This window comes from Streptomyces sp. NPDC014676 (assembly GCF_043084105.1).
In the GTDB taxonomy this organism is placed as follows: domain Bacteria; phylum Actinomycetota; class Actinomycetes; order Streptomycetales; family Streptomycetaceae; genus Streptomyces.
The window spans coordinates 153,013-207,740 of record NZ_JBIBZI010000003.1 but is presented as its reverse complement, the minus strand read 5'-3'; the positions used below and the strand labels follow the sequence as shown (position 1 = coordinate 207,740).

The 54,728-nt window shown below is 73.0% G+C and carries 54 protein-coding genes and 4 pseudogenes (1 of these 58 running past the window's edge); 31 read left to right on the top strand and 27 right to left on the bottom strand.

Going from position 1 to position 54,728, the window contains the following annotated elements:
* Positions 1-101 precede the first annotated feature (101 nt).
* The 3 genes from ACF1DX_RS09715 to ACF1DX_RS09705 are packed head-to-tail and all read right to left on the bottom strand — an operon-like array spanning position 102 to position 5,372.
* The gene (locus ACF1DX_RS09715) at positions 102-992 is read right to left on the bottom strand and encodes a 2-hydroxy-3-oxopropionate reductase (protein WP_391790649.1); all 891 of its coding nucleotides are present in this window, start codon (positions 990-992) and stop codon (positions 102-104) included.
* Positions 993-1,024: 32 nt separating this feature from the next.
* Positions 1,025-1,846 (bottom strand): TIM barrel protein, encoded by an 822-nt coding sequence (locus ACF1DX_RS09710; RefSeq protein WP_391790648.1) that lies wholly within the window; start codon positions 1,844-1,846, stop codon positions 1,025-1,027.
* Between the two features lie 46 nt (positions 1,847-1,892).
* Positions 1,893-5,372: a BTAD domain-containing putative transcriptional regulator gene (locus tag ACF1DX_RS09705; RefSeq protein ID WP_391790647.1), complete on the bottom strand. Its 3,480-nt coding sequence runs from the start codon at positions 5,370-5,372 to the stop codon at positions 1,893-1,895.
* Between the two features lie 175 nt (positions 5,373-5,547).
* On the opposite strand from ACF1DX_RS09705, the gene ACF1DX_RS09700 reads away from it, so the two are divergent.
* From ACF1DX_RS09700 to ACF1DX_RS09685, 4 genes are all read left to right on the top strand, one after another.
* Positions 5,548-6,096 (top strand): SDR family oxidoreductase, encoded by a 549-nt coding sequence (locus tag ACF1DX_RS09700; RefSeq protein WP_391790646.1) that lies wholly within the window; start codon positions 5,548-5,550, stop codon positions 6,094-6,096.
* 190 nt (positions 6,097-6,286) lie between these two features.
* Positions 6,287-7,558: an MFS transporter gene (locus ACF1DX_RS09695; RefSeq protein WP_391790645.1), complete on the top strand. Its 1,272-nt coding sequence runs from the start codon at positions 6,287-6,289 to the stop codon at positions 7,556-7,558.
* A gap of 374 nt (positions 7,559-7,932) precedes the next feature.
* A complete protein-coding gene (locus ACF1DX_RS09690; RefSeq protein ID WP_391790644.1) occupies positions 7,933-9,159 on the top strand; it encodes a transposase in 1,227 nt (408 codons plus the stop codon).
* A gap of 20 nt (positions 9,160-9,179) precedes the next feature.
* Entirely contained in the window at positions 9,180-9,878 is a 699-nt protein-coding gene (locus ACF1DX_RS09685) for a response regulator transcription factor (protein WP_391790643.1), read from the top strand.
* 67 nt (positions 9,879-9,945) lie between these two features.
* On the opposite strand, the gene ACF1DX_RS09680 is transcribed toward ACF1DX_RS09685, so the two are convergent.
* Positions 9,946-10,701: an arylmalonate decarboxylase gene (locus tag ACF1DX_RS09680; protein ID WP_391790642.1), complete on the bottom strand. Its 756-nt coding sequence runs from the start codon at positions 10,699-10,701 to the stop codon at positions 9,946-9,948.
* A gap of 278 nt (positions 10,702-10,979) precedes the next feature.
* Between ACF1DX_RS09680 and ACF1DX_RS09675 the strand changes: the two genes are divergently transcribed.
* The 18 genes from ACF1DX_RS09675 (at position 10,980) to ACF1DX_RS09590 (ending at position 28,120) form a co-directional block, all read left to right on the top strand.
* Entirely contained in the window at positions 10,980-12,137 is a 1,158-nt protein-coding gene (locus tag ACF1DX_RS09675; protein WP_391790641.1) for an isopropylmalate synthase, read from the top strand.
* Positions 12,138-12,171: 34 nt separating this feature from the next.
* Complete coding sequence (locus ACF1DX_RS09670) at positions 12,172-12,357, top strand: lysine biosynthesis protein LysW (protein WP_351727812.1); 186 nt, start codon at positions 12,172-12,174, stop codon at positions 12,355-12,357.
* Between the two features lies 1 nt (position 12,358).
* A complete protein-coding gene (locus tag ACF1DX_RS09665) occupies positions 12,359-13,213 on the top strand; it encodes a RimK family alpha-L-glutamate ligase (RefSeq protein ID WP_391790640.1) in 855 nt (284 codons plus the stop codon).
* Positions 13,210-14,265: an N-acetyl-gamma-glutamyl-phosphate reductase gene (argC, locus tag ACF1DX_RS09660; RefSeq protein ID WP_391790639.1), complete on the top strand. Its 1,056-nt coding sequence runs from the start codon at positions 13,210-13,212 to the stop codon at positions 14,263-14,265. Before ACF1DX_RS09665 ends, argC begins: the two co-directional genes overlap by 4 nt.
* Entirely contained in the window at positions 14,262-15,092 is an 831-nt protein-coding gene (locus ACF1DX_RS09655; protein WP_391790638.1) for an acetylglutamate kinase, read from the top strand. The genes argC and ACF1DX_RS09655 overlap by 4 nt, the downstream gene beginning before the upstream one ends.
* The gene (locus ACF1DX_RS09650) at positions 15,089-15,652 is read left to right on the top strand and encodes a type 1 glutamine amidotransferase (RefSeq protein ID WP_391790637.1); all 564 of its coding nucleotides are present in this window, start codon (positions 15,089-15,091) and stop codon (positions 15,650-15,652) included. Before ACF1DX_RS09655 ends, ACF1DX_RS09650 begins: the two co-directional genes overlap by 4 nt.
* 79 nt (positions 15,653-15,731) lie before the next feature.
* Positions 15,732-16,850 carry a Glu/Leu/Phe/Val dehydrogenase dimerization domain-containing protein gene (locus ACF1DX_RS09645; protein ID WP_391790636.1) on the top strand — a complete coding sequence of 373 codons (1,119 nt, stop codon included), beginning with the start codon at positions 15,732-15,734 and terminating at the stop codon, positions 16,848-16,850.
* Positions 16,847-18,604, top strand: a complete 1,758-nt coding sequence (locus tag ACF1DX_RS09640; protein ID WP_391790635.1) for an AMP-binding protein — start codon at positions 16,847-16,849, stop codon at positions 18,602-18,604. Before ACF1DX_RS09645 ends, ACF1DX_RS09640 begins: the two co-directional genes overlap by 4 nt.
* A gap of 70 nt (positions 18,605-18,674) precedes the next feature.
* Entirely contained in the window at positions 18,675-19,976 is a 1,302-nt protein-coding gene (locus ACF1DX_RS09635) for a pyridoxal phosphate-dependent aminotransferase (protein WP_391790634.1), read from the top strand.
* A gap of 36 nt (positions 19,977-20,012) precedes the next feature.
* On the top strand, positions 20,013-20,978 hold the full coding sequence (locus tag ACF1DX_RS09630; RefSeq protein WP_391790633.1) for a fumarylacetoacetate (FAA) hydrolase: 966 nt from the start codon (positions 20,013-20,015) through the stop codon (positions 20,976-20,978).
* A 125-nt stretch (positions 20,979-21,103) separates the two neighbouring features.
* Entirely contained in the window at positions 21,104-22,507 is a 1,404-nt protein-coding gene (locus ACF1DX_RS09625; protein WP_391790632.1) for an NtaA/DmoA family FMN-dependent monooxygenase, read from the top strand.
* On the top strand, positions 22,504-23,733 hold the full coding sequence (locus tag ACF1DX_RS09620; protein ID WP_391790631.1) for an LLM class flavin-dependent oxidoreductase: 1,230 nt from the start codon (positions 22,504-22,506) through the stop codon (positions 23,731-23,733). Before ACF1DX_RS09625 ends, ACF1DX_RS09620 begins: the two co-directional genes overlap by 4 nt.
* 263 nt (positions 23,734-23,996) lie before the next feature.
* Positions 23,997-24,248, top strand: coding sequence for a hypothetical protein (locus tag ACF1DX_RS09615; RefSeq protein ID WP_391790630.1), 252 nt, complete (start codon positions 23,997-23,999; stop codon positions 24,246-24,248).
* Positions 24,245-24,613: a helix-turn-helix domain-containing protein gene (locus ACF1DX_RS09610; protein ID WP_391790629.1), complete on the top strand. Its 369-nt coding sequence runs from the start codon at positions 24,245-24,247 to the stop codon at positions 24,611-24,613. The genes ACF1DX_RS09615 and ACF1DX_RS09610 overlap by 4 nt, the downstream gene beginning before the upstream one ends.
* A 133-nt stretch (positions 24,614-24,746) precedes the next feature.
* Positions 24,747-25,325 (top strand): 2-oxo-4-hydroxy-4-carboxy-5-ureidoimidazoline decarboxylase, encoded by a 579-nt coding sequence (gene uraD / locus ACF1DX_RS09605; RefSeq protein WP_391790628.1) that lies wholly within the window; start codon positions 24,747-24,749, stop codon positions 25,323-25,325.
* The gene (uraH, locus tag ACF1DX_RS09600) at positions 25,322-25,726 is read left to right on the top strand and encodes a hydroxyisourate hydrolase (RefSeq protein ID WP_391790627.1); all 405 of its coding nucleotides are present in this window, start codon (positions 25,322-25,324) and stop codon (positions 25,724-25,726) included. Before uraD ends, uraH begins: the two co-directional genes overlap by 4 nt.
* Before the next feature lie 7 nt (positions 25,727-25,733).
* Positions 25,734-26,630 carry a factor-independent urate hydroxylase gene (gene pucL, locus ACF1DX_RS09595; RefSeq protein ID WP_391790626.1) on the top strand — a complete coding sequence of 299 codons (897 nt, stop codon included), beginning with the start codon at positions 25,734-25,736 and terminating at the stop codon, positions 26,628-26,630.
* Positions 26,631-26,740: 110 nt separating this feature from the next.
* Positions 26,741-28,120, top strand: a complete 1,380-nt coding sequence (locus ACF1DX_RS09590) for an 8-oxoguanine deaminase (RefSeq protein ID WP_391790625.1) — start codon at positions 26,741-26,743, stop codon at positions 28,118-28,120.
* 33 nt (positions 28,121-28,153) lie between these two features.
* On the opposite strand, the gene ACF1DX_RS09585 is transcribed toward ACF1DX_RS09590, so the two are convergent.
* The 8 genes from ACF1DX_RS09585 to ACF1DX_RS09550 form a co-directional block, all read right to left on the bottom strand.
* A complete protein-coding gene (locus tag ACF1DX_RS09585) occupies positions 28,154-28,753 on the bottom strand; it encodes a 3'-5' exoribonuclease domain-containing protein (RefSeq protein WP_391790624.1) in 600 nt (199 codons plus the stop codon).
* Positions 28,754-28,808: 55 nt separating this feature from the next.
* Positions 28,809-29,468 (bottom strand): peptidoglycan recognition family protein, encoded by a 660-nt coding sequence (locus tag ACF1DX_RS09580; RefSeq protein ID WP_391790623.1) that lies wholly within the window; start codon positions 29,466-29,468, stop codon positions 28,809-28,811.
* Positions 29,469-29,554: 86 nt separating this feature from the next.
* Positions 29,555-30,439, bottom strand: coding sequence for a lysozyme (locus ACF1DX_RS09575; protein ID WP_391790622.1), 885 nt, complete (start codon positions 30,437-30,439; stop codon positions 29,555-29,557).
* 225 nt (positions 30,440-30,664) lie between these two features.
* On the bottom strand, positions 30,665-30,796 hold the full coding sequence (locus ACF1DX_RS09570) for a hypothetical protein (protein ID WP_391790621.1): 132 nt from the start codon (positions 30,794-30,796) through the stop codon (positions 30,665-30,667).
* 18 nt (positions 30,797-30,814) lie between these two features.
* Entirely contained in the window at positions 30,815-31,237 is a 423-nt protein-coding gene (locus ACF1DX_RS09565; RefSeq protein ID WP_391790620.1) for an acyl-CoA thioesterase, read from the bottom strand.
* A 62-nt stretch (positions 31,238-31,299) separates the two neighbouring features.
* Complete coding sequence (locus ACF1DX_RS09560) at positions 31,300-31,932, bottom strand: hypothetical protein (RefSeq protein ID WP_391790619.1); 633 nt, start codon at positions 31,930-31,932, stop codon at positions 31,300-31,302.
* Complete coding sequence (locus ACF1DX_RS09555) at positions 31,929-32,138, bottom strand: DUF397 domain-containing protein (protein ID WP_391790618.1); 210 nt, start codon at positions 32,136-32,138, stop codon at positions 31,929-31,931. Before ACF1DX_RS09555 ends, ACF1DX_RS09560 begins: the two co-directional genes overlap by 4 nt.
* On the bottom strand, positions 32,135-32,965 hold the full coding sequence (locus tag ACF1DX_RS09550; protein WP_391790617.1) for a Scr1 family TA system antitoxin-like transcriptional regulator: 831 nt from the start codon (positions 32,963-32,965) through the stop codon (positions 32,135-32,137). The genes ACF1DX_RS09555 and ACF1DX_RS09550 overlap by 4 nt, the downstream gene beginning before the upstream one ends.
* Before the next feature lie 148 nt (positions 32,966-33,113).
* Between ACF1DX_RS09550 and ACF1DX_RS09545 the strand changes: the two genes are divergently transcribed.
* Both ACF1DX_RS09545 and ACF1DX_RS09540 read left to right on the top strand, forming a co-directional pair.
* Positions 33,114-33,569: an ATP-binding protein gene (locus ACF1DX_RS09545; RefSeq protein WP_391790616.1), complete on the top strand. Its 456-nt coding sequence runs from the start codon at positions 33,114-33,116 to the stop codon at positions 33,567-33,569.
* A gap of 36 nt (positions 33,570-33,605) precedes the next feature.
* Complete coding sequence (locus ACF1DX_RS09540) at positions 33,606-34,175, top strand: SMI1/KNR4 family protein (RefSeq protein ID WP_391790615.1); 570 nt, start codon at positions 33,606-33,608, stop codon at positions 34,173-34,175.
* A 50-nt stretch (positions 34,176-34,225) separates the two neighbouring features.
* Here ACF1DX_RS09540 and ACF1DX_RS09535 read toward each other — a convergent pair whose 3' ends face one another.
* The 3 genes from ACF1DX_RS09535 to ACF1DX_RS09525 all read right to left on the bottom strand — a co-directional run bounded on the left by ACF1DX_RS09535 (position 34,226) and on the right by ACF1DX_RS09525 (position 37,582).
* Positions 34,226-35,296: a hypothetical protein gene (locus ACF1DX_RS09535; RefSeq protein ID WP_391790614.1), complete on the bottom strand. Its 1,071-nt coding sequence runs from the start codon at positions 35,294-35,296 to the stop codon at positions 34,226-34,228.
* Between the two features lie 297 nt (positions 35,297-35,593).
* Positions 35,594-36,487, bottom strand: coding sequence for an MBL fold metallo-hydrolase (locus ACF1DX_RS09530; RefSeq protein ID WP_391791175.1), 894 nt, complete (start codon positions 36,485-36,487; stop codon positions 35,594-35,596).
* Positions 36,488-36,598: 111 nt separating this feature from the next.
* Complete coding sequence (locus ACF1DX_RS09525; protein WP_391790613.1) at positions 36,599-37,582, bottom strand: hypothetical protein; 984 nt, start codon at positions 37,580-37,582, stop codon at positions 36,599-36,601.
* Positions 37,583-37,744: 162 nt separating this feature from the next.
* Between ACF1DX_RS09525 and ACF1DX_RS09520 the strand changes: the two genes are divergently transcribed.
* Positions 37,745-38,614 (top strand): helix-turn-helix domain-containing protein, encoded by an 870-nt coding sequence (locus tag ACF1DX_RS09520; RefSeq protein ID WP_391790612.1) that lies wholly within the window; start codon positions 37,745-37,747, stop codon positions 38,612-38,614.
* A 114-nt stretch (positions 38,615-38,728) separates the two neighbouring features.
* Here ACF1DX_RS09520 and ACF1DX_RS09515 read toward each other — a convergent pair whose 3' ends face one another.
* The gene (locus ACF1DX_RS09515) at positions 38,729-39,055 is read right to left on the bottom strand and encodes a hypothetical protein (protein WP_391790611.1); all 327 of its coding nucleotides are present in this window, start codon (positions 39,053-39,055) and stop codon (positions 38,729-38,731) included.
* A 290-nt stretch (positions 39,056-39,345) separates the two neighbouring features.
* Positions 39,346-39,480: pseudogene (locus tag ACF1DX_RS09510) on the bottom strand (IS5/IS1182 family transposase); the annotation flags it as partial.
* A gap of 386 nt (positions 39,481-39,866) precedes the next feature.
* Here ACF1DX_RS09510 and ACF1DX_RS09505 point away from each other — a divergent pair.
* Both ACF1DX_RS09505 and ACF1DX_RS09500 read left to right on the top strand, forming a co-directional pair.
* Positions 39,867-40,670: a class I SAM-dependent methyltransferase gene (locus ACF1DX_RS09505; RefSeq protein WP_391790610.1), complete on the top strand. Its 804-nt coding sequence runs from the start codon at positions 39,867-39,869 to the stop codon at positions 40,668-40,670.
* A 102-nt stretch (positions 40,671-40,772) separates the two neighbouring features.
* Positions 40,773-41,024 (top strand): annotated as a pseudogene (locus tag ACF1DX_RS09500) (transposase family protein); the annotation flags it as partial.
* Here ACF1DX_RS09500 and ACF1DX_RS09495 read toward each other — a convergent pair.
* Positions 41,025-41,219 (bottom strand): annotated as a pseudogene (locus ACF1DX_RS09495) (hypothetical protein); the annotation flags it as partial.
* A gap of 106 nt (positions 41,220-41,325) precedes the next feature.
* Here ACF1DX_RS09495 and ACF1DX_RS09490 point away from each other — a divergent pair.
* Positions 41,326-41,448 (top strand): annotated as a pseudogene (locus ACF1DX_RS09490) (IS5/IS1182 family transposase); the annotation flags it as partial.
* A 7-nt stretch (positions 41,449-41,455) separates the two neighbouring features.
* On the opposite strand, the gene ACF1DX_RS09485 reads toward ACF1DX_RS09490, so the two are convergent.
* Positions 41,456-42,664 carry a pyridoxal phosphate-dependent aminotransferase gene (locus ACF1DX_RS09485; RefSeq protein ID WP_391790609.1) on the bottom strand — a complete coding sequence of 403 codons (1,209 nt, stop codon included), beginning with the start codon at positions 42,662-42,664 and terminating at the stop codon, positions 41,456-41,458.
* A gap of 83 nt (positions 42,665-42,747) precedes the next feature.
* Between ACF1DX_RS09485 and ACF1DX_RS09480 the strand changes: the two genes are divergently transcribed.
* A complete protein-coding gene (locus ACF1DX_RS09480; protein ID WP_391790608.1) occupies positions 42,748-43,374 on the top strand; it encodes a winged helix-turn-helix transcriptional regulator in 627 nt (208 codons plus the stop codon).
* 46 nt (positions 43,375-43,420) lie between these two features.
* Here ACF1DX_RS09480 and ACF1DX_RS09475 read toward each other — a convergent pair whose 3' ends face one another.
* The 3 genes from ACF1DX_RS09475 to ACF1DX_RS09465 are packed head-to-tail and all read right to left on the bottom strand — an operon-like array spanning position 43,421 to position 47,088.
* Positions 43,421-44,230, bottom strand: a complete 810-nt coding sequence (locus ACF1DX_RS09475) for a hypothetical protein (protein WP_391790607.1) — start codon at positions 44,228-44,230, stop codon at positions 43,421-43,423.
* Positions 44,230-45,504, bottom strand: coding sequence for a VWA domain-containing protein (locus ACF1DX_RS09470; RefSeq protein ID WP_391790606.1), 1,275 nt, complete (start codon positions 45,502-45,504; stop codon positions 44,230-44,232). The genes ACF1DX_RS09475 and ACF1DX_RS09470 overlap by 1 nt, the downstream gene beginning before the upstream one ends.
* A gap of 45 nt (positions 45,505-45,549) precedes the next feature.
* Positions 45,550-47,088 (bottom strand): IucA/IucC family protein, encoded by a 1,539-nt coding sequence (locus tag ACF1DX_RS09465; protein ID WP_391790605.1) that lies wholly within the window; start codon positions 47,086-47,088, stop codon positions 45,550-45,552.
* Positions 47,089-47,201: 113 nt separating this feature from the next.
* On the opposite strand from ACF1DX_RS09465, the gene ACF1DX_RS09460 reads away from it, so the two are divergent.
* Positions 47,202-48,671 (top strand): IucA/IucC family protein, encoded by a 1,470-nt coding sequence (locus ACF1DX_RS09460; protein WP_391790604.1) that lies wholly within the window; start codon positions 47,202-47,204, stop codon positions 48,669-48,671.
* Positions 48,672-48,733: 62 nt separating this feature from the next.
* Here the strand turns inward: ACF1DX_RS09460 and ACF1DX_RS09455 are convergent, their stop codons facing one another.
* The 4 genes from ACF1DX_RS09455 to ACF1DX_RS09440 form a co-directional block, all read right to left on the bottom strand.
* Complete coding sequence (locus ACF1DX_RS09455; RefSeq protein WP_391790603.1) at positions 48,734-49,639, bottom strand: hypothetical protein; 906 nt, start codon at positions 49,637-49,639, stop codon at positions 48,734-48,736.
* Positions 49,640-49,736: 97 nt separating this feature from the next.
* Positions 49,737-50,174: a hypothetical protein gene (locus ACF1DX_RS09450; RefSeq protein WP_391790602.1), complete on the bottom strand. Its 438-nt coding sequence runs from the start codon at positions 50,172-50,174 to the stop codon at positions 49,737-49,739.
* 143 nt (positions 50,175-50,317) lie between these two features.
* Positions 50,318-50,962 (bottom strand): LuxR C-terminal-related transcriptional regulator, encoded by a 645-nt coding sequence (locus tag ACF1DX_RS09445; RefSeq protein ID WP_391790601.1) that lies wholly within the window; start codon positions 50,960-50,962, stop codon positions 50,318-50,320.
* The gene (locus ACF1DX_RS09440; protein ID WP_391790600.1) at positions 50,953-52,911 is read right to left on the bottom strand and encodes an ATP-binding protein; all 1,959 of its coding nucleotides are present in this window, start codon (positions 52,909-52,911) and stop codon (positions 50,953-50,955) included. Before ACF1DX_RS09440 ends, ACF1DX_RS09445 begins: the two co-directional genes overlap by 10 nt.
* 137 nt (positions 52,912-53,048) lie before the next feature.
* Between ACF1DX_RS09440 and ACF1DX_RS09435 the strand changes: the two genes are divergently transcribed.
* Positions 53,049-53,975 (top strand): HipA family kinase, encoded by a 927-nt coding sequence (locus tag ACF1DX_RS09435; RefSeq protein ID WP_391790599.1) that lies wholly within the window; start codon positions 53,049-53,051, stop codon positions 53,973-53,975.
* Between the two features lie 81 nt (positions 53,976-54,056).
* Here the strand turns inward: ACF1DX_RS09435 and aceB are convergent, their stop codons facing one another.
* On the bottom strand, positions 54,057-54,728 hold the final stretch of the coding sequence (gene aceB / locus ACF1DX_RS09430; protein WP_391790598.1) for a malate synthase A. The gene runs 954 nt beyond the window's last position; only the last 672 of its 1,626 coding nucleotides appear in the window; its start codon lies off the right edge, out of view — the gene reads right to left on this strand; its stop codon occupies positions 54,057-54,059.

Sequence of the window (54,728 nt, the reverse complement as noted above, 5' to 3'; positions counted from 1 at the left end):
GCCGCGGTGCGGGCCGTGGGTTCCGGGCGGCGCCGCCGCCTTGGGCGCGACGGGACTGATGTCGACGCCGGCGCCGCCCGGGGTTCGGAAGAACAGGGGGATCAGACCCGCGCGCCCGACAGCCGTTCCACGGCCCGCAGCAGCGCGGAGTGGTCGAGCCCGCCGTCGCCCTGGGCGCGCAGGCTCGCCACCAGCTGGGCGACCACCGCGCCGACGGGCAGTGCGGCGCCCACGTTCCGGGCGGCGTCGGTGACGATGCCCATGTCCTTGTGGTGCAGGTCGATGCGGAAGCCCGGCCGGAAGTCCCGGTTCAGGAAGTTGTCCTTCTTGCGGGTCAGCACGGTCGAGCCGGCCAGTCCGCCGTTCAGGACGTCGAGCGCCGCCGTCAGGTCCACGCCGGACTTCTCCAGGAAGACCACGGCCTCGGCGCACGCCTGGATGTTGACGGCGACGATGAGCTGGTTGGCGGCCTTCACGGTCTGCCCGGCGCCGTGCGGACCGCACAGCACGATCGTCCTTCCGAGCGTCTCGAAGACCGGCTTCGCCTCCTCGAAGTCGGCCCGCTCGCCGCCGACCATGATGGACAGCACCGCCTCGATCGCGCCCGCCTCACCGCCCGACACGGGGGCGTCCAGCACCCGGATGCCCTTGTCCTTCGCGGCGGCGGCCAGGTCGACCGACGTCCGCGGGGTGATCGAGGACATGTCGATCAGCAGGGCGCCGGGCCGGGCGTTCCCCAGGATGCCGTCGGGGCCGTACGCGACGGCCTCGACCTGCGGAGACGCGGGAACCATCGTGATGATCACGTCGGCGTCCCGCACCGCCTCGGCGACGGAGGAGGCGGCGGTGCCGCCGGCGGCGGCCAGCCGGTCCAGCTTCGCCTGCTCCAGGGTGTGGCCGGTGACGTCGTAGCCCGCCTTGATCAGGTTCTCGGACATGGGGGAGCCCATGATGCCGAGACCGATCCAGGCGACCTTGGGAAGGGTGCTCATGCGAGGGTGCCTCTCCGTGCGAGGGGGTGTGGTCAGCGGGGCAGCCGGCCGAAGGCCTCCGCGCTCGGACGCTCGCCGGGCTTGTACTCCAGGCCGGTCCAGCCGTCGTAACCGGCCTTGCGCAGCCGGTCCAGCAGCTCCTCCAGCGGGAGCGAACCGGTGCCGGGGGCGCCGCGGCCGGGGCTGTCGGCGATCTGCACGTGACCGGTCTTCCCGGCGTACCGGTCGATCACCGCCGGCAGGTCCTCGCCGTTCGTCGCCAGGTGGTACAGGTCCATCAGGAAGCGGGCGTTGCCCAGTCCCGTGGCCGCGTTGACCTTGTCGACGACCTCCACGGCGGCCGGGGCCGACACCAGCGGGTACAGCGGCGACTCGGGCTTGTTCAGCGCCTCGACCAGCAGGACCGCGCCGATCCGGTCGGCGGCCCGGGCCGCCAGGACGAGGTTCTCCAGGGCGAGCGCGTCCTGCTCGGCCGGGTCCACGCCGTCGACCCGGTTGCCGTACAGCGCGTTCAGGGCCGTACAGCCCAGGGACCCGGCGAAATCGGCGGCCACGTCGACGTTGGCGCGGAACCGCTCCGACTCCTCGCCGGGCACGGACAGCGCGCCCCGGTCGGGGCCGGGCAACCGCCCGGCGTAGAAGTTCAGACCCGTGAGCCGTACGCCCGCGTCCTGGACCGCCTTCCGCAGCGCGTCCAGCTCGGACCGCTCGGGGACGGGGGAGTCGGGCCAGGGCCACCACAGCTCGACCGCGGTGAAGCCGGCCGCGGCGGCGGCCGCCGGGCGCTCCAGGAGCGGGAGTTCCGTGAAGAGGATCGACAGGTTGACGGTGAAGCGATGGTCTGCGAGGCCCATCGGATGCACCCTTCCTCGATTCCGTATTGCGGAATTCGTCTTCTGTTTAATGGAAGCCTGTCGTCGGTTCGCCGGGCTTGTCAAGAGGGCCGGACCGCCGGGAATCAGCCGCGCGGGGGCCCGGCACCGGCAGGGCTCCGGCCGTACGGGCGTGCCGGACGGCCTCCTCCGGCGACAGGCGGGTACCGCACGTGTACGCCTCCGTGAAGGCGGACGCGCCCAGGACGGTGCGGGCAGTGGCGGTGACCCGGTCGACGTCGGTGCGTTCGGCGGGCGGCAGCGGCGCCCCGGCCCGGCCGCGGGCGGCGGCGGCCGCGCCCAGCAGGACGGCCGCACCGGACGCCCCCGGAACCGTGCGGGACAAGGCCGCCGCGCCCGCGAGGCCCTCCAGCGACAGTGCCAGGGCGCGGGGCTCGGCGAGCGCGCGGGCGATCTCCAGCCCCTTCCCGTGGTGCGCCGCCGCGGCGTGGGCGTCTCCCCGCAGTTCGGCGACGAAGCCCAGCTCGGCCTGGAGGAGGTGGTCGCCCGCCCGGGACGACACATCGGCGTAGCCGTCGCGGATGCGCAGCAGATGCGACTCGGCCCCGTCGAGGTCGCCGGAGCGGCGCGCGCCCAGGGCTAGGCCCATCTCGGAGTGGATCTCCCCGTACTTGTAGCCCTGCTCGACGGCGATCCGGCGCGCCTGCTCGTGCAGATCGCGGGCGCGCTCCCAGGCGCCGGCGAGCAGCGACAGGCGGCCGAGCCCCGACAGCCGGGCGGACACCTCGGCCTCCAGCCCCAACTCCCTTGCCATCCCGAGTCCCTCGTGTTGAAGGCGCTCGGCCTCCACGTAGGCGCCCTTGATCTCGGCGAGCGCGGCGAGCGGGGAGACGGTCTGCAACTCGCCCCATCGGTCGCCCAGTTCGCGGAAGATCCGGGCACCGCGCAGACCGTCGCGACCGAGTCCGGCGAGGTCGCCGCGGACCAGTGCCAGCGTCGCGCGCAGCCCGAGTGCGGCGGCGGTGCCCCACTCGTCCCGCGCGTCGGTGAAAAGGGTGAGGGCATGGTCGTTCAGCTCCTCGGCCTCGCCCACGTCACCCGCGCTGAACAGGCCGTACGCGCACAGCCACAGCGCACGGGCCCGGCGCACCGGGTCGGAGACAGCCCTGCCGGCGGCGGCGAGTCGGCCGCTCGCACCGCAGCCGCCCGCCGGTACCGTGCCGCCGGCCGCCGTATGGTCTCCGGTCAGCAGGGCGAACGCGGTGTGCAGCAGGCCGAGTTCGGCGTGCACGGGGGCTCCAGGAGGTGCCGCCGGTACCGAACCCAGGCTGCGGCGGGCCTCGGTGAGCCGGCCGCGCAGCAGCCACCACCAGGCCAGGGCGGTGGCCAGCCGGGCCGCCTCCTCGGGATCGCCCGCCTCCGCGCGGCGCACCGCCTCGTCCAGCGCCGCCCGGAGGTTGCCCGCTTCGGCGTCCAGCCGGGCCAGCCACGACCGCTGCCCGGCACCGCGCAATCGCGGCTCGGCCCGCTCGGCCAGCTCCCGGTAATGGCGCAGATGCCGGTCCCGTACGGCGGTGAGGTCCTCCATCTCGTGCAGCCGCTCGGTGGCGTACGCCGCGACGGACTCCAGCAGCCGGTAGCGGGGCCCGGTCGGGTCGTCCACCACGACCACCAGGGACCGGTCGACCAGCCGGGTGACGAGATCCGGTACCTCCTCCCGGCCGACGCCGTCTCCCGCGCAGACCGCCTCGGCGGCCTCCAGATCGCAGCCGTCGCGGTGCGCGGCCAGGCGGCGCAGCACGATGCGCTCAGGCGCGCTGAGCAGCTCCCAGCTCCAGTCGATCATCGCCCGCAGCGTCTGCTGGCGCGCCGGGGCGCCGCGCCGCCCGAACGTCAGCACCCGGAAGCGGTCGTGCAGCCGCGCCGCCAACTCCCTTACACCCAGGGCCCGTACGCGGGTTGCGGCGAGTTCCAGGGCGAGCGGGACGCCGTCGAGGCGGCGGCAGATCTCGGCGACGGCCCGCCGGTCGGGCTCGTCCGGGGCGTCGGGGTCGCGCGGGAAGCCGGGGGCCGCGGCGGCCGCCCGCTCCATGAACAGCCGCACGGCGTCGTCGGGCGACAGCGGCTCCACGAGGAACACCGCCTCGCCCGGCAGCCCGAGCGGTTCCTGCCCGGTGGCCAGGACCCGCAGGCCGGGGGCGGTGCGCAGGAGCAGCTCGGCGAGTTCGGCGGCGGCGTCGACCACGTGCTCGCAGTTGTCCAGGACGAGCAGGGTGCGGCGGTCCCGCAGCACGGCGGCGAGGCGGTGCGGCAGTGACGGGACGGCGGTGCCGGTGCCCGGCAGCGGAGCGGGGGCGTCGTCCCGGACACCCAGGGTGGCGGCGACGACCTGGGCCAGGTCGGCTGGGGTGCCGGCGCGGATGCCGGAGAACTCCACGAGCCATACGGCGTCCGCCGGCCGACCCGACCGGGCGGTGCCGTCCCGCTCGGCGGTGGCCGCCGCCACGGCCAGCCGGGTCTTGCCGACGCCGCCGGGGCCGGTGAGCGTCACCAGCCGTGACTCCGCGAGCAGCAGGGAGAGGCGGACGAGGGCGTCGCGTCGGCCGATGAGGGGGGTGAGGGGGACAGGAAGGTTGGAGGGGGCGGCGGGACCGGGAGCATGCGCGGTGCCCGAGACCGCGGCACCCGCGACCGCGGAGCCCGTGGTGCCGGGCGCCCGGGCGGTGCCGGCGGCTTTCGTGGTGCGTGCGGCTTCCGGACACGTCGGGGCACCCGAACCCCCGGTCGCGTCCGTGCCGCCCCCCGCTCCCGCGCCCAGCCGCGGGTCCTGGCGGAGTACCGCGCCGTGCAGGGCGGCGAGTTCGGGGCTCGGGTCGACGCCCAGCTCGTCGGCGAGGCGGGTGCGCAGGTCGTCGTAGGAGGCGAGGGCCTCGCTCTGGCGGCCCGCCGCGTACAGGGCCCGCATCTGGAGCGCCCGCAGCCGCTCCCGCAGCGGGTGCCGGGCCACCAGGTCGGCGAGTTCACCGGCGAGGAGAGCGTGCCCGCCCGCCTCCAGACGGGCCTGTGCCTGTGCCTCCAGCACCGACAGCCGCTGCTCCGCGAGTCTCTGCGCGGGCCCCCGTACGAACGGCTCGTCGGCGAAGTCGGCGTACGCCGGCCCCCGCCACAGCTCCAGCGCCTCGGTGAGCAGCGCCGCCCGGGTGCGGGGATCCCCGACGGTGTGAGCCTCGGCCACCAGGGCGCCGAACCGCGCGGCGTCCACCTCGTCGCCCCCGTCGAGCCGCAGCCGGTAGCCCGGCGGCTGCCGCACCACCCGTTCCCGGCCGAGGACCCGGCGCAGTTGGGAGACCTTGGCCTGGAGGGCGCCCGAAGGGCGGCCGGGAGGCGCGTCGCCCCACAGGTCGCCGATGAGCCGGTCGGCGGAGACCGGCGCCCCGTCGTGCGCGAGCAGGTCCGCGAGCAGCGCCCGGACCTTGGCCTCGGGAACCTTGACCTCCCGCCCCTCCCCGTCCCACACCACCAGTGGCCCGAGCACCCCAAACCGCATGGGCGTCACCGTACCCGCCCGGCGACCGGCCCCGGACACCACGACGGCCCGTCCGGACCGGGGGCGACCGGCCCGAAGGTTTTCCGATGGTTCCCCGAAGCGCCCGGACGCAGAGTCGTCCCGTGGGCGGTACCACGCACCGGCGAGGACGAGCACCGCGGAAGGAGCGGCGACCATGACCAAGTACGCGCACACCGAAGCCCTCGTCGTCGGCGGGGCCGGCGGTATCGGCCTGGCCATCGCCAAGCGCCTGGTGGAGGGCGGGGCCACGGTCCTGCTGGCCGCCCGCACCGCAGGGGAACGCGCGCACGCCGCCGGCGAACTGGGCTCGGCCGCCCGCGTCGTCGCCCCGTCCGGCGTCGGGGCCGCGCTGGCCGCGTGCGCCGGCGACGGTGTCGACCTGCTCTTCTCCGATGCCATCCCGGTCGCACGGCCCCTGCTGGGCCACCTCCGGGACGGCGGCGCGCTGGTGCTCACCTCGCCCACCCCGTGCCCCGACGCCGTACGGGCGCTGGCCGCCGAGCTGGTGGCGCGGGGCATCCGCGTCAACGCCGTGGCGCCGGGCTGTATCGAGGCGCCGGGCGCCGGCGCCGTACCCCTGCCCCCGCTGGGCCGTCTCGGCGCCGCCGAGGAGGTGGCCCGCGCCGCGCTCTTCCTCGCCACCGAGGCGACGTTCACCACGGGCGCCCGGCTCCCCGTCGACGGCGGCCTCGGCTCCCCGTGAACGGGTCACCACCGTCCCCCGGACCGGCTGCCGCCCGCACGCGGACCGCCCCGCCGCCACCCGCGAACCGCCCGTCCCGCGAGACGGCCACCGCCGCCCCGTGAACCGGCCCCCACCGTGTCCACCACCCGTCCCCGCCTCCCCCACCGAGGCCCCCGCCTTCCGATCCCGAAGACCTGGAGCACATCCCATGAGCACCGCACCCGACACGGCACGCGATGCCGCGGCGGCACCGGACCCGAAGGGCGGCGAGGGCGGCGAGCAGAGACTCCCGCTGTTCGCCCTGCTCGCCCTCGCCACCGCCGTCTTCATCACCAGCCTCACCGAGACCCTGCCCGCCGGACTGCTGCCCGCGATGAGCCGGGACCTCGGGGTGAGCGAGTCCGCCACCGGTCAGACCGTCACCGTCTACGCCATCGGCACCGCCCTGACCGCGCTTCCGCTCACCGCCGCCACCTCGGGCTGGCGGCGCAAGAAACTGCTGCTCACCGCCGTGGGCGGCTTCGCCCTCGCCAACACGGTGACCGCCGTGTCGTCCGTCTACGGACTGACCATGGTGGCGCGGTTCGTGGCCGGTGTCGCGGCCGGCCTGGCCTGGGCCCTGCTCGCCGGCTACGCGCGGCGCATGGCCCCCGTGCACCTCCAGGGCAAGGCCATGGCCATCGCCATGGCGGGCATCCCCGTCGCACTCTCCCTGGGCGTGCCCGCCGGTACCTTCCTCGGCGACTGGCTCGGCTGGCGCGTGGCGTTCCTGTCGATGACGGCGCTCACGGTGGTCCTGTTCGTCTGGATCCTGGCGGCCGTACCGGACTTCCCCGGACAGGCGCGCGGCGAGCGGCCCAGGATGCTGCGCGCCCTGCGCGTCCCCGGCGTCACCCCGGTCCTCTTCGTCACGCTCGTCTTCGTCCTCGCCCACACCGTCCTGTACGCGTACATCGCCACCTACCTCGACGACATCGGCCTGGGCGGCAGCACGGGCCTGGTACTGCTCGTCTTCGGCGGGGCGTCGCTGGCGAGCATCTGGATCGTCGGCGCGCAGATCAACCGCCGGCTGCGCGGGCTGACCGTCGGCGGCGCCGTGCTGGTGGCCGTGGCGGCCGCGCTGCTGGCCGTCCTGTCCGACAGCACCGCCTTCGTCTACGTCGCGGTGGTGCTGTGGGGCCTGGGCTGGGGCGGTGTGCCGACGCTGCTCCAGACGGCCGTGGGCGACGCCGGCGGCGACCACGCCGACTCGGCGCAGGCGATGCTGGTCACCCTCTGGAACGTGGCCATGGCGGGCGGCGGCATCGTCGGCGGGATCCTGCTGGACGAGGTGGGCAGCGAGTCGTTCCCCTGGACGGTGCTGGTGCTCCTGCTGCCGGTGATCGCGGTCGTCCTGTACGCCCGCCGGGCGGGCTTCCCGGCACGCCGTCCGGTGGCCCCGGCGGAGGGAGCGGCCCCCGTCCCGGACCCGGCCACCTGACGCCCCGGAAACCCGAGGACCGACCCCGGAGAGCCGGCCGCACGGCCCGCCCTCCGGGGCCGGCGCGGTCCCCGCCGCATGCTCACCGTTCGCCCGCGGGCCGGCCGGACGCATGTTCATGATTTGTTGACACTTCACCCCGCGAATCCGGCGAAGAGTGCTCCGGTACTGGTAGAGCCGCTCCCGGGCCCCCGCGCGCGCTCTTCGCGCACGCCCGGTGACAGAGTGTTTTCGCAGGTCGGGGGGCGAGTTCGCGAAATCGGGCGGCGAACCGGGCAAACCCCGGCCCGGACGGTACTTTCGCCTCGTACGTGTGTGCCATGTGGCCACCCGGGACGTGGACGGCGGCGAGGAACGAGGGGGAGTGGCGTCACATGTCGTCGAGTGAGGTGAGCGCGGCGGTGCCGGGAGAGGGCGCGGGCCTGCGGAGCTTCATGGACGAGGTGTTCCAGGCGTTCCAGCGCTCCGAGCAGCGCCGCTGGGCTCAGGCGTATCTGTGGGCGCTGCTCCACGCGTCCGGCAAGAAGACACCGCGGAGTATGGCGCTGACCACGTCCTTGCCGCCGGCCGCGGCTCACGGCCTGCACCAGTTCATCAACGCCAGCCCGTGGGACTGGACCCCGGTGCGCCGCCGCCTCGCCCGGCGGGTGGCCGCGAGCACGACGCCGCACGCCTGGACCGTCGCCGAACTCATCATCCCCAAGCGCGGCGAGCATTCGGTCGGCGTGCACCGGAGGGTCGACCGGACGACCGGACGCGCCGTCAACTGCCAGCGCGCGCTGGGTCTCTTCCTGGCCGCGGGCGGCCACTGCTACCCGGTCGACTGGGGCCTGGTGCTGGGCGGCGGCTGGAACGCGGACCGGGAGCGCATGCGCCGTGCGCGCGTCCCCGCCGCCGAGACGGGGCGCACGGTCGCCGACCACGTGCTCGGATACGCCGCCGGCGCGGCCGCGCAGCCGCACCTACCGCGCCTGCCCTGGGTGCTGGACCTGACGCGGTGCGACGACGCGGCCGGCGTCCTGGCCGGCCTCGCCCGGCAGGGTGCGGACGTGGTGTGCGAGGTCACCCCCGACCAGCCGGTTCCGGCGGGGCGGCACCGGCCCGCCACCACCGTGCGCGCGCTCATGGAGGACCGGCACGCCCGGCAGACGCACGTGATCCTGGGCCGGGCCCCTGACGGCCGGATGCGGGCGGTGCCCGTACACACGTACGCGGGCACGGTGGGGCTGCCGGGGCCCGGCGGCGGGGACGACGCCGGCGCCCGTCCGTACCGCACGCTGGAGCGGCCCGACCCGGAGGGGCGGCGGCCGGCCCGGTACTGGCTCACCACGCTCATGGACCACCGGGTGGAGGAGGTCCTGCGGCTCGCCCGCGGACACGCTGCCGCGCTCACGGCCGTGGCCACGCTCGGCCGGCGGTTCGGCGTCCTCGACTTCGAGGGCCGCTCGTTCCCCGGCTGGCACCATCACATGACCATGGCCTCGGCGGCCTACGTCTACCAGTGCCTGGCCGACGCGCCCGGCAAGGGCCCCGTGCCCCCGGACGCGCCGGCCCGTGCACCGGATCCGTCGGCCGCCGCACTCACCGGCACGCCGAACTGACGCAGGACCGAGGAGAAAGGGTGGGCTACGTGAGACGGGTACTCGTGGTGGAGCCGGACGGCGCCGCCGTCGCGGCCATGGTGCGCGATCTGCGGCGGCAGGGATTCGCCGCGCGCGGCACCTGCACCGGGGAACAGGCCGCGCGCGGCTGCGGCGACGCCGATCTGGTGCTGTTCTCCCTGGAGTTGCCCGATATCGACGGACTGGAACTGTGCCGGTCCCTGCGGATGAACGGCAACACGGCGCTGATGGCCGTCACCGAGGCCGATGACGAACTGGAGCGCGTTCTCGTCCTGAACGCGGGCGCGGACGACTGCGTGGTGAAAACCTGGGGATTCCGCGAAATAGTCGCCCGGATCGAGGCGGTACTGCGCCGGTCCCAGCCCCGGCAGGTCCTTCCGGAGACCATTTCCCTGCGCGATCTGCATATCGATCCGCGGCGCCGGGAAGTACGGTTGCGCGACCGGCTCGTCGGCGTCACGTCGAAGGAATTCGAGCTGCTGTACACCTTGGCGGCCACCCCTGAAAAGGTCGTCACACGCAAGGAATTGATGGCGCGGGTCTGGGGGAGCGACTGGGGCCACACCAGCCGCACCATCGACACCCATGTCAGCAGCCTCCGGGCGAAACTCGGCTTCAGCGGCTGGATCATCACCGTCCGGGGCGTCGGCTACCGCATGGGCTACGCCTGGCGCGTACCCGAGACGTCCGCGGGCTGAACGGGTGGGCGGTCCCCCGTCGGACCGCCCACGCCGCCTGCCCCGCCCCGCGTCACACCGCCCCGCGTCACACCGGCGCGTGCTCCAGCCGCCGCAGCAGCGGATGGCGGGCCGCGCCGGTCACCCCCGCCACCTGCCGCGCCCACCAGGCCGACGCCAGGTTCGACGACAGCAGCGTGCGGCGCGGCTCCCGCCGGGCCAGCTCGGTGAGCGCGGCGAGCGTGCCCATGCCCGTACCGGTGAACAGCAGCGCCGTGCCGGCGGGCAGCTCCCGCTCCCGTATCCGCCGCAGGATCGCCCCGGTCGTCACCGCGTACGGGTCGTAGCGCGCCCCGCCGTCCGCGTCCGCGTCGGCCGCCGGCACCGTCACCACCCCGTCGACCGTGAGGCCCGCCTCCTCCCAGAAGGCGCGGGAGGTGTCGGTGAGCCACGGCTCGTACGGGGAGACCAGCGTCAGGCGGGTCACCCCGAGCGACGCGCAGGCCGCGAGGACGGCCTGCGTGGAGGATCCGACCGGCGATCCGGCCCGCCGGGACAGCTCGTCGCAGAACTCCCGGTCGCCGTCGGGTCCCAGCAGGTAGTGCGAGGCGCTGCACGCCACCACGGTCGCGTCCAGCCGCAGCGCCCCGAAACTCCCGAGCAGCCCCGGCAGCGCATCGTTGTACGTCTCCAGCATCGCCCTGAGATCCAGACCGGGCGTCACCGGGAAACGGGTGGTGTACACATTCGTGCCGGCACCGAGCAGATGGTTGAACTCGGGTTCCGCCGTCGGGTTCTCCGGCGGTACGACGACCCCCAGCCGGGGCAGCGAGAAGAGATCCATGACCTCACCGTAGGGCGCGCGTCACACCAAGGGGACGCGACCGCCCGTCAATTGGCGCTCCCACCACCCACGCCTTGCACTCCGTTTCCTTCCTGACATTTCTTGACACCCCGCCACGTGATCCTGACACGGCCGCTGTTGTGATTTCCGTGCGGGCCGCCAAGGATATGGATCAGCGATCAGCGCCCGACGTCACCCGGGGCGCGGTGCGGACCCTTTTCGAGAATGCCGACCCTTTCGGATTCCCTCGGGAACTTCGGGAGCGAGGAGTGAAGGACATGGCATTGGCAGAGAACCCCGAGGCGTTGCGGACGCCGCCCCGCATATCCGACGCGACCCTGCGGGACTCCGCGCACATGGCCGGTGTCGAGTTCGGCCCCCAGGACGCCGCCGCCATCGCCGGCCTGCTGGTGCGCACCGGAGTCGAGCTGGTCGAGGTCGGCATGGTCTCCGGACCGGACTCCAAGGACGCCGACCTCGTCCTCGCCACCCACGAGGCAGTCGGACCCGAGCGCAGCATGACGCTCCTCGTCGTCCGGGACCGCCGTCAGGTCGCGCGCGCCCTCGACGAGGCCGAACGCCTGGGCGTACGGCACATCATGTACTCCATCCCCACCTCCGAGCAGCACGCGCGGCTCAAGCTCGACTCGTCCAGCCCCAAGTTCCTCCAGTCGCTGGCGCGTTCGGCGATCAGCCAGGCCAAGGAGCGAGGCTTCCACGTCACCTTCAGCGGAGAGGACGGCGCCCGCACCCCCGAGGAGCGGCTCGTCCCCTACGTCGAGGCCGGATTCGCGGCGGGAGCCGACCGGTTCCGGCTCGCGGAGACCGTCGCCTTCCTCTCCCCCTGGCAGATGGAGAGCGTGATCGGGAACATCGCCGCCATCGACGGCTCCGAGATCGAGATCCACTCGCACAACATGCTCGGCATGGCCGTCGCCAACTCCCTGGCCGCCGTCCGCGCCGGCGCCCGCTGGATCTCCGCGACCGTCGGCGGCATCGGCGAGCGCGGCGGCAACGCCCCGCTGGCCGAACTGCTCACCTCGCTGCGCGTCATCCACGGCGACACCCGCTTCGACCTGACCCACCTCACCGAGCTGTCCCGGCTCGCCCTCAGGGGCGCCGGCCTCGGCGACGCCTTCCAGCCCGGGCCGACCACCCCGCACGCCTTCACCTACGAGCTGCCCGGCCAGCTCAGTCACCCCGAGGCGTACGAGACGTTGCCGGCCGAACTCGTCGGCAACCGGCGCGCACTGCGGGTGCGCAGCCGCCTCACCACCGCCCTGGTCGGCTGGGCACTGGCCGACTCGGGCCTCGACGTCGACATCGACGCCTTCACCCCCTGGCTGGCCGAGCGGCAGGAACGAGAGGGCCGCCCGCTGCTCGACCGCGACGCGATCCGCAAGGCCGCCGTCGACTTCCGCCCCGTACCCGCCTGACCCCCGTCCCTCCCACCACCACGGAGCTGAACCCATGTCCACCGCCACCCTGACCGGCGTCTGCCCCGAGTGCGAGACCGACCTGACCGTGCCCCCGGTCACCGCGGGCGAGACCCTCTCCTGCCCCGAATGCGTCCTGACCCTGCGCGTCGAGGCCGTCGAGGACGGCCGGCTGTCGCTGGAGACGGTCGAGGTCCAACTCCGCGACTGGGGCCAGTGACATGGGCGCCACCCGCACCGCGGCCATCGTCGCGGACCGCGTCGCCTGGGAGGAACGCCTGCTCATCGAGGCCGCCCCGGCCTTCGGCCTCCGCCTCGACTGGGTCAACGACGAGTCCCTCACCCTCGGCCACCCCGACGCCCCCGCCCTGCGGGGCTACGACACCGTCCTGATCCGCAGCCGCAGCTACACCCGCGGCGGGCTGATCGCCACCCTCGCCGAGGCGGCCGGCGTCCCCACCCTCAACACCGCCCGCGCCATCCACGCCTGCGAGAACAAGGCCGCCCTGCGGGCCCTGCTGCACACCGCCGGCGTGCCCGTGCCCGACCACCGGCTGGTGCTCTCCCGCAAGGACTTCGACAAGGCGCTCACCGAACTGCCGCCGCCCGTCGTCCTCAAGCCCGTCTTCGGCGGCATGGGCAGACGGGTCACCCTCATCCGGCACGCCGACACCGCCCACTCGGTCTACGACTACGTCGAGGACCTGGCCCACGCCTTCGAACAGGCCGGCCTCATGGAGCCGTACCTCGGCGGCGGCTCGGTGCGCTGCCTCGTCGTCGGCCGCGAACTGGTCGGCGCCGCCGAGTTCGAGAGCGACGGCACCGACTGGCGCAACAACGCGGCCCTCGGCAACAGGAACCGCGCCGCCGGCCACGACCCCGACATCCTCAAGACCGTCGACGCCGTGGTGGACGTCCTGGGGCCGGGGATCTACGGCGTCGACCTCTTCCGCACCCCCGACGGCCTCGTCGTCAACGAGGTCAACCACGCGCCCGGCTTCCGGGCGGTGGCCGCCGCCACCGGAGCGGACATCCCCTCGGCCGTCGGCCGCTACGTGCAGGAGCTGCTCGCATGATCCGCGCAGGAGTCGTCGGTGCCTCCGGGCTCGCCGGCGGCGAACTCATCCGACTCGTCACCCAGCACCCCGACCTGGAGCTGACCTTCCTCGGCGGCTCCTCCAGCATCGGCAGGCGCCCCGCCGAGCTCCACCCCGGGCTGCGCCTCGGCCGGCACCTGACGGTGCGGCCCGTCACCGAGGAGACCGCCGACGAGGTCGACGTCCTCTTCCTGGCCACCCCGGCACCCGTCTCGGCCGAACTGGCCGCCCTGCTCGCCGACCGTGTCCCCGCCGTCATCGACCTCAGCGGCGCCTTCCGCATCCGCACCCCGGAACTGCACGACCGCTGGTACCCGAAGGTGCGCCGCCGCCCCGACCTCGCCGACCGGTTCGTCTACGGCGTACCGGAGCTGATCGGCGACCGGCTCGAGGACGCCCCGCTGATCTCGCTGCCCGGCTGCTACGCCACCGCGATCACCCTCGGCCTGGCCCCGCTCGTCCTCGGCCTCGGCCTCGGCCTGAAGACGGTGGTCGTCGACGGCAAGAGCGGCTCCAGCGGCGGCGGGCTGCGACTGCGCACCTCCGACCTGCACCCCTTCCGCGCCGGGGCCATCGCCCCGTACTCCCCGACCGGGCACCGGCACGCCGCCGAGGTCGCCGACTTCCTGGAGCGCGACCGCCCCGGCGCCGTCGGCAACCTGTCCATGTCGGCGTACGGCGTCTCCCACGTACGCGGACTGCTCACCTCCTCCTACGTCTTCACCGACGCGGCGATCGACCAGCGCGAGCTGGCGCGGGCCTACCTGCGCTTCTACCGCGGCAAGCCCTTCGTGCGGGTGCGGCGGCACGAGGAGACGCTGATCCCGGTGCCCGACCCGCAGGCCGTCCTCGGCTCCAACTACGCCGACGTGACCGCTCTGTACGACGAGGACGGCGGCCGGATCGTGGTGCTCGCCGCCCTCGACAACCTCGTCAAGGGCGCCGCCGGACAGGCCGTGCAGGCCGCCAACCTGCGGTTCGGCCTGCCGGAGGAGACGGGGCTGACGCAGCAGCCGGTGGTGCCGGCATGAGCGCCCGCGACACCGTCCCCACGGTGGTGAAACTCGGCGGAAGCTGCCTGGACGACCTCGACGGCGGCTGGTGGGACGACCTGGCCCGGCACGGGCGCAGCCACCCCCTGATCCTCGTGCACGGCTGGTCCAAGCCGCTCAAGCGGCTCCGCCCCCGCTACGGCGAACCCTCCGCGATCCTGCGCGACCGCTACGGCAACCAGAGCCGCTGGACCACGCCCGAGGTCATCGAGGACATCAAGACCGTCAGCGCCGGGCTCGCCGAGGACGTCCTCGGGAGGCTCGCGGACCGCGGCATCACCGGCGAACGGCTCGTCGGCAGCGACGGCCTGGTGAACGCGGGCGAGGGCGAGCGCTGGTGGTGGCGGGAGAAGGAACTGGTCGAACTCGAGAACCTCGTCGGACCCATCACCGGCGTCGACCCGGCGCCCCTGAAGGACCTGCTGCCCGGCCACGCCCACGTGGTCACCCCGCTCGCCCGCGACGCGGCCGGCCGGGAGGTCAACACCGACGCCGACCGGGCCGCCGCCGCGATCGCCGCCGCCGTCGGCGCCACCGACCTCGTCCTGGTCACCGACGTCGGCCACCTGCTGATCGACGACCGGCCGGTGCGCCGGATCAGCGCCCGCGAGGCGGCCGCCTTCCGCGACGGCGGCGCCAAGGGCGGCATGCGCAAGAAGCTGCGGGCCGCCGGCGAAGCCCTGGACGGGGGTGTGGCGCGGGTCGTCATCGGCAGCGCCGCCGTCACCCCGCTGCTGGCCGGCCGCACCGGCACGCTCATCACCGCCCCGCCGGCACCGGCCCGCCCCGCAGGAGCGAGCGCATGACGCGGCCCCGTGTCCTCGTCGTCAACAACGGCACCCTCTCACTGCCGCAACTGCGGCGCAGATTCGAGCAGATGGGCTCGCTCACCGAGACCGTCGACGCCGCGTCCGTACCCACCCGGCTGAACGGGCGCCACCAGGCGATCGTGCTCAGCGGCACCAAGGTGCGCGCCTACGACCGGACCTACTACCAGCCGCTGATCGACCTCGTCACCCACACCGACGTGCCCGTCTTCGGCATCTGCGGCGGCATGCAGATCCTCGCCGTCGCCGCCGGCGGCCGGCTCGCCGAGGGGCCGCAGCGGGTCGGTGGCCACGAGGCACAGGTCGACACCACGGAACCGCTGTTCAGCCATGTCGAGCCGACGGTCACCGTGTTCCACCGGCACACCCTCTACCTCCAGGAGGCCCCGCCGGGCTACCGCGCCATCGGCCGCTCCGCACAGGCACCCGTGGAGTTCCTGCGCTCCGACGACGGCCGCGTCCTCGGCTCCCAGGCCCATCTGGAGTTCCGCAGGGACGGCCTGGAGATCCTGCGGGGCTTCACCGAGCTGTACCGGTGACCCCACGCCGCGACCGCCCCCGCCGGGCGCATGCGACACGTCCCTTCCCCCCTTCCGCACCGGACCCGAGGAGTACGCCATGAGCGCTCTGGAAGACCCGCAGGACCCCGCCCTCACCGTCCACCTCCACGGCAGCGGCGGCACCATCGAGGGCTGGGTGGTCGTCGACACGCTCGTCGACGGCCTGGCGATGGGCGGCACCCGGATGACCCCCGGCGTCACCGAGGAGGAAGTCGCCGGACTGGCCCGCGACATGACCGAGAAGTTCACCCTGGCCGGACTGCGCATCGGCGGCGCCAAGGCCGGGATCGTCTCCGACGGCACCGACCGCGAGACCACCTTCCGCACCTTCGGCCGCACCGTGAAGCCGCTCCTGCACGGCGGCATCCACCTCGGCATCGACATGGGCGTCACACCCGCCGACCGGGCCGTCTTCTTCGACGAGGCCGGCTACGACCCCCGCTACCGCCCCGGCGCCCCCGACATGCCGATCGACTGGCGCACGTACTACGAGCCGCTGATCGACGCCACCGGACACGGCGTCGGCGTGGCCGCCCTCACCGCGCTGGAGGCGAGCGGCCGCACCGGAGCGGCGCGGGTCGTGGTGCAGGGCTTCGGCGCGGTGGGCCGGGCGGTGGCGCGGTTCCTCGAGGACCGCGGGCACACCGTCGTCGCCGTCGCCGACGTCGAGGGCACCATCAGCGCGGAGCGGCTTCCGGCGGCCGGACTGATCGCCGTCACCGACCGGTTCGGACGTATCGACCGCGCCCGGCTGCCGGACGGCGTGACCCTCTCCGGGGAGCCCGACGCCTGGCTGGACGTGGACGCGGACATTCTCGTGCTGGCCGCGCAGAAGTACGCGCTGACCGCCGAGAACACCCACCGCCTGCGGGCCGGGCTGGTCGTCGAGGGCGCCAACCTCGCCTCCAGCGCCGCCGCCAAGGAGAAGGTCGCCGCCTCCGGCGCCGCCCTGGTGCCCGGTGTCATCGCCAACATCGGCGGCGCCGCGTCCGCCGCCCTGGCCGTCACCCGCGTCGTCCCCTTCGACCTGCCGGCCGAGGCCCGCAGGACGTGGGTGTTCGACTGGGTCGGCGACCGGGTCCGGCGGAACACCCGCGACCTGCTGGAGATCGCCTCCGCCCGCGCGGGCGACCCGCTGCCCGAGCTGCTCGCCGCCCGCCGCAAGGACCTGCGATGAGCAGCGTCGCCGCCGAACGGCCGGCGCCCGCACCGGAGGAGGCCGCGTACCGGGTGCCCGCGGGGCGTGCCGCGGAGTACCGGCGGCGCGGCTGGTGGCGGGACGAGACCTTCCTCGACGACCTGCACCGCCAGGCCCGGCTGCGTCCGCACCGGACGGCCGTCGCGGGCCGGCGCGTCGCCGAGTCCCGCACCGACACCCTCGACTACGCGGAACTGGACCGCCTGACCGACCGGTTCGCCCTGGCTCTGCTCGAACTGGGTGCGCGGCGGGGTGACTTCGTCGCCGTGCAGCTCCCCAACCGCTGGGAGATGGTGCCGTTGATCTTCGCCTCCCTCCGGATCGGCGCGGTCATCGTCCCCGTCTCGCCGCTGTGCGCCGGGGAGGAGCTGCGCCACCGTCTCGCGCTCACCGGCGCGCGGGTGTACGTCACCCTGCCCGGCGCGGCGGGCGCGCCGCCGGCGGAGGCCGCCGTCCGGCTCCGGGACGAACTGCCCGCGCTCGCCCACGTCCTGGTGGCGGACGGTCCCGTGCCCGAGGGCGCGCTCGGCTTCCACGAGCACTTCGTGGCGGTGGAGCGGGAGACGGGGGAGGGCGCGGCCGCCCGGCTGGACGGCCTGGCGGCCGGGGCCGACGACCCCTTCGTGGTGCTGTTCACCTCCGGCACCACCGGCCTGTCCAAGGGCGTCGTGCACAGCCCGAACACCGTCCACTCGGCCGTCCGCGGCTACGTCGACGCGTTCGGCGCCGGCGACGACTGGGTGGCGGCCGTCTCGACGCCGCTGGTGCACTACTCCGGGTTCGCGCAGGGCGTCCTCGGCGCGGTCCTGCTGGGCGGCACCGTCGCCTTCCAGGACGCACGCCGCAACGAGGTGCTGCTCGACCTGGTGGAACGCTACGGCGCCACCCTGCTGTACGGGCCGCCCGCCACCCTCGCGGACGTCGCCGCGTCACAGCGGGCCCGGCGGCGCGACACGGGCACCCTGCGGCACGCGGTGATCGGCTCGGCACCGGTCCTGCCGGAGCTGGCCGACGAGGTGTCCGCGACGCTGGGCGCCCGCGCCCACTCGCTGTGGGGCATGTCCGAGAACGGCCCCGTGACCACCACCCGGCCCGAGGACCCCGAAGGTTGGGCGGCGCACAGCAACGGCCGCGCGATCGACGCCATGGAGGTCCGGATCGAGACGTCCGGCGCCACCGGGGGCGAGGGCGAGCACGTGGGCCGGCTGAAGGTGCGCGGGGCGTCGCTGGCGCTCGGCTACCTTCGGCGCCCGGAGGCGTTCGCGGCCGAACTCGACGCCGACGGTTGGTTCGACACCGGCGACCTCGCCCGCGCCGACGGGCGCGGCGGCATCCGCGTCCTCGGGCGGGCCCGCGACGCGATCGTGCGTGAGGGGCGGGTGGCCCCGGTGGCGGAGCTGGAGGCGCTGATCGGCAGCCACCCCGAGGCCGTCGAAGCGGCCCTGGTCGGCCTCGGACCGACGGACGGCGGGGGAGCGGGGAGCGCCGCCGAGAGCCCGGAAGACCCCGTGGGCTCCGTGGGCGGCGGGATCGTCGCCGTCGTGGTCGGCCGCGACGGCGGGGGTCCCACCCTCGAGGACGTCCGCGCCCGGCTCACCGGGGCCGGTCACGACCCCCGTTTCCTCCCGGACCGCCTGGAACTGGTCCCCGCCCTCCCCAAGACCCTCACCGGCAAGATCCGCAAGGCCGAACTCCGGGGACGGTTCGCCGACGCACCGGCGACCACCACCTGACCGCACCCCGGACGCCCTTCCCGACGACCGTGCCGTGCCTGCCGGCCGCACCTCACCCCCTGGAGCCGTCATGTCCCACCCCGTACCGGTCCCCATGTCGGCGACGCTGGCCGCCGACGCCGTGCTGGCCCGGCGGCGTGCGGCCGGGGAACGGGTGCTGTCGCTGGCGAGCGGGGAGATCGGGCTGCCGGTGCTGCCCGGGCTGGTGGCGCGGCTCGGTGCGGCGGCCGGGGAGAACGCGTACGGCCCCGTGGACGGGAGCCCCGCCCTGCGCGGCGCGGCCGCCGGGTACTGGAGGCGGCGCGGGCTGGACACCGAGCCGGGGCGGGTGGTGGCGGGGCCGGGCAGCAAGTCGCTGCTGTTCGCCCTGCTCCTCGCCCTCGGCGGCGACGTGGTCGTGCCGGTCCCGAGCTGGGTCAGCTACGCCGCCCAGGCCCGTCTCGCCGGGGCGCGCCCCCTGCCCGTACCGATCCTGCCGGGCGAGGGCGGCGTGCCCGACCCGGACCGGCTGCGCGAGGCGGTCGCCGACGCCCGCGCCGCCGGGCGCGCCCCCCGCGCCGTGGTCGTCACCGTGCCCGACAACCCGACCGGCACCATCGCGTCGGACGGCACCCTGCGGCGGCTGGCCCGCGCCGCCCGCGACCTGGACCTCGTCATCGTCTCCGACGAGATCTACGGAGACCTGGTGTACGACACCGCCGCGCCGGCCGTCTCCCCGGCCGTGCACGCACCCGAGCGGACCGTCGTCACCACCGGACTGACCAAGAATCTGGCGCTCGGAGGATGGCGCACCGGCGTGGCCCGGCTGCCGGACGGCGAGCTGGGGCGCGTTCTGCGCTCCCGGCTCGTCGCCGTCGCCAGCCAGATCTGGTCCAGCCCGCCGGCCCCGGTGCAGACGGCGGCCGCGTACGCCTTCGAAGAGCCGCCCGAGGTCGTGGAGCGGGTCGCGGCGAGCCGGCGGCTGCACGAGCGGGTGGTGCGCGCGGTCGCCGACCGCTTCGCCGCAGCCGGCGCGCGGACGGCGCCGGTCGCCGCGACCTGCTACCTCTACCCGGACTTCGGGCCGCTGCGCGACCGTCTGACCCGCGCGCACGGCGTGCGCGACGGCGACGCCCTGGCCGGGCTGCTGCTCGACCGCCACGGGGTCGGCGTCCTGCCCGCGAGCGCCTTCGGGGAGCCGGGGCGCCCGCTGCGGATCCGGGTGGCGACCAGCCGCCTCTACGGCGACACCGACGAGCGGCGCACCGCCGCCCTGTCGACCGCGGACCCCCTCGCCCTGCCGTGGATCCGCGCGTCCGTGGACCGCCTCGGCGAGGTTCTGGCCGACCTCACGGGAGCCGACGCGCCCGCGGTCCCCGCCCCGCACCCCTGAACGCCCGAACACACCGACGCGACGAAGGAGTCACCCATGTCCAGCCCTCATCTCCCCGTCCTCTTCGAGGCCGAGTACCACGGCGCCCGCCACGTCGGCTTCGGCCGCCCCGAGGACGGCGCCCGGCAGACCCTCTACCGGGTCGGGGACGGCGCGGTGGCCGCCGCCTTCGTCGCCACCGACGGTTCGGAGGCGGCCCTGCGCGCGGCCCTCACCGAGGGCGCGGAGAGCGTCGTCGTCACCACCGGCGACCCCGGCCTGCGTCTGCTGCCCCCGCTGCTGCCGACCGCGTCCGGCAAGGCGCTGCTGAGCGGCTTCATGGGCACGCACAAGAAGAAGTGGGGCGGCCGGACCGCTCCGGCGGACGGCGAGTTCACCCCGCCCAAGTGGTTCTTCAAGGGCTTCGGCGACTGGGTGCGGCTGCCGGGCGAGGACCTGATCGTGCCCGCGCGGCCGGTCGCCCTCATCGAGGAGCCGGAGGTCGCCCTCGTCTACGTCAACGACGCCGACGGCACCCCGCACTACGCGGGCTACACCTTCGGCAACGACCTGTGCGACATCGGCCTGCACCGCCAGGACCCCGGCTACAACCCGTACTGCAAGCTGTGCGACACCGCGCTCACCCCGTGGCTGTTCCTCGGCCCGCCGCCGCGCACGGTGACCGGGCGGGTCACCATCGTCCGGGACGGCGCGACAGCCTGGGAGGGCGGCTTCGACTGCGGCGACGACGCGCTCTACCACCGGGTGCAGGACATGGCCGATCACCTGTTCACGTACCCCGCGGTGCGGCGGCCGGGACTGGTCAACTACGTGCTGCTGGGCGCCGACGAGGCGAGTTTCCACGACGGGTTCCGGATCGCCGACGGCGATCGCGTCACCATCGACGTGAAGAGCCACGGCGTCGCCTTCGACAACCGCGTGCGCTTCGTCTCCCCGGCCCCCCACGCCACCCCCGCGGCGGCCCCCGCCCCCGGCACGGAGGCTTCTGTCGCGGGCGCATGAACACCTCGTGAAGCGGGGCCGGCCGGACTGTGCAGCGGACGGCCGGCCCGTGCAGGCTCGGACCACCACCCCCGCTCATCCCAACGACCTTGATATCGACCGGACTTCGCAGGAGGAGAGGCACCGTGCCCGCAACCCGTCAGAAACAGGTGCACCTCGCGGCCCAGTTGCCCGGCATCCACAATGTGACCGTCTGGTCGGACCCGCGTTCCGGGAGCCAGATCGCCATCGACTCGTTCGTCCGGCTCGCACGGACCGTCGAACGCGGCCGGTTCGACTTCTTCTTCCTCGCCGAGGGACTGCGGCTGCGCGAGCACAAGGGGAAGGTCTACGACCTGGACATCGCGGGCCGCCCCGAGAACCTGACCGTGCTCAGCGCCCTGGCCGCCGTCACCACGCACCTGGGCCTGGCCGCCACGGTCAACACCACCTTCAACGAGCCGTACGAGGTGGCGCGACGCTTCGCCACCCTGGACCGGCTCAGCGGCGGGCGGGCCGCCTGGAACGTGGTCACCAGCCATGACGCCTTCACCGGTGAGAACTTCCGTCGGGGCGGTTTCCTCCCCGAGGCCGACCGTTACACCCGTGCCGCGGAATTCCTCACCGCGGCACGGGAGTTGTGGGACAGCTGGGCCGACGGCGACCTGCGGGCCGACGCGGTGTCGGGGGAGTACGCACGGGCCGGGGCCGGCCGCTTCGCCCACCGGGGCCGGCACTTCGACATATCCGGCCGGTTCAGCACCCCGCCCGGACCCCAGGGCCACCCGGTGGTCATCCAGTCCGGCGAGTCCGACGCGGGCCGCGAGTTCGCCGCCTCCGACGCCGAGGTCGTCTTCAGCAAGCACAACCGGCTCGACGCCGCCCGCGCCTTCTACCGGGACGTGAAACGCCGTCTGCCCCGCTACGGCCGCCGCCCCGAGGACCTGTTGATCCTTCCCACCGCCAACGTGGTCGTGGCCGACACCGACGAGGAGGCCGCCGCCCATGCCGACGAGATCAGCCGGGAGCTGGTGAGCCCGCAGACCGCGATCGCCCATCTGGAGGCGGTCTGGGGCCGCGACCTGTCCGGATACGACCCCGACGGCCCGCTGCCCGACATCGAGCCCGAGGACGACGCGCACTTCCTCAAGGGGCACTCCGTGTTCCGCAAGGGCCGCGCCGAGACCGCCCGCAAGTGGCGCGAACGCGCGGCGGAACGCGGCCTGTCCATCCGGGAACTGGTCATCGAGGTCGGCGGCCGTCCCACCTTCACCGGCAGCCCCCGCACGGTCGCCGACGCCGTCGACCACTACGTCCAGACCGACGGCGCCGACGGCTTCGTCCTCGTCCCGCACCTCACGCCGGGCGGCCTGGACGACTTCGTGGACCGGGTGGTGCCGCTGCTCCAGGAGAAGGGCGTCCACCGGGCCGACTACACCGGCACCACCCTCCGCGACCACCTCGGTCTTTCCGACGCCCCCCGTCCGGCCTCCTGGGGCGGCCGCCCTGCCGGACACGACGCGCACGACCCGAAGGAGACCTCCGCATGACCGGCACGACCGGCGCCCCCGGCGACCCCATGCACCTCGCCGTCGCCCTCGACGGTGCCGGCTGGCACCCGGCGGCCTGGCGCGAGGACGGCGCCCGTCCCGCCGAACTGCTCACCGCCGGTCACTGGGCCGGCCTGGTCGCGGAAGCCGAACGGGGACTGCTCGACTTCGTCACCCTCGAGGACGGCCTCGGCCTCCAGTCCGCCGCCTTCCACCGCCCCGACGACCGCACCGACCAGGTCAGGGGCGCCGTCGACGCGGTGCTGCTCGCTTCTTACCTGGCCCCGCTCACCACCCGCATCGGCCTGGTCCCGACCGCGAACGTCACCCACACCGAGCCGTTCCACCTGGCCATCGGCATCGCAACCCTCGACCACGCCGGCCGGGGCCGGGCCGGCTGGCGCCCGCAGATAGCGTCCCGCGCGGCCGACGCCGGCCTCTTCGGCCGCCGCACCACGCCTCAGCTCACCGACGAGGACGTCACCGACCCGGAGCGGATCGCCGCCCGGCTGCGCGACCTGTTCGCCGAGGCCACCGACGTGGTGGAGGCGGTGCGGCGGCTGTGGGACAGCTGGGAGGACGACGCCGAGATACGGGACGCGGCGACCGGCCGCTTCCTCGACCGCGACAAGGTCCACCACATCGACTTCCAGGGCCGGTACTTCAGCGTCAAGGGCCCCTCGATCACCCCGCGCAGCCCTCAGGGCCAGCCGCCCGTGCTCAGTCTCGCCCACGCCTCCACACCGTACGAGTTCGCGGCCGCCGCCTCCGACGCCGTCGCCGTCACCCCGCACGACCGGGCGGGCGCGGCGGCGATCCTCGCCCAGGTGGACGCGGCGGTCCGGCAGTCCGGCCGCGACCTGGCCGAGCGCCCGCTGCGGACCTTCGCCGACCTCCTCGTCCTCCTCGACGAACGGCCGGGCGCCGCCGCCCGCCGACTGGCCCGCCTCGACGAGCGGGCCGGGGCCGGACTCCGCTCCGACGCCGAGATCTTCACCGGCACGCCCGGCGAACTGGCCGACCTGCTGCTCGACTGGCGCGCCGCCGGGCTGGACGGCTTCCGGCTGCGGCCGGCCGTCCTGCCGCACGACCTGACGGCGATCACCCGCGGCCTGGTTCCCGAACTGCAGCGCCGCGGCGCCTTCCGCACCGCGTACGACAGCACCACCCTCCGCGGCCACCTGCGCCTTCCGCGTCCCGCCAGCCGCTACGCGAAGGCGGGGTGAGGGGCCCGCGGTGATCTCCTCCCGGAAGTACGGTTCCGCGAGCAGAGGCACTCGTTCCGTTTCCGTGCGGGGACCGGGCGGTCTGCCCGCGCATCTCCGCTGATCGCCGCAGGAGAGTCCGTTAAGGTCGTGCCGGAGGCGCGGACCGGGGCGGCGGTGGGCCGGGCGTTCGGTGCCCTGCCGGGGGAATGTGCCCCGGGTGTGCCCTCTCGGTCGGAGGACTGAGGGAACGCGCAGGTCGGAGCCGATGCCATGGGGGCACAGTGCGATTGCGAGTGGAGTTCACGACCGAGCCCTTCGACCTCGACGAGGCGCCCGCGCACGCGGTGGTGGCCCGCGAGGTCGTCGAGACGGCCGGGCTGGACGCGGTGGACGTCGGACCGTTCGGCAACACCGCCGAGGGCGGCGCCGACGCGGTGCTCGGCGCCGTCGACACGATGCTGCGCAAGGCGCTGACGGCCGGCGCCACGCGCATCTCGCTCCAGGTCAACGTCGTCGAGGACGGCGACCGGTGACCGGCACCGGTGACGAGGCCTTCATCGCGGCGGTGAAGCCGCTGGTCGACGCCATGGGCGGCGAGATGGTCCCGCCGGACGAGGCCGGAACCGACGACGTGGTGCTCTCCTGGGAGGGCGCCGCCGTCGTCGCCGTACGGCTGCCGCAGCTCGCGGACTCCCTCGACCACATCCTCGCGGCGCTGGAGCGCCGGAAGGGCAGACCGCTCGCGGACCTGGACCGCAAGGCGAAGCAGGAGATCGTGCGCGGTCTGGAGGCGCGGGGCGCCTTCGCCGTGCGGCACGGCGTGGAGACCGTGGCGAGCGCGCTGGGGGTCAGCCGCTTCACCGTCTACAACTACCTCAACCGCGAGAAGGGTGCCTGAGCCTTCTCCTGGTCGGCGACGCTCCCCTTTCTCCTCCGAATTTTCAACAAACTGTTGACGTGGTGTTCGGGGCGGCGTTCACTGTCGGCACGACCGTTCGGCACGAAGGCCGCTCGCGGCCGCGGAGGCTTCCGTGACGTCGACTTCCCCACCTCCGGGCCTGGCCCGCTTCAACACCCTGGAGGAGCACGCGGCCCTCGCCGCACTCCACGAGACCTGCGCCTCCACGGCCTGGGCGCGGCGCCTGCTCGCCGCCCGCCCGTACCCCACGGCCGACGACCTGTACGCCGCCAGTGACGCCGCCACGGCCGGCCTGACCCCGGCCGACCTGGAGGAGGCGATGGCCGGGCACCCGCCGATCGGCCGCCCGAAAACGGGGGACCCGACCTCCGCCCGGGAACAGAGCGGCATGACCGGTGCCCCGGAGGCGCTGAGGGCCGAGATGCTCGACCTGAACCTGGCCTACCAGGAGAGGTTCGGCCATGTCTTCCTCATCTGCGCCACCGGCCGGACCGGCGAGCAGATGTGCGACGCCCTCCGGGAACGCCTCGGCAACGCGCCGGAGCGGGAACGCGAGATCGTCCGCACCGAACTGGGGAAGATCAACCGCATCCGGCTGGCCCGACTCGTCGAAGCCGAAGCCGAAGCCGAAGCCGAAATCGGAACCGGAACCGGAACCGGAACCGACGTCGAAGAGGACCGACGCACATGAGCACCGACACCACCGCCTCCGTGTCCACGCACATCCTGGACACCAGCGCCGGCCGCCCCGCCGAGGGCGTCGCCGTCCGCCTCGACGCCCGCTCGGGCCGGGACGCGGACTGGCGGGCGCTCGGCGGCTCCGCGACCGACGCGGACGGGCGGTGCGAGGACCTGCCGGCCCTGCCGGAGGGAACCACCCACGTACGGCTCGACTTCGAGGTCGAGGCGTACTTCGCACCGTCAGCGAGGAACCAGGCCGAGGTGCGGCAGGACGCCCCCGCGCACCGGGACAGCGGCACCGGAGTGTTCTTCCCGGAGGTGGCGGTCACGTTCGCCGTCGCACCGGGCGAGCACTACCACGTACCGCTGCTGCTCAACCCGTTCGGCTACTCCGTATACCGAGGGAGCTAGCAGACACATGTCTACGATCCTGGGCCAGAACCAGTACGGCAAAGCGGAGAACCGAGTCGTCAGGATCACGCGGGACGGCACCACCCACCACATCAAGGACCTGAACGTCTCCGTCGCCCTGTCCGGCGACATGGACGAGGTCCACTACTCCGGCTCCAACGCCCACGTCCTGCCGACCGACACCACCAAGAACACCGTGTACGCCTTCGCCAAGGAGCACGGCATCGAGTCCGCCGAACAGTTCGGCATCCACCTCGCCCGCCACTTCGTCACCTCGCAGGAACCCGTCCACCGGGCGCGCATACGCGTCGAGGAGCACGCCTGGGAGCGGATCGAGGCGGCCGGCGAGGGCGAGCACTCCTTCGTCCGCGAGGGCCGGGAGACCCGGCTCGCCCAGATCACGTACGACGGGGAGAAGTGGGAGGTCGTCTCCGGTCTGAAGGACCTGACGGTACTGAACTCCACCGACTCCGAGTTCCGGGGCTACGTCAAGGACAAGTACACGACGCTCGAGGAGACCCACGACCGCATCCTCGCCACCTCGGTCTCCGGCCGCTGGCGGTTCCACTGGACCGACGACGAACAGGAGATGCCCGACTGGGAGACGTCCTACGAGGAGACCAGGAGGCACATGCTCCAGGCCTTCGCCGAGACCTACTCCCTGTCCCTGCAGCAGACGATGTACCGGATGGGCGCGCGGATCATCGACCACCGCGGCGAGATCGACGAGGTCCGCTTCTCCCTCCCCAACAGCCACCACTTCCTGGTGGACCTGGAGCCGTTCGGCCTCAGGAACGACAACGAGGTGTACTTCGCCGCCGACCGCCCCTACGGCCTGATCGAGGCCACCGTCCTGCGGGACGGCTGCGAGGCGCGGATACCGGTGGACCTCACCAACCTGTGAGCCCACGACCCCCTTTCGGCACCCGCGGCCGGACGGTCCGCCGGCCGGCCGCGGCACTCGAACCCCCAGGGTCCTGCCGTGCCCCCTCTCCGTACCCGAAAGGACGAACCATGGCAGCAGACCGGCGCATCGTCATCGAGAACTGCGCGATCGCGACCGTCGACGCGAAGGACACCGAGTACGCCTCCGGTCACCTCGTCCTCGCCGGCCACCGCATCGAGTCGCTCGGCCCGGGCCCGGCCCCCGAAGGCCTGGAGAACGTCGCCCGCCGGATCGACGCCACCGGGCACCTGGTGACCCCCGGCCTGATCAACACCCACCACCACTTCTACCAGTGGATCACCCGGGGCCTGGCCACCGACCACAACCTCTTCGACTGGCTGGTCGCCCTCTACCCGACCTGGGCGCGCATCGACGAACCGATGGTGCGCGCGGCGGCCCGGGGCTCGCTCGCGATGATGGCCCGCGGCGGCGTCACCACCGCCATGGACCACCACTACGTCTTCCCGCGGGGCACCGGCGACCTGTCCGCCGCCATCATCGGGGCCGCCCGTGACATGGGCGTGCGCTTCACCCTCGCCCGCGGCTCCATGGACCGCGGCGAGAAGGACGGCGGACTGCCCCCGGACTTCGCCGTCGAGACCCTCGACGACGCGCTCGCCGCCACCGAGGAGACGGTGCGCCGCCACCACGACGCCTCCTCCGGCGCCATGACCCAGGTCGCCGTCGCCCCCTGCTCGCCCTTCTCAGTCTCCACCCAACTCATGCGGGAGGGAGCAGAGTTGGCCCGACGCCTCGGCGTGCGCCTGCACACCCACGGCTCGGAGACCGTGGAGGAGGAGAAGTTCTGCCACGAACTGTTCGGCATGGGCCCGACCGACTACTTCGAGTCCACCGGCTGGCTCGGCGAGGACGTCTGGATGGCGCACTGCGTCCACATGAACGACTCCGACATCGCCGCCTTCGCCCGTACGGGAACGGGAGTCGCCCACTGCCCGTCCTCCAACGCCCGTCTCGCGGCCGGCATCGCCCGCGTCCCCGACCTGCTCGCCGCCGGCGTCCCGGTCGGCCTGGGCGTGGACGGCACCGCGTCCAACGAGTCCGGCGAACTCCACACCGAACTGCGCAACGCCCTCCTCGTCAACCGCCTCGGCCCCCACCGCGAGGCCGCCCTGAACGCCCGGCAGGCGCTGCGCCTCGGCACGTACGGAGGAGCCCAAGTGCTGGGCCGTGCGCGGGAGATCGGCTCCCTGGAGCCGGGCAAGCTCGCCGATCTGGTGCTGTGGCGGATGGACACCCTCGCGCACGCCTCCATCGCCGACCCGGTGGCCGCGCTGGTCCTCGGCGCGGCGGCCCCGGTCACCGCGTCCTTCGTGCACGGCCGGCAGATCGTGGAGAACGGCCGCCTGCTCACGGCCGACGAGGACGAGATCGCCCGCTCCACCCGTACGGAGGCCCAGCGGCTGGCCCGCATCACCGAGCGGGGCTGAACCCCGTCGAAGCCACTGGCCGGGAGACGGCCCTCAAGGGCGCGAAGGCCCCGGCCACGCCATGAGGTGGGCGAACAGTTCGGCCTGCTCGATCGCGTCGTCGAGGGCGTGGTGCGTGTGCCGGCGCCGGGACAGCAGTTCGCGCGGCATGGTGCCCTTCGCCACCGCCCGCAGCGGAAGCCCCGCCTTGGTGGCGTACAGGGTCTTCATGTCCAGGCAGCCCGAGTGCCCGAAGGGACTGGAACCGGTGAAGCGGATCAGGTACCAGTACAGGAACGTCCAGTCGTACGACGCCGGGTAACCGCACATCACCGGCTGGGCGCCGACCGCCGCCTCACGCACCCAGTCGGTGAACTCCCGCATCGCCCGCACCGGTTCGGTGCCCTCGGCGCCGAGCCGGTCCCGGTCGAGACCGCTCACGGCCAGCGCCTCGGGCACGAACTCCTCACTGATCGGCCGTAGTTCCCGGTAGAACGTCCGCTCCTCGGGATCGGCCGCCCGGAATCCGTCGGCGTCCTGCGTCCCGGCGACCGAGGCGCCCAGGCTCAGCAGGGAGTACGGCCCGGGGATGGGCCCGGCGGCCTCGATGTCGACGGAGATGTAGAGGCTGGGTCTGACACGTCGTGGAGCCATGGGACGCAAGGATCGCAGGCCGGGGCGCGCTCCCGCATCCGGAATACGCCGCCGGTCAGGCCGCCCGGGCCGCCGCCACCTCCTCCCGCAGCCGGGGCAGCAGGTCGTGGTACACCCCCGGGCAGAGGGTCTCGCCGTAGTCCTTGTGGCCGTAGAGCCGCGCGGACGGAATGCCGTATCGCTCACACACGTACGCGCACAGGGCCACCAGGACGTCCCACTGCGCGTCGGGCGGTACCGCGCCCGCGTGGTAGGCGCCCTCGCACGCGATGCCGACGGCCTGGTCGTTCTGCCCGGAGGTGTGGGAGCCGAGGACGAAGTTCCGGCCTCCGGTGAGTGCCTGGAGGCTGCCGTGCCGGCCCTCGGTGATCCAGCCGCCCCGGCTGACCAGGAAGTGGTAGCCGGTGTCGACCCAGCCGTTCTTGTCCAGGTGCAGGTCCTGGACCCAGTGTGCGTGGGCGTGCGCCTGGGCGCGGGAGAGGTCGGTGGAGTTGGTGCTCACCGTGTGGTGGACGACGATCCGGCTCGGCCGGTACCGCAGGACGCCGATGGTCCCCTGCGGGGGACGGGCGTTCCAGGTGCCGGTGGAGTCGATGTCCGGCTCGACGGCCTCGGCGTCGCGCGCCTGCGCGGTGCCCGGTACGGCGGTGGCGGCGGCCAGCCCGGCCGCACCGGCGATCAGGAGACGGCGCCGGAGGGCGTTCTCGGGATGCACGGTCACTCCTCGGGGACGGAGGCGGGGTGGGGGGAGACGCAGGGGCCGGCGACGGACGGCCGCCGGCCCCACCGCGTGATCGCGCGTCAGGTGTTGTTGGCGAGCGCCAGCAGCCGGTCGCGGGAGCCGTTGAACTGGTTGCGGTCCACGTTGCCGGCGACACCGGAGACCGAACCGGTGCTGGTGTACTGCCACACCGTCCAGGTGGGGAAACCGCTCGGGATGGTCGGCGACGCCGCCGAGGTCCAGTGCGCCACCCACAGCGGGCTCTTGGCGGACATGCCGGTCCAGTTGCCGGTGCAGGTGTTCCACCAGCTCGCCGTCGTGTAGATGACGGCATCGCGGCTCGTGCGCGACTTGTACGTGGTGTAGAAGTCGTTGATCCAGCCGCGCATCTGCGTGGTGGACAGGCCGTAGCACATGGCCCCGTACGGGTTGTGCTCGATGTCCAGGACGCCGGGCAGGGTGAGGTTGTCGCGCGACCAGCCGCCGCCGTTGCTGACGAAGTAGTTCGCCTGGGTGGCGCCGCTGGAGACATCGGGGCGTGCGAAGTGGTACGCGCCCCGGATCACGCCCGCGTTGTACGCGGCGGGGTAGTTGCTGTTGAACCGGTCGTCCTTGTAGGTGGTGCCCTCGGTCGCCTTGATCCAGGCGAACTGGATGCCGGCGCCCCGCACCGAGGTCCAGTTGATGGCGCCCTGCCAGTGCGAGACGTCGATGCCCTGGACGCCGTCGGTCGGGGCGAGGGCGCCCGGCGACGGTGCGCCGGCCGGGCCGCCCTCGTGGATACGGGTGCCCACACCCATGTACGCCTCGCCGGGTTCCACGTGGACACGGTCCCGGTCGGGCTCCGGTGCGGCGGTCGCGCCGCCCGCGGTGGTGGCCGTCAGCGCGAGCGCGGCGCCGATGACGCCGAGCGCCGTGGCGATCCGTCTGCGGGGGCCGGTCAAGGGACGGGGGACAGAGAACATGGGGGCTGCCTCCTGACACATGTGGGGATGAGCGAAGGAGGTGACGTCGGCCGCTGCCACCTGGGCAGATCCGTACCTATTGACGTGCGCGCGTCATTAGTTACGCACGTAGACTCCGCGGGTGTAAAGGGCCTCCGGTTTCCTCTGGTGGTCTGGTCCACTGTAGGAGCGGATGGCCTGGAAACTCGGGAACCGGGCGGCGGAAACTTTCAGGGCGTGAAAGCCTCAGCCGGCCTCCGGCCGTGCGCGCACCGGCCGGCGCGCCCTGAGAACCGCCGCCGCCAGTACGAACGCCGCCACCGCGATCGCCGTCGCCACGCGGAAGGCCAGCTGATACCCCTCGGCGATCGCCGGCACCGGCTCACCGCGTAGGTACTACAGCCCGAGCAGGCCCGGGTCCTTCGCCAGGTCCCGGAAGGCGTCCCTCGGATCCGGCACGAGCTTGCGCCGCTTGAGGTCCAGCAGGCCGCCGACGGCTGTGATCTCGGCGGCCACGGTGCCGTCCGCCTTGGTGATCGTCTGCTCGATGGTGAAGACCTTGCCGCCGCTCCAGGCGAAGGCGCAGCTCACGTCGGCCTCGTCACCGGCGAGCAGCTCCCGCTTGTAGCGGATGGTGGTCTCCAGGGCGACCGGTCCCACGCCCTGGGAGATGAGCCCGGACTGGCTGATCCCGGCCTCCTGGAGCAGCGACCAGCGCGCGTGCTCCGCGTAGTTGAGGTACACGGCCTGGTTGAGGTGCCCCTGCACGTCGGTCTCGTATCCGCGCACGGTCACCCGGACGGAAAACGGCTCACTCATCGTGTCTGTCCCCTTCACGCCTGCTCGGTCCGGTGCATCACCCACCGATCCTGGCACGCCCCTCACACCCGGCGCGGGGAGGCCAGCAGATAGCGCGCCCGGGTCCTCGGCTCCGTGTACTCCCCGACCTGCCAGCCGGCCCCCTCCAGCGTGGCCGCGCAGGCCCGCAGCGCGGTGCCGTCCGGCTCGTACACGGCGACCGCCTCCGGCTGCGGGGTCTCGCGGACGCGGTAACCGCCCTCGCCCTCGGTGGCCGGGCGGTGTCCTGCGGCCTCCAGGGCGAGCGCGGCGGCCTGCACCAGATGCGTACGCTCCCAGCCGCACGGCCGGTCCGTGGCGCCGTCGGTGTTGGTCATCCGGCGCAGCTCCAGCATGCCCTGCCAGGCGCCGCGCACTTCCCGGAGCCGGGCGGGGCCCGACGCGGGCGCGGCGGGTTCGCCGCCGACCCGCGCGGCGAACACCCCGTTCGTGTCCGGTTCCTTGACCGGCTCGGGCGCCGCCTCCGCCACCTCCGCCTCACGTGCTCGATGTCCCGCCGGGGTCAGGAAGTGGTCGTGCGGCGGCCTCGGGTGCCGGAAGGCGAGCCCGCGCTTCACCAGCGCGGCGAGCTGTGCCGGCGTGCCCCGCAGCCGCCCGGTGCCGGGGTCGGCGGCGTCGACGATGCGGCGCTGCGCGGCGGTGAGCGGTCGGGTCATCGTCGTCCGGAGGCGTAGGGGAGGAAGGCGGCCCACTGGTGGGGGGCGAAGGTGAGGCGGGGGCCTTGTATGTGCTTCGAGTCGCGGACGTGGATGGTTCCGGGGGCGAAGGCGACCTCGACGCAGGCGGGTCCGTCGTCGGTGCTGTAGCTGCTCTTGAACCACGCCAGCTCGGTGTCGTCACTGGTCGGGGGCTTCACACTCATGTCTCTCCAAGGACTTTCTCGACGAAGGCCAGCGACTCACGTGGCGGGAGGGCCTGGGCCCGGATGACTCCGTACCGCAGCTCCAAGATCTGGATCTCCTTCCTCTCCGAGATCAGTCGGCTGGTCCGCTGAACCTCGTTGTGTGCCACCGTGGCGCCCTCCTTGAGTCGCAGCAGGTGGAAGGGGCCGCCGAGACCGGCGTTGTCCTCGCGATCCAGAGGAAGGACCTGGACCTCCACGTTCCGCTTCTGTCCGATCTCCAACAGTCGTTCGAGCTGTCGGCGCAGCACCATTCTGCCCCCGACCCGCCTCCGTAGTGCAGCCTCATCATGCACGAAGCTGAAGGACAGGTTCGTCTGCTTACTCTCGATGACCTCCTGGCGTGCCAGTCGCGCAGTGACAAGCCGGTCCACCTCCTCCTCGGAGAACGCCGGACGTCGCGACCCGAACACTGCCCGCAGGTACTCCTCGGTCTGCAGGAGCCCGTTGATGACGGAGTTGTCATAGGCGCAGATCTCCACGGCCTCCGCCTCCAGCTTGGCCAAGTCCCGTACCTTCTTCGGGAACCGGGCCCTCTCCACCTCCTTCTTCAGCCCCGCGATCAAGCCGCCCGCTTCGAGCACCCGGTCCGCCGCCTCCAGGAACTCCTCCGCCGGAGCCCTGCGCCCGCGCTCGACGGACGACACCTGCTCCTCGCTGTACCTGATGGCCGTGGCGAGACCGGCCTGGGTCATGCCCTCCCGCTCCCGGCACATCTTGATGACCTTGCCGACGGTCCGCAGCACGGCCGCCGACTCCTCGTCCGCGCCGTAAGGTTCCACACTCATGTCCCCACACCTCCGTGGGTTCAACACACGGCAGGTGCGGGACGTCACGCGTCACGACCCGGACAAGCCCGGACAGCTCCCGTACGACGCTCCCGGGTCCGGCCGCCGGGACTGTTCACGACGAAGCCAAGTGACCACGCTGAGTGACATGAACGTCGAGATCGCCCCCGTGGACGAACACACCGGACCCGTCCGCCACTTCCGCATCCGCCTCTCGGCCACCACCCGGGGCGCCCGGCTCGCCCGTCACCTGACGGCCGAACAACTGGCATCGTGGGGCTGGCCGTACGACTCCGAGGGCAACCGCACGGCGTCCCTGCTCGTGGCCGAGCTCGCCACGAACGCCGTACGGCACGGGCGGGTACGGGGCCGCGACTTCGCCCTGTGCCTGACCCTGCACCCGGAGGACGCCACGCTCCGTATCGAAGTCACGGACGCCCGCCCGGACCATCGCCCCCCGACCCCCGGCGCGCTCGCCCCCGCCGAACCCGATGCGGAGTCCGGCCGCGGCCTCCTTCTGGTCGAGGCCCTGTCGTCCCATTGGGGCACGACCGCCGGAGACCCGTACACCAAGACGGTGTGGTGCGAAGTGCCGCTAGGGTGACGGGCGTCGACGAGCCGGCCGAAGGGACAGTGGGGGATGAGTGCCGTGGAGAGCTGGTCCCGTGTGATGCGTCTTCTCCGGCAGCACGCTCCGGCCGATCACGCGGATCTGCCCGGGCCCGCGACGGAAGAGATGCTCGCGTCCGCCGAGGAACGGATGGGTCTTTCGTTTCCTCAGGATCTTCGCGGGTGGCTGCTGCGGAACAATCTGGATCTCCCCGAGGCGGACGTGGACGACGACGTGGCATGTCGCGGCTTCGCGGGCTTCCCGGACGAGGGGAGCTTCTTCCTGGGCGTCCGAACGATGGAGAAGCTGTACGCGAACCGCGCCACGCCTGAGGGATGTGATCCTCCGGACCAGCCGGAGAACCCGTTCTGGCGCAACGAGTGGATCCCGTTCCTGTCGGACCAGGACGGCTGGACGGGGAAGTTCGTCGACGCGCGGGACGGACGCATCGGCAGGTGGACCGTGGGTGAGATCACGGTCGTGGGGGAGTACGACACCCTGGCTGACTATCTCGACTCCGTGGCGGAAACGCTGACAAGGATCGCCGAGGGGAACCACCCGGTCTGCGAGGCAGCCGGAGGCCGGCTCGTCTGGTCGTAGCCCCCGGCCCGATGCACCGTCGGCGCGGACGGTGCATCGCGTTCCACGGTCTACTCGCTCTCGGCGCGTGCCTTGTTGAGGGCGGCCTGAAGTCGGAGCCAGGTCGGATCCGTTGTGTCGGCCGCGGTCACTGTGGCCAGATCGTCCGCTTCCCATGTGCGGGTTCCGTCGGTCACGATGAGGTGCGTCTCCAACTCGGCGTCGTCGTCCGGGATCTCGGTGGTGGATTCCGAGAACTCCACGGCCGCGGCCCTCGCGACGTCCCCGCTTGTGGTGCCGGCCGGCGCGGAACCGGTCGGCACGGACAAGAGCACCAGTTCTCCCTCACCGCCGGCGACGAGTAGCTCGCCGGCCGCGGTGGCGGCCAGCGCGGACAAGCGGGACCCGGCCAGTACATCGTGTTCGACCGGTTGCCGGGTCTCGAGGTCCATCTCGACCAGCGTCCCCGACGGCGTGCCGATCCACAGCACGCCCGGTCGGGTTCCGAAGGCGATGTTGTGACGCGACCAGGCTTTCATCTGGTCGAGCCAGTCCTGCGGGTACGGGTAAGGAGGGCAGGGGTCGCCGAGGGTGGTGGCCAGCATCCGGCGCAGTGAGGGGAACTCGAAGACCTCCACCGAGTGGTCGTAGGCGTTGCCGCGGATCGCCATGTGGCGTCCGTCCGCGCTGAAGAGCGGAGCCTGGTAGCCGTCGCAGTCCAGGATCAACGCCCGGCGGAGCGGCCGCATCACGGCAGGCGCGGTCCCCTGGTCGACGCGCGCGAAAAGGCAGTGCGTGGCCCCCTGGTCGCTGGTGAGCGTGGCGACGAGTCCGCCGCCGGGATGCTCGACGACCCCCGTGTCCCACGGGCGTCCGGCACCGACCTTTCCGGAGGTGAGGTCAAGGGCGTCCGAGCTCTCCCAGTCGTCACCGTCGCCGCGAAACGACGGTGAACCCCACAGGGTCTGCCCGTCCGGGCTGAAGGCCAGACCGCGGTAGGCGGCCGTGGCAGGAGCGCCGTCCGGTGCGGAGACTCCGGTAGGAGTCCACAGCCGCAGTCCGTCCTCTCCTGCCACGGCGAGCAGTGGCCGGTCCGGATGCCACGCCACGGCGGGCGTCCGCTTCTCCCTGTCCCACCCCAAGGCGTCTCCATAGGGGTCCGGCGAGAGGCTCACGGAGCCGAGCTCGCGGAGCCGCCCCCCACCGCAGTCCCAGATGTGAACGGCCGGACGCTCGGAGTCCGAGCAGGCCACCAGCGGAAGCCGGGGGTGGCATCTCACTTGTTCAAAAGTACGTGCACCGCTGACCGACGCACGTGCCACTACTTCGAGATCAGTCACCCCGGCACCGTAGTGCCCTCCACTGACAGCGGCGGTTGCGCCGACCGCCCGGGGCGCTGCCGGCCAGAAGGCCTACGGACCGCTGATGCCGGTGATGCGCTAGGTACGGGAGAAGGGCGCCCAGCGGGAGAGGCCGAACCCGGTGCCCTCGCGCCGGATCTCGAAGGCGCCGTGGCCGGGCAGATGGGCGGGCAGCACGAGGGCGTTGTGGTCGGCGGCGTAGGCGAACATCCGCACCCGGCTGGCGCGGGCGGCGTCCTCGTCCTCCTCGAAGCAGCTGTTGAGGTGGGGCTCGTGGATCTGGATCGCGCCGTGCATCAGGTCACCGGCGAAGACCGCGCGGTCGCCTCCGGACTCGAGGTGGATGACCGAGGAACCCGGAGTGTGCCCGGGGGCCGGTTCGAGCCGGAGGTTGGCGTCGATGACGTACGAGTCGTCCCAGGTTTTGACGAGCCCGGCCTCGATCACGGGGTCGATGCTGTCCTCGTAGACGTTCTGGTTCCCCCGGCCGAACACGGTGTTGTGCAGGTTCTCCGGGTGCCAGTACTCGACGTCGGGCCGCGGCATGAGGTAAGTCGCGTTGGGGAAGGTGGGGATCCAGTCGCGTCCGTCGAGCCGGGTGTTCCAGCCGACGTGGTCGTCGTGCAGATGGGTGTTGACGACGAGGTCGACGTCCTCCGGCTGGACGCCGGCCGCAGCGAGGTTCTCCAGGTAGTCCGTGTTCAGGTAGGACCAGATCGGCTGCAGCGGACGGTACTTGCCGTTGCCCGCACCGGTGTCGATCAGGATGACCCTGCCCTCGCTGCGCAGCACCCAGGACTGGGTGGCGACGCGCGTCAGGTCGGTGCGGGCGTCCCAGTGGTCCGGGTCCAGCAGTGCGGCGTGGCGCTGCCATTCCTCCGGCGTGCTGCCGGGGAAGAACACGTCGGTCGTCATCGGTGAGATGTCCGAGAACTCGATGACGCGGGTGATCTCGACGTCGCCCAGCATCATCGTGGTGACCTGGGGTGCCGTGACGGTGGCCGCTCGGGCCGGCGAAGGTGGGGTGGTGGACATGTGTGTGCCTCGGGTGGGTGTGAGGGGCATGGTCGGGCCGTGACGCGTTCAGTGGTGCCGGTGCAGGCGGGTGATCAGCAGGTTCGGGTCGTCCTGGGTGGTGTAGGCGGCGCTCGGCACGTAGGCCGTGGTGCCGCGGACCGCGACGGAGGTGGGGTTGGACAGGCCGTCCCGCTCGGTGAGCACGGTCTTCCGCTCCCCCTCGCCGTCGGCCAGGACGACCTCGTTCTCCGTCACGAGCGCCGCCAGGAACTGGTCGCCCCGGCCGGTGAACGCGAAGTCGTCGATGCCCCGCAGGCCGGTGGCGAAGGTGTCGAACTCGCCGGCCCCACGGCCGGTGAGCGGGGTACGCAGCACGGTGCCCTTGTCGAGGTTCGACACGTACAGGTACCGGCCGCGGATCTTGGCGCCGTTGACGCCGAGGAAGTCGGCCGGGGCCAGGACCTCGCTGTCGCTGAACACGGACACCGTGCCCTTGGCCCGGCCCTTGGTGGCCACGGTGTGGACGGTGCCCTTGGCGGAGTCGGTGATGTACAGGGCGCCGGTCCTGTCGTCCCTCGCCATGCCGTTGGGCAGGCCGTCCGGGGGAAGGTCCGCGAGCTTGCGGGGGGCCTCGCCCTCGACGAAGGACCAGACGCCGGTCTCCTCGGCGCCGGTGGCGTAGAGCACGTAGAACGTGTCACCGTCGCGGACCAGACCGGTCGTCAGAGGGAAGCCGAGCAGTGGTGTGACGGCCGCGGGGTCTTGCGGAGCCGGCAGGGTGGCCAGTACCCGGGACGTTCCGTCGGCGTCGACGCGGGCGACCTGACGGGCGGCGGCGAACGTGACGTCGGCGCTGCCGTCACGGTTGAGCACGATGTTCTCCGGCGTCTGTCCCGCGGCCAGGTCGAGGTGCACCAGGACCGGGGTCCTGGACACCGGCCGGGAAGCGGCCTCCGCGGAGGGGAACGTCCCAGGCAGGAACGCCCCGGAGGCGAGGACGGCCGCGGCGAGCGAGGTGCCGAGGAGCGTGCGGACGGTCTTCCGGGACATGGTCGTCCCTCGTGCCCTGAGGACCGGGCGACGGCGTGAAGCGGCTTTGCTGTGAGTCATGCGGTCGACCTTGGAGGTCCCGGGCCGGGGTGACCAGACCCGCTTCTGCCTACCCCTGACAGGTACAGGCGACGGCCACGACCGCCGGGCATACTTGCCGCCATGGACCGCGGATCACCGCTCGGTGAGTTTCTGAGGGCCCGGCGGGCACAGCTCAGCCCGGACGACATCGGCCTGCCCCGGTACGGAGAGCGGCGCCGGGTGCCCGGGCTGCGCCGGGAGGAACTCGCGATGCTGGCCGGGGTCAGCGCCGGCTATTACACCCGGCTCGAACAGGGCCAGTCGCTCAATGCCTCCTCCGAGGTCCTCGACGCGATCGCGACCGCCCTGCGGCTGACCGCGGCCGAGCGAGAACATCTGCACGTCCTGTCGGCCACGGCGAGTCACCGGAACAGACCGGCGCCGCCTCCCGTGGAACACGCCTCCGCCGATCTGCGTACGCTGCTGGCCACCATGAGCGACGTGCCCGCACTCGTCATGGGCCGCCGCAACGACGTGCTCGCCTGGAACGGAGCCGGGCACGCCCTGCTCGCCGGCCACCTGGACATCGCCTCGCCCGACGACACCGACACCCGGCCCAACATGTCCCGGATGGTCTTCCTGGACGCGCACACCCGCGCCCTCTACCGCGACTGGCCCGCCAAGGCCCGCGCCGTGGTCGGCAATCTGCGCATCCTGACGGCCCGCAACCCCGACGACTCCCACCTCGCCGCACTGGTCGGCGAACTGACGATCCACAGCCCCGAGTTCGCCTCACTGTGGGCCGAACACGCCGTCGAGCCCTGCGGTCGTGACGTCTACGACCTGGCCCATCCGGTCGTCGGGGACCTGACCGTCACGCAACAGACGTTCCACGTCCCGCAGGAACCGCACCAGTCCCTCGTCACCTTCACCGCGGAGCCCGCATCCGCCTCCTCCGCGGCGCTGACGATGCTGCGACAGGCACGCGGCCTCGGCAAGGTGCGCGGATGAGGTGCGTCCTGCGGGATCCGAAGGACCCTGGACGCACCCGTACTCCGCCAGGCTGACACGACGTCCGCGCCGCCGTCGAACCCTTGCCTTCCCGGTGACTTCGGCAGGGGGCGCCTACCCCGTGAACTCGGGCCGTTCGTAGGGCGTCCACCAACTGAGCAGGCCCCAGATCCCAAGCCCGAGCGCACCCGCCGCGATCACGGCCGCGAGCCACGGGCGGCGCAGCGTGCGCAGGCCGAGCAGCCAGGCGGCGAGCGGGACGAGCGCGCCGCCGGCGGCGATGAGCGGGAGGTCGACGTAGAGGACGCTCAGGTCCCGATGCATACCCTCGAAGCCCCCGTGGACGCTGACCCGAGCCCTCGGCGCCCAGACGAGCACCGCCACGACGGCCCCCACGGCCGCCAGGAGGAGGCCCGCACAGCCCTGTCTCTCTTCTCGCATGCCTTGATCCGACGCGATCGTCCCGTCGGCGGTTCCTGGCCCCCCGGACCCCGGCTTCTTGGGCTCGCCCTGCTCGACGGCACGACGCGGGTACCACATCACGACCCGCCTGCTCTGCGGGGTGGCTTCCGCGCGGGCTGCAACGCCCTGTTCAGGAACGGTGTTCATCACAGTAGGTAGTTGATCTTGCTTCGTGCAACCGTCGGTAAACGTCGTGATCATCGCAGGTCGTTCCGGGGCTTGGCGTGGTGATGTCCGTTTCCTGGCCATTAATCTGGCGCTCTGTCATGGCGTTGGTTGCTGACGGAATCCGTGCGATCGTTGTGGATGGGCGATGTGGTCAGTAGCTTGCCGAAGCAGCGCGGGCTCAGCCCCGCGAACGGGGTTGTCCAAAACGGCTCCGATGCTGTGGTCACACTCGCCACACCATGATCATCACTCAGGCCGGCCCAATGTCGGGACAATTCCACAGCCACGCTGATCGGGGCAGTCCACAGTAGTAGTAGAGGCGGTCGCTGGCGGTCCTTCATCCTGACGCGGCGTTTCGGCAATCGGTTTGGATGGCTGTGCCTAAAAGCGCTCCGCAGTGAACGCGCGCTTGCCGGCCGCGGTCCTCGTCGTGGCCGATGGGGCGCCGGTGGAGTGGGGACCTGCGTCGGTGCGGCGTGTCGCGGTTTCCCACGAAATCCGGTGGAGCCTCAGCGGCCGGAAGTGGTTGGGTCCTGCTCAATGCTTCGCTGACACGGCCCGGCACAGCGCGAGGCGCAAGGTCCGAATCGCAGGCGCGGTCCAGCCCGCGTGTCGTCGAGTGATGGAGGTGGTCGCGGTGGCTGGTTATGGGGCGCTTTCCGATGTGTACGAGTGGCTGATCGGGGACGACAGGTTGACCCCCGCCAAGGCAGCCGCGGTGTACTGCACCGATGTCGTGGGCTCTCTGCCGCCCAACGCGCGCGTCCTCGACTGCGCGTGTGGAACCGGCCAGCTCGCCGTCGGTCTCGCGAGTCTTGGCCTTGACGTGGTCGCCGCAGACGCCAGTGAGGGGATGGTTCGCCGGACCGAGAGGGCCGCCGGCGAGCAGGGTGTCTCGCTTCGAGCCCTCCGCGCGAGCTGGGACGAGCTGCCCGACCACCTGGAGGACTCCACGTTCGATCTGGTGTTCTGCGTCGGCAACTCGCTCGGGCACGCCGAGGGCGCAGCCGGGCGCCTGACCGCACTGGAAGCCATGTCGCGGCTGCTGAATCCGGGCGGACGCCTCGTGCTCACGTCACGCAACTGGGAGCTCGTGCGTTCCGCCGGCTCACGGGTGGACGTCCGCGATCGACTCATCCGCCGCAACGACCGCGATGCGGTCGTCAGCTACTACTGGCAGATCGAGCAGCGCTGGGAGCAGGAACACTTCCTCGAGATCGTGGTCGCCCGGATCGAGCCGGATGGGGCGGTGCGAGCCTGCTCGGAGCGGTTGTCCATCTGGCCCTACCGGTACGAGGACCTCGTGGCGCAGTTGCGGAGCGTCGGGCTCACGGTGCAGTGCACCACCTTCGACCCCGAGAGCGATGGATACCTGGTGGTCGCCGGCCGCGACCAGGCGCGAGGCGCGTCTGAGTCGGCGCGCTGATCCGCTTTGCGTCGTTGTCGTTGCCGACCTGGCCGGCTCGCGATCGCCCGCAGCGGGTTCTCCGCGAAGTGTTCAGCGCTTGAAGCGGTTGCCGCGGGTGCGGTCCTCGCCACGATGGCTCCCGACCTGCGGACCGCGGCCTGCACCGCCTCCACCAAGGCATTCGTGATCCTGGACGGCACGCTGCTGCCGATCGACCGAATCGCGGCCGACCGGCCCTTCTCCTCCGGGAAACATGGGAAGCACGGCATGAACGTGCAGATCATCACCGATCCCGCCGGGCGACTGGTGTGTACATCGCCTGCACTGCCTGGCGCGGTCCACGACATCAAGGCCGCGCGAACCCACGGCATCAACGACCTCGTAGCCGCCTTCGTCGAGCACGGCCACTGACACGGACCAGACGGGATCGTCCTCGTCGGGCTGGACGACCACGAAGGTGTTGTCGGAGTCGTTGAGGTCGCTGATCATCATGAACAAGGCGTCCTCGGACGGGTCGTCGACGCGGTCGCCGTTCTCGCTGTCCGCCCCGCAGAACCGAGCCACCATCTGCGCTCTCCCCTCTCTGCTGCGCCTGGTGGCGGCCGGCATGGCATGGGCAAGTGACAGGGTGGGGTCACAGCCGTGCGGTGATCAGGAGGGTGGCCTCGAAGACGAACGTGCCTTCGCCCGGTTGAAGTCCTGGCGAGCACTGAGTAGAGCCCAGTGCTCAACCTGGCGCGTCAGCCGTACCGTTCAAGCCGTCTACACCCTATTGACCTGCGACCGCACAGGATGAAAGAGATTTACTGCCGGTATCCGCTCAGGAACCGTCCGATGCGGCCGATCGCCGTCTCCAGGACGTCCGTGTGGGGGAGGGTGAGGATGCGGAAGTGGTCGGGGGAGGGCCAGTTGAAGCCGGTGCCCTGGACGACCTGGATCTTCTCCCTCAGGAGCAGGTCGAGGACGAACCTCTCGTCGTCGTGGAGTTTGTGCACGGACGGGTCGATGCGCGGGAACGCGTACAGCGCGCCCTTCGGCTTCACGCAGCTCACGCCGGGGATCTCGTTCAGCTTCTCCCAGGCCACGTCCCGCTGTTCGCGCAGCCGGCCGCCGGGTGCGGTCAGTTCGAGGATGGACTGCCGGCCACCGAGGGCGGCCTGGATGGCGTACTGGGCGGGCGCGTTGGCGCACAGCCGCATGGAGGCCAGCATGGTCAGGCCCTCCAGGTAGTCCTTCGCGTGCTGCTTGGGTCCGGTGACCACCATCCAGCCGGAGCGGAAGCCCGCCACGCGGTAGGTCTTGGACAGTCCGCAGAAGGTGAGGACGACCAGGTCGGGGGCGAGCGCGGCGGCCGAGTGGTGCACGGCGTCGTCGTAGAGGATCTGGTCGTAGATCTCGTCGGCGAGGACCATCAGGCCGTGGCGGCGGGCCAGGTCGAGGATGCCCTCGACGATCTCCTTCGGGTAGACCGCGCCGGTCGGGTTGTTGGGGTTGATGATGACCACGGCCTTGGTGCGGTCCGTGATCTTCGCGGCCATGTCGTCCAGGTCCGGGTACCAGTCGGCCTGTTCGTCGCACAGGTAGTGGACCGCCTTGCCGCCCGCGAGGTTCGTCACCGCGGTCCACAGGGGGAAGTCCGGCGCCGGGATGAGGACTTCGTCGCCGTCCTCCAGCAGGGCCTGTACGGCCATCGAGATCAGCTCGGAGACGCCGTTGCCGAGGAAGACGTCGTCGACGTCGACCTCCAGGCCCAGGGTCTGGTAGCGCTGGGCGACCGCGCGGCGGGCGGACAGTATGCCCCGCGAGTCGGTGTAGCCGTGTGCCCGGGGAAGCATCCGGATCATGTCCTGGACGATCTCCTCCGGCGCCTCGAAACCGAACAGGGCCGGATTGCCGGTGTTCAGGCGCAGCACGCTGTGCCCCGCCTCCTCCAGCGCGTTGGCGTGCTCGATCACCGGACCGCGGATCTCGTAACAGACCTCGCTGAGCTTGCTCGACTGCCGGAACTCCATGCGCCGCTTCCCCTCACGTGGTGTTGCTTGGTTTTACCAAGTAGGAGCTTGGAAAGTCCAACAACATGTCTAGACTGCGTCGCATGTCACCACGCCGAAGCTACGACCAGTACTGTTCCGCAGCCCGCGCGCTCGACGTCGTCGGCGACCGCTGGACCCTGCTGATCGTCCGGGAACTCCTCGCGGGGCCGCGCCGCTACACCGACCTGCACGCGGACCTGCCCGGCGTCAGCACGGACGTACTGGCCTCCCGGCTCAAGGACATGGAGCGCGACGGCCTCGCCACCCGCCGCCGGCTGCCCCCGCCCGGCGCGGCGTACGTGTACGAACTCACCGCGCGGGGGAGCGCGTTGCTGCCCGTGCTCCAGGCCCTCGGTGCCTGGGGCGAGGGCGAACTGGGCGAGCGGCGGCCCACGGACGCGGTGCGCGCCCACTGGTTCGCGCTGCCCCTGCTGCGCGCCCTGGAGGGTGAGGGCCTCGTCGAAGTCCGCCTGGAGGAAGGCCGGTTCCATCTGCGGGTCGGCGCCGAGGACGGTCCCGTGTACGGCGACGGCCCCGCCCCCGGGGAGCCCGACGCCCTGCTCTCCCTGGACACCGCCACCTGTACGGCGATCGGCCGCGGCGAACTGACCCTGGCCGACGCGGTCCGCGCGGGACGGGTCGGGGTGACGGGCGAGGGCACGCTCGCCAAGGCGCTGCGGGAGACGTGAGAGGAAAAGGCGGAAGGCCCGCACGGGGCGGGCCTTCCACGACGCGTCACGCGGTCGGCGGCACCCCGGGCGGACGCCCGGACCCCCGCGTCAGCCGGTAGCCGGCGACGCCCGCCAGGGCGGCCAGCACACCGCCCGCCGCCGTCCATATCCAGCGGTCGGACCACCACCCGGAGGTCCAGCCGTCCTCCGGCTCCAGATCGGCCAGCACGGCGCTGGGCGAGGTGTCGTCGTCCTCCAGGTCCGACTCGGCACGTACCGCGATGCCCGGCACCAGCGGCTCGGACAGCGTGCCGTCGACCGCCGCCGCGCCGCCCATGTCCTTGGACTCGACCCGCAGTTCGGCGTTCACGGCCTGGCCCAGGTCGGACGTGGACAGCCGCAGCGCCGTGAGGCGGACGTAGTACGTTCCCGGCAGCGGGTCGTTGGCCCACGGCTCCGACCAGGCGCGGACCGTGCGCAGCACGCACTCCAGCTCCACGGAGGGCGTGTCCGTCCCGGCGGTGCGGGTCTGCGCGCCGTACTGGCAGGCCTGGCGGCGGCGCAGACCGTCGTACACGTCGATCTGCCAGGTCTCGGCCGCGTGGCTCTCCGGCAGCTTCACCGTCGCGTGGACGGTGGGGCGCTGCCCGGCGTCCGCCGGGAACGACCAGTACAGGTAGTCGCCCGTAGAGGCGCGTGCGGTGGCGGTCTGCCCCTGCTCGACCTCCGTCGCCGTGCGGAACGAGGTGCCCGCGCGGGTGGGTGCCCCGTCGTCGCCGGACGCGCTCGGGGAGGGGGAGGAGTCGGCCGCGGCGGGGGCGGCGGCCAGCCCGAGGGTCAGGAGAGCGGCACTCAGTACCCGTATGGTGCGCATCAGTTGGTCCTCCAGACGGCGACCCGCCAGCGTGACAGCCAGCCCCAGACGAGACCGGCGAGGAAGCCGGTGAGGATCAGTGCGCCGAGCAGCCACCAGCCCCGGCCGAGACCGAAGGAGGCCACGTCGTCCGCGTCGTCCGGGCCGTCCACGACGTCGACCGTCAGTTCCAGCGGGAGACCGGGCGTGGTCTTCACCCCGGAGTCCGCCGAGAAGGAGTTGGTCACCGCCAGGCACACGGTCTCGGCGGCGGGCTTGTCGCTGTCGTCGTCGTCCCGTTCGGGCTTCGGGTGGCGCAGCCCGGTGGACAGCACGTCCGTACGGCCGTTGCCGGTCGCCTCGCCGCGTACGAGCTCCCGGCCGTGCACCGTGACGGCCCGCAGCAGCACGCCGTAGTCCGGGCGCACGGCGCGGTCCGCCGCCACGCTCACCGAGGCGCGCAGCTCCTGGCCGGCGAGCAGCTCCACGCGGTACCAGCGCTGCTGCCCGAACTCCTCACGGTCGGTGTAGAGGCCGGACTTGAGCACCGGCGCCTTGGCGCACGAGCCGGCGCCCTCGGTGGCCACCGGTGTCACCACGGGCTCGGCCGCGCGGTCCACCAGCTCGTTCACCCGGTCGGTGAGCTCGTCCTGGTGCTCGACCGAGGTGTACGTCCCGCCGGTCGCCTCGGCGATGCAGCTGAGCTGCTGGCTCAGCTTGGCGTTCGGGACCAGGCCCAGGGTGTCGATGGTCAGGCCGATGCCCCTGGCCGCGATCTCCCGGGCCACCTCGCACGGGTCGAGCGGGGCGCAGGTGTCCTCGCCGTCGCTGATCAGCACGATCCGCTTGGAGCCGGCGCCGCCGTCGAGGTCGTCGGCCGCCTTCAGCAGGGCGGGGCCGATCGGGGTCCAGCCCGTCGGGACGAGGGTGGCCACCGCCGTCTTCGCCTCGGTGCGGTCCAGCGGGCCGACCGGGTAGAGCTGCGCGGTGTCCTTGCAGCCCTCCTTGCGGTCGTCGCCGGGGTAGTTCGCGCCGAGCGTGCGGATGCCCAGCTCGACCTCCTCCGGCGTCGCGTCCAGCACCTCGTTGAACGCCTGCTTCGCCGCCGCCATCCGGGACTGGCCGTCGATGTCCTTGGCCCGCATCGAGCCGCTCACATCGAGGACCAGGTTCACCTTGGGGGCGTCCTGACCCGTGGGTTCACCGGCGGCCGCCCCGGCCGGGAAGGCGAGCCCGGCCGTCAGTGCGGCGAGCAGGGCACAGGCGCCTGCCACCGGCCGTTTTCTTCTGATCATCGGCGGATCCTATTGATCAGAGGTGTCGCGCTCCAAAACGGGGTGTCACGGGGAGCCGTACCGGAGCGGATTGGGCAGCTCCGCCCATTGGTCCCCCGACGCCCGCGGTGACAGCCGCATCAGTGTCAGCGCCTTCGCCGGCAGCGGCTCGTCGAGCAGGGCGGTCAGGTCCGGGGTGCGCGGCAGATCCCGTACGGCACCCTCCAGGGCCGCCCGCAGCGCCGGCCCCGACCCCGCCGTCCCCGCCAGCGCGCCCGCCACCAGCGAACCGAACAGCTTGCGCCGCAGGGTGCGTTCGTCGTCCGTGACCATGCGCGCGGGCAGCCCCTCGGGGAGCGGGACACCGTGCCGGGCGAGGCGGGCGGGAGAGATCCGCAGATCGGCCAGATCGCGGTAGACCAGCCGTACCGGATCCCCGTCCGGCGCCAGCACCACGAGCAGGTTCTGGCCGTGCGCCTCAAGCGCCACCCCCAGTTCCAGCAGCCGCAGCCCGACCGTGAGCGCGAGCCGCGCGAACCGGCTCGACCAGGCGGGGGAGTCCGGCAGTTGGGTGGTCGCCAGCGCCGCCACCGGGACGACCCGCTCCCCGGGCGCCGCGTACACCTCCGGCGACTCCCGCAGCACCGCCGCCAGATCGGGCGACCCGGCCGCCACCGCGCCCAGCGTGCGGGTGACGTGCAGCAGCCCGTCGGTGCGCGCCGCCACCGCCTCCCCGAAGTCCGACAGCGCCGCCGACGCGGCCACCGAGCCGAGCGAGATGTCCCGCACCGAGGACGTCAGCCGGGCGCTCAGCGCCGTCTTGACGTGCGGCCCGTCCGGCAGCGCGAGGGTGCGCAGCGCCATCAGTGGATGCGCCGTCAGCGGATGCGCCGTCAGCGGATGCGCCGCCGGCCGCCGCCCGCCCGTCCGCTTCAGCACGTGTGCCGCCTGCCAGGGATGCACCGGGACCACCACCCGCCCCGCCTCCCGCAGCCACCTCGGCCACACCCCCGACACCAGGCACCCGTCCTCCGGCACGGGCAGCAGCCCCAGCTCCACCACCGGCCCGTGCTCGGGCCCGTAGGCGAGCTGCTCGGCCACCGAGAAACCGGGCCGGGAGCGGCAGTTGGGGTGGAACGGATGCCCGTCGACCACCCGCCGTTCCCACTCCCAGTCCCGCGCGGGCCAGTCCCTCGGGTGATCCCGCTGCCCCGCCCGTGACAACGCCAACGACGCGACACTGTGCCCGAGTTCGGCGGCGAACACCTCCGCGTGCGGTACGGCCAGCTCCGTCATCAGCCGCGCCGGATCGTCGTGCACCGCCTCGTCCAGCCGTACGGCCGTGACGTACGCGGTGGTCGCGTACGGATCCGCCCGCGGGCCGCGCAGCCACCGCCCGTCCGCGAGCCGCAGGCCGAGCCCGTCGCGCCGCGTCTCCCGCCGGACGACCCACGGCAGCGGGTCGTGCGCGAGGCCACGCCACAGCCGGGTCAGCACGGCCGCGCGGGCGCCGGGCAGCACGTCGGTGTACCGGGGCACGAGAGAGGGCCGTACGACGGCCAACTCGTCGGCGGTCTCGGCCTCGGCGGTGGGGGGACGGTGCACGGTCGGGCTCCTCGGGGACACGCGGGGCGGGGCGTATGGGTGGACGATGGCAGACATACTGATCGTCCCCGCCCGGACAGACCGTAAAGGAACCAGAGGAACGCGTGGATCCCATGCCCCCGCCCGCGGACGACGACGCCGACGCGTACGCGGCGGTGCCGCTGCTGAACTGCCTGCTGCGCGAAGTGGCCCGGCCCGTGCCGGGAACGGGGGCGTACTCGACGTACCGCCTGCCCGGTACGGACCGCCTGCTGCGGGTGCGCGGCACCCGGCGCCCCGCCGGACCCGAGGTCCGCGCGGCGGGCGCCTGGCACCGCCTCGGCCACACGGAGCTGGTGAAACTCGTCGCCGAGGAGCTGCGCCGGCACACCGGCCTGCCCAACCACGAACTGCCCGCCGAGATGCTCGACAGCCGGGAGGCGGTGGCCGCGCTGCTCACCGCCCGCGCCCGGGCCACCCCGCCGGACGACCCGTATCTGCGCTCCGAGCAGGCCCTCGTCACCGGCCACACCCACCACCCCGCACCCAAGGCACGCGGCGGCGGCCCCGCGGCGGCCTGGCTGCCGTACGCGCCCGAGGCGCACGCCCGCTTCCCGCTGACGCTGCTGGGGCTGCGCGAGGACACGGTCGTGGACGAGGGGGACACCGCGGCCTTCGACCGCCTGGGCACCGCACCGCCCGGCTACCGCCTGCTGCCCGCCCACCCCTGGCAGCTCGACCTCGCGGCCCGTGACCTCGCCCCCGCCTTCGCCGACGGCCGCCTGATCCGGCTGGGCACGACCCCGTTCCCGGTGTGGCCCACGGCGGCGATCCGCACCGTGTACGCGCCCGGGCGCGACCTGTTCCTGAAGTTCAGCCTGGACGTGCGCATCACCAACGACATCCGCCGGCTGTGGCGCCACGACCTGCTGAGGCTCCGTACGACCGACACGGCCGTACGCGACGCCTTCGCCGGGTCCGACGCGGCCTGGCAGAGCGACCGGGGCCACCGCACCGCGGACTTCGCCCACGAACAACTGGCCGTGGTCGTACGCGACGGCCTGCGCGACCACCTCCCGCCCGGCGCGACCCCCTACCTGGCCGCCGCCCTGGTGGAGGGCTTCGACGGCAACCCCCTGGCCGCCACCCCCGATCCGGCGGCCTGGTGGGAGGCCTACCTGTCACGGGTGGTCCCCCCGGCCCTGACGGCCTTCGGCGGACACGGCGTCGTCCTGGAGGCCCACCTGCAGAACACGCTCGTCGCCATGGACCCCGACGGCATGCCGGTACGGGCCCTCTACCGGGACGCGGAGGGCGTGAAACTGCTGTCCGCGGTCTCCAGGGAGGCGGGCTGGGAACGCCTGGTCTACTGCCTGGTCGTCAACCACCTCATGGAGGTCGCCGCCGCCCTCGCCGACCACCACCCCGGCCTCGACCCCTGGCCCGCTCTCCGCCGCGAACTGGCCCGCCACGACCTCCCCGAGATCCCCGCCCTGCTCACCGCCCCGACCCTCCCGGCCAAGACCAACCTCCTGCTCCGCTGGACCGGCGCGGACGGCGCCGACGCCCGCTACCGGCCGCTGCCCAATCCGCTGGCCGGATGACGGCACGCCGGTGCCGCGGGTCCGGCCCGCCCCCGTCCGCGGGCCGGACCCGCCGCGCGGGCTCACCGGCCGCCGGTGTCCAGCACCTGCCCGGCCGCCCTGGTCTCGCGCAGCCGCAAGGCCTTCCACTCGGCGACCGGCTTCCGGTTCTCCTCCACCCAGCGCTCCTGCACGGCGGCGAGCCGGGTGTAGGCGCGCTCCAGATAACCCGTGCGTTCCTTGCACTCCACGTCGGCGCGGACCGAGGGGTGAGTGGCGGGGTCCGTGCCGAGGGGGAGGCCGGCGGCCAGCTCCCGGGGGTTCCCGGCGGTGACTCCGGCGCGTTCCGCGCAGGCCCGCCAGCGTGCCTCGGCGGCACGGAAGGCCGGGTCCTTCTCCAGGTCCCGCAAGGTGTCCCGCTCCCCCTGGTCCAGCCTCATCCGCAGCGTGAGGTCCCGGATCCGACCGCCCTCGCCCAGCAGCCGGGTCTGCGCCTCGGCGAGGCAGCCCGTCGCGGGCCGGGTCACCTCGAGGACCTTGTTGCGGGCGGATATCCGCTGGTCAGGGTCGCCGTACAGCGCCTGGTCGAATTCCTCGTCCCGGGGCCGTTCCGAGGGCAGCGGCTCGGGTGCGCCGGTCCCGTCCGGCCCGTCGAGGGTCTCGACGCCGAACAGGGAAGGACTCGTGCCGAAGCCTTCGGGGGCCATGGGGGCGGGGTCGTAGCGGAAGCCGTGGGCGGCCATGCAGGCTGTCGTCAGCCGTCCTTCCGCCTCGTGGACGCGGCGGGAGGCGTCGGTCGTGGCGTGGAGCAGGCCGTGGAGCGGGAGCCGTGCGCGCAGTGCGGCGAGATCCGGCTCCGGCCGGGTGGACGGCTTCGGCGGGGCCGGGTCGTGGTCGCTCAGTACCCAGGCGGTCGTGGTGGCGAGTGAGAGCGGTATGAGCACCAGGAGAGCGATGCCCGCTTTCCGGCTCGATCCGATCGGTGACATGGCGGCCCTTCCTTCCGTGGCCCATGACCGGGACGGGGCGGGCCGGGGCCGGGAGCGGCGCGGTGGCGTCGCTCCCGGCGCCCGGTCCGTACACCGCTCAGAAGCAGTTGATGTCGGTGGTGCCGCGCAGCCGCAGGGAGCTGGCCCGGTTCTGCAGGCTCGCCGGCAGGTAGTTGACGTAGGACCCGGGGTTCACGCAGAAGAGGAAGCCGCTCCAGTCGCTGCCGACCCCGGTGTAGTAGTGGCTCTCGTACCCGCCGGTGCTGGAGTTGCTGGCGGAGACGACGTTGTTGTGCACGGGCTGGTTGCCGCCGGAACGGCTGGTGAGCTCGTTGAAGGTGTTGTTGCGGAAGTCGGTGTCGGAGTCGTAGTAGGACTGCCGGGCCGAGTCGTTGACGCCCAGGTAGAAGACGCAGTGGTGGCCGGCCGAGCAGTTGGGGCCCGCGGACGCCGGGGTCGCCCCCAGCAGCAGTCCGGCCGACGCGGCCATGGCGGCGATGCCGCTCACGGCGGCCAGCTTCGTGCGTGTACGCATGCTTCCTCCGTTGTGGTCCGGGGGACGTGGTCACCCGTGTGTGTGGATCCGCGCGCGTGCCGGTTCCGTCCGGCGAGCGCGAATCTACGGCCGGCCGGACGGGCGCGCATCGGGGCAGACCCTGAGACGGCGGGGCGCCCGGATCAGGCGCGGAGGTAGGTGACGACGGCCTGGACCCGCCGGTGGTACCCGAGGTCGGGTTCCAGCCCGAGCTTGGTGAAGATGCTGCGGATGTGCGTCTCCAGTGTCTTGCCGCTGATGTTCAGGAACCGCGTGATGGCCTCGTTGGAGTGGCCCTCGGCCATGACGGCGAGCACCTCCCGCTCGCGGCGGGTGAGGCTGTCGAGGCGGCTGTGCGTCCGCCGCCGGCCGAGCAGCCGGGCGACCACCTGCGGGTCGATGACGGACTCGCCCGCCGCCACCCGCGCGAGCGCGTCGCGCAGTTCCGCGACATCGGCGAGGCGGTCCTTCATGAGGTAACCGAATCCGCGCGGGGAGGCCGCGAGCGCCCGTACCGCGCTGCCGGTCTCCACGTACTGCGAGAGCAGCAGCACCCCGACGTGCGGGAAGCCCTCCCGGAGCGCGGTCGCCGCCCTGATGCCCTCGTCGGTGTGGGTCGGGGGCATACGGATGTCCAGCAGGACCACGTCGGGGGCACGGTCCGCGACCAGCCGCGGCAGGCCCTCGCAGTCGCCCGCCTGGCCGACCACCTCGACACCGGCCTCGGTGAGCAGCCGCACCAGGCCCTCTCTGAGGAGCACGGAGTCCTCCGCGACGATCACGCGCACGGCAGCTCCGCCCTGACGCGGGTGCCGCCGTGCGGACCACCGGAGATCCGCAGCACACCGCCCGCCGCGGCGAGCCGGTCGGCGAGCAGGCTCAGCCCGGTGCCCCCGGCGGGGTCGGCGCCGCCGGTGCCGTCGTCGGTGACCTCGACGACCAGGAGGGCGCCCTCCCTCCGCACGGAGACCTCCACCCGCTCCGCGCGGGCGTGCTTGACCGCGTTCGACATCGCCTCACAGACCGTGAAGTAGGCGGCGGACTCGACGAACGGCGGATACCGGCCGGGTTCGGCGGTCACCTGTACCGGCAGGGCGGACCGTTCGGCGAGGGCGGTCACGGCGGGGCCGACGCCCTCGCGGGTCAGCAGGGCCGGGTGGATGCCCTGGGCCAGGTCCCGCAGGTCCTCGATGGCCTGCCGCAGGGTCTCCTCGGCGTCGGCGACCGCCCGGCGCAGCGCGGCCTCCTCCGCCGTCCTCCCGGCCTCCTGGCCCTTCCCGTCGGCTCCGGTCCGTACACCGGCCCGTCGCAGCGTCATGAGAGCCAGGACGAGACGGGTCTGCGCCCCGTCGTGCAGGTTCCGCTCCAGCCGCCGGCGCTGATCGTCCGCGGCCCGCAGCAGACGGGCGCGGACCTCGTCGGTGCCCTGCTCGCGGGCCCGGACCTCCGCCCGGAGCCGGGAAGCCCGCAGACACAGCCGTACGGCCGCCCCGGCCGCGGCCAGCAGCTCGGGTTCGTCGTCGAGGGCGGGGTCGTGGAGCAGCACCGCCGGGAAGCCGTCCGGGTCCTCGTCGCCGAGCGGGGTGACGCTCAGTCCGGCGGTCCGCGGCAGCGGACGTCCGTACGGATCCGTGTAGTCGTCCAGGAAGGTCCGGGGGGCCCGGGGCGGCGCCGGTGGGGCAGAATCCGCGGGGTCGGCGTGGCCGGCGGCGCTCCCGGTGCTCGTGCCCGCGGTCCCGGCACTGTTCCCGCCCGCGCTTCCGGCGCTCTTGTCCGCTTTGTTCGCGACTCTTACCCCCAGTCGTACGGAGGGGTCCCCGAGCGTGCGGGCCAGTGCCTCCTGCAGCCGCAGCAGACCGGGATCGGCCGCGGCCTCGGTGACGAGATCGGCGACGGCGGCGCGACGCAGCCGCACCCTCAGCAGCCCGGCCAGGAAGGCGAAGGGGACGGCGATCTGGCTCAGGTCGGAGGGCAGGGCCAGGACGGTGGCGGCGGGCCCGAGCGCGTCGGGCGCGACGAGGTAGAGCATCTCCCAGCCGATGAACGCGACCGCCACCGCGACGGCGATCCAGGCGGGCATCAGCGCCCGGCGGCGGGCGGGCCCGCCGGCGCGCCAGCGGCGGACCAGCCGGTACGCGCAGACCAGGGTGAGCGCCGCCCCCAGCCACCGGTAGCCCAGGTCGACCAGGGAGAAGAGGCGGGCGTCGGAGTGGATCAGCAGCGCGTTCGGGCCGCAGGCGCGGCAGTTGAGGTAGCTGGCGGTGCCGGACGCCGCAGGGTCGTAGACGAGGGCACGGAGGAGGCCGCCCACGCCGACGAGGAGGTAGCCGGCCAGGACGGCACGCCGGTCGGCCGCGGCCGTCGTCCGTCCTTCGGGGTAGGCCAGGAGGAGGTGGGCGAGAACGGCGAGGTTGAGGGCTTCCGTCCAGGCGCCCAGGGCGAAGAGGACGGGCACGGTGGTGCCCTGGAGATTGCCGAGGAACCAGGTGAGTCCTTCGGCGAGCATCAGCGGGCCCGTGCGGTTGGCCGGCCTGCGCCACCAGGCGAGGAGTCCGGCGCCCGCGTAGGCCCAGCCCACCGCCAGGTCCCGCAGGACGTCGCCCCAGGCGGCCCCCGTCCTGCCGTAGGCCCAGGCGCCGCAGCACCCCGCCGCCAGGGCCGCCCCCGCACCGATGGTGAGGTGTCGGCGCGTCCGCCCGGCCCGCCGCGGCGAGGTGGTCCCTGTCGTTCTCCCCACCCCGCCCCCCGGACGCGTGTGTCACCGCTGCCGCCCCCGATCGATGTCCGACGATACGAACCTGAGCGTGAACACGCCAATCTGACCGGCGGCATCCGGACAGGGCCGCGCCCTCCCCGGGTCACTATGCTCGTCGGATGCTGAGAGAGGTCACCGCCACCCGCTATGTCACACCCCTGAGGTCCGGCGGTTCCGTGCCTGGCGTCTTCGAGGCCGATGACCTGGGTACGTACGTCGTGAAGTTCACCGGGTCCGCGCAGGGGCGCAAGGCGCTGGTCGCCGAGGTGATCGTGGGGGAGCTGGCGCGGGCGCTGGGGCTGCGGTTCCCGGAGCTGGTGCTGGCGCACTTCGATCCGGCGGTGGCGGACGGCGAGCCGCACCAGGAGGTGCGGGAGCTGCACGCCGCCAGCGCCGGGGTGAACCTCGGCATGGACTACCTGTCGGGCGCGCGGGACTTCACCCCCGAGGTCGCCGAGGTCTTCCCCGTCGATCCGCTGGAGGCCGGGCGGATCGTCTGGCTCGACGCCCTCACCGTGAACGTGGACCGGACCGTCCACAGTTCCAACCTGGTGGTGTGGCCGACGCTCGGGGTCGCGCCCCCGCGGCTGTGGCTCATCGACCACGGGGCCGCGCTCGTCTTCCACCACCGCTGGGAGGGCTCCGACCCGGCCAAGGCGTACGACTTCCGTCATCACGCCCTCGGCCACTACGGCCCCGACGTACCGGCGGCGGACGCCGAACTCGCGCCGAAGGTCACCGAGGAGCTGCTGCGGTCCGTCGCCGCCGAGGTCCCCGACGACTGGCTGGCCGGTGACCCCCGCTTCGCCACGCCCGACGAGGTCCGCGAGGCGTACGTGACCTACCTCCACGCGCGCGTACGGTCCTCCCGCGCCTGGCTGCCCACCGACTTCCCCGGCCCGGACGAGCTCGCCGAGGAGAACGCCCGACGGGCGGCGAGGACCCGGCGGGGCCGGCCGGACTGGCTGAAGCGGGTCCCCGACCTGCACGGCAAACCGGCGGCGGCCCAGGACTGGTCGGTACACCTGGACCGCCCGGACACATAGGGCCCGCCCGGCGGATCCCGTCGGAGACGCGGAGGCCGGCGCGCCCTCCCTCACGGCCCGATCCGCCGGGCAGTCCGGGGCTCAGCCCTTAAGCCGCTCGTACGCCGGCAGGGTGAGGAAGTCGGCGTAGTCCTCGTCGAGGGAGACCTTCAGCAGCAGGTCGTGCGCCTGCTGCCAGTTGCCGGCCGCGAAGGCCTCCTCGCCGATCTCCGCGCGGATGCCCGCCAGTTCCTCGGCGGCGACCTTGCGGGCCAGCTCCGCGGTGACCTGCTCGCCGTTGTCGAGGACGACCTCCGCGTTGATCCACTGCCAGATCTGGGAGCGGGAGATCTCGGCGGTGGCGGCGTCCTCCATCAGGTTGAAGATGGCGACCGCGCCGACCCCGTTCAGCCACGACTCGATGTAACGGATGCCCACCTGGACGGCGTTGACCAGACCCGCGTACGTCGGCTTCGCGTCGAGCGAGTCGACGGCGATCAGGTCGGCCGCCGTGACGTGCACGTCCTCACGCAGACGGTCCTTCTGGTTCGGCCGGTCGCCGAGCACCCGGTCGAAGGACTCCATGGCGATCGGGACCAGGTCGGGGTGGGCGACCCAGGAGCCGTCGAAACCGTCGTTCGCCTCACGGTCCTTGTCGGCGCGCACCTTCTCGAACGCCACCTTGTTGACCTCCGCGTCCCGGCGGGACGGGATGAACGCCGCCATGCCGCCGATCGCGTGCGCGCCGCGCTTGTGGCAGGTGCGGACGAGGAG

Excerpts from the sequence above, each read along its gene's own strand:
- ACF1DX_RS09715 (WP_391790649.1), bottom strand. The coding sequence starts at position 992 with ATGAGCACCCTTCCCAAGGTCGCCTGGATCGGTCTCGGCATCATGGGC.
- uraH (WP_391790627.1), top strand. The coding sequence starts at position 25,322 with ATGAGCACCGACACCACCGCCTCCGTGTCCACGCACATCCTGGACACC.
- ACF1DX_RS09560 (WP_391790619.1), bottom strand. The coding sequence starts at position 31,932 with ATGACCCGACCGCTCACCGCCGCGCAGCGCCGCATCGTCGACGCCGCC.
- ACF1DX_RS09460 (WP_391790604.1), top strand. The coding sequence starts at position 47,202 with ATGCCCCCGCCCGCGGACGACGACGCCGACGCGTACGCGGCGGTGCCG.
- ACF1DX_RS09525 (WP_391790613.1), bottom strand. The coding sequence starts at position 37,582 with ATGTCCCGGAAGACCGTCCGCACGCTCCTCGGCACCTCGCTCGCCGCG.
- ACF1DX_RS09475 (WP_391790607.1), bottom strand. The coding sequence starts at position 44,230 with ATGCGCACCATACGGGTACTGAGTGCCGCTCTCCTGACCCTCGGGCTG.
- ACF1DX_RS09435 (WP_391790599.1), top strand. The coding sequence starts at position 53,049 with ATGCTGAGAGAGGTCACCGCCACCCGCTATGTCACACCCCTGAGGTCC.
- ACF1DX_RS09640 (WP_391790635.1), top strand. The coding sequence starts at position 16,847 with ATGAGCAGCGTCGCCGCCGAACGGCCGGCGCCCGCACCGGAGGAGGCC.
- ACF1DX_RS09545 (WP_391790616.1), top strand. The coding sequence starts at position 33,114 with ATGAACGTCGAGATCGCCCCCGTGGACGAACACACCGGACCCGTCCGC.
- ACF1DX_RS09675 (WP_391790641.1), top strand. The coding sequence starts at position 10,980 with ATGGCATTGGCAGAGAACCCCGAGGCGTTGCGGACGCCGCCCCGCATA.
- ACF1DX_RS09705 (WP_391790647.1), bottom strand. The coding sequence starts at position 5,372 with ATGCGGTTTGGGGTGCTCGGGCCACTGGTGGTGTGGGACGGGGAGGGG.
- ACF1DX_RS09470 (WP_391790606.1), bottom strand. The coding sequence starts at position 45,504 with ATGATCAGAAGAAAACGGCCGGTGGCAGGCGCCTGTGCCCTGCTCGCC.
- ACF1DX_RS09550 (WP_391790617.1), bottom strand. The coding sequence starts at position 32,965 with ATGAGTGTGGAACCTTACGGCGCGGACGAGGAGTCGGCGGCCGTGCTG.
- ACF1DX_RS09635 (WP_391790634.1), top strand. The coding sequence starts at position 18,675 with ATGTCCCACCCCGTACCGGTCCCCATGTCGGCGACGCTGGCCGCCGAC.
- ACF1DX_RS09710 (WP_391790648.1), bottom strand. The coding sequence starts at position 1,846 with ATGGGCCTCGCAGACCATCGCTTCACCGTCAACCTGTCGATCCTCTTC.
- ACF1DX_RS09540 (WP_391790615.1), top strand. The coding sequence starts at position 33,606 with ATGAGTGCCGTGGAGAGCTGGTCCCGTGTGATGCGTCTTCTCCGGCAG.
- ACF1DX_RS09620 (WP_391790631.1), top strand. The coding sequence starts at position 22,504 with ATGACCGGCACGACCGGCGCCCCCGGCGACCCCATGCACCTCGCCGTC.
- ACF1DX_RS09555 (WP_391790618.1), bottom strand. The coding sequence starts at position 32,138 with ATGAGTGTGAAGCCCCCGACCAGTGACGACACCGAGCTGGCGTGGTTC.
- argC (WP_391790639.1), top strand. The coding sequence starts at position 13,210 with ATGATCCGCGCAGGAGTCGTCGGTGCCTCCGGGCTCGCCGGCGGCGAA.
- ACF1DX_RS09650 (WP_391790637.1), top strand. The coding sequence starts at position 15,089 with ATGACGCGGCCCCGTGTCCTCGTCGTCAACAACGGCACCCTCTCACTG.
- ACF1DX_RS09695 (WP_391790645.1), top strand. The coding sequence starts at position 6,287 with ATGAGCACCGCACCCGACACGGCACGCGATGCCGCGGCGGCACCGGAC.
- ACF1DX_RS09530 (WP_391791175.1), bottom strand. The coding sequence starts at position 36,487 with ATGATGCTGGGCGACGTCGAGATCACCCGCGTCATCGAGTTCTCGGAC.
- ACF1DX_RS09585 (WP_391790624.1), bottom strand. The coding sequence starts at position 28,753 with ATGGCTCCACGACGTGTCAGACCCAGCCTCTACATCTCCGTCGACATC.
- ACF1DX_RS09590 (WP_391790625.1), top strand. The coding sequence starts at position 26,741 with ATGGCAGCAGACCGGCGCATCGTCATCGAGAACTGCGCGATCGCGACC.
- ACF1DX_RS09520 (WP_391790612.1), top strand. The coding sequence starts at position 37,745 with ATGGACCGCGGATCACCGCTCGGTGAGTTTCTGAGGGCCCGGCGGGCA.
- ACF1DX_RS09575 (WP_391790622.1), bottom strand. The coding sequence starts at position 30,439 with ATGTTCTCTGTCCCCCGTCCCTTGACCGGCCCCCGCAGACGGATCGCC.
- ACF1DX_RS09680 (WP_391790642.1), bottom strand. The coding sequence starts at position 10,701 with ATGGATCTCTTCTCGCTGCCCCGGCTGGGGGTCGTCGTACCGCCGGAG.
- pucL (WP_391790626.1), top strand. The coding sequence starts at position 25,734 with ATGTCTACGATCCTGGGCCAGAACCAGTACGGCAAAGCGGAGAACCGA.
- ACF1DX_RS09565 (WP_391790620.1), bottom strand. The coding sequence starts at position 31,237 with ATGAGTGAGCCGTTTTCCGTCCGGGTGACCGTGCGCGGATACGAGACC.
- ACF1DX_RS09665 (WP_391790640.1), top strand. The coding sequence starts at position 12,359 with ATGGGCGCCACCCGCACCGCGGCCATCGTCGCGGACCGCGTCGCCTGG.
- ACF1DX_RS09480 (WP_391790608.1), top strand. The coding sequence starts at position 42,748 with ATGTCACCACGCCGAAGCTACGACCAGTACTGTTCCGCAGCCCGCGCG.
- ACF1DX_RS09645 (WP_391790636.1), top strand. The coding sequence starts at position 15,732 with ATGAGCGCTCTGGAAGACCCGCAGGACCCCGCCCTCACCGTCCACCTC.
- ACF1DX_RS09690 (WP_391790644.1), top strand. The coding sequence starts at position 7,933 with ATGTCGTCGAGTGAGGTGAGCGCGGCGGTGCCGGGAGAGGGCGCGGGC.
- ACF1DX_RS09670 (WP_351727812.1), top strand. The coding sequence starts at position 12,172 with ATGTCCACCGCCACCCTGACCGGCGTCTGCCCCGAGTGCGAGACCGAC.
- ACF1DX_RS09455 (WP_391790603.1), bottom strand. The coding sequence starts at position 49,639 with ATGTCACCGATCGGATCGAGCCGGAAAGCGGGCATCGCTCTCCTGGTG.
- ACF1DX_RS09505 (WP_391790610.1), top strand. The coding sequence starts at position 39,867 with ATGGAGGTGGTCGCGGTGGCTGGTTATGGGGCGCTTTCCGATGTGTAC.
- ACF1DX_RS09450 (WP_391790602.1), bottom strand. The coding sequence starts at position 50,174 with ATGCGTACACGCACGAAGCTGGCCGCCGTGAGCGGCATCGCCGCCATG.
- ACF1DX_RS09700 (WP_391790646.1), top strand. The coding sequence starts at position 5,548 with ATGACCAAGTACGCGCACACCGAAGCCCTCGTCGTCGGCGGGGCCGGC.
- ACF1DX_RS09515 (WP_391790611.1), bottom strand. The coding sequence starts at position 39,055 with ATGCGAGAAGAGAGACAGGGCTGTGCGGGCCTCCTCCTGGCGGCCGTG.
- ACF1DX_RS09655 (WP_391790638.1), top strand. The coding sequence starts at position 14,262 with ATGAGCGCCCGCGACACCGTCCCCACGGTGGTGAAACTCGGCGGAAGC.
- ACF1DX_RS09485 (WP_391790609.1), bottom strand. The coding sequence starts at position 42,664 with ATGGAGTTCCGGCAGTCGAGCAAGCTCAGCGAGGTCTGTTACGAGATC.
- ACF1DX_RS09630 (WP_391790633.1), top strand. The coding sequence starts at position 20,013 with ATGTCCAGCCCTCATCTCCCCGTCCTCTTCGAGGCCGAGTACCACGGC.